The organism is Streptomyces sp. NPDC056347 (assembly GCF_042262625.1).
Lineage (GTDB): Bacteria > Actinomycetota > Actinomycetes > Streptomycetales > Streptomycetaceae > Streptomyces.
In genome coordinates this window covers 1-49562 of sequence record NZ_JBHJQP010000038.1, presented here as the reverse complement: position 1 = coordinate 49562, position 49562 = coordinate 1, and the positions used below count along the sequence as shown (strand labels likewise).

Annotated in this window: 43 protein-coding genes; 11 read left to right on the top strand and 32 right to left on the bottom strand. The window is 73.0% G+C overall.

The features are described from left to right. Window positions 1–28: 28 nt before the first annotated feature. Genes ACFCV8_RS12035 through ACFCV8_RS12025 form a run of 3 tightly spaced genes read right to left on the bottom strand, consistent with a single transcriptional unit; the run spans window position 29 to window position 3410 of the window. On the bottom strand, window positions 29–886 hold the full coding sequence (locus ACFCV8_RS12035; RefSeq protein ID WP_376685191.1) for an alpha/beta fold hydrolase: 858 nt from the start codon (window positions 884–886) through the stop codon (window positions 29–31). Further along, complete coding sequence (locus ACFCV8_RS12030) at window positions 886–1827, bottom strand: VOC family protein (protein ID WP_376685190.1); 942 nt, start codon at window positions 1825–1827, stop codon at window positions 886–888. Before ACFCV8_RS12030 ends, ACFCV8_RS12035 begins: the two co-directional genes overlap by 1 nt. 35 nt (window positions 1828–1862) lie before the next feature. Further along, window positions 1863–3410, bottom strand: a complete 1548-nt coding sequence (locus tag ACFCV8_RS12025) for a bifunctional 3-(3-hydroxy-phenyl)propionate/3-hydroxycinnamic acid hydroxylase (RefSeq protein WP_376685189.1) — start codon at window positions 3408–3410, stop codon at window positions 1863–1865. A gap of 184 nt (window positions 3411–3594) precedes the next feature. Here ACFCV8_RS12025 and ACFCV8_RS12020 point away from each other — a divergent pair, with 184 nt between their 5' ends. Further along, entirely contained in the window at window positions 3595–4254 is a 660-nt protein-coding gene (locus ACFCV8_RS12020; protein ID WP_376685188.1) for a TetR/AcrR family transcriptional regulator, read from the top strand. Between the two features lie 221 nt (window positions 4255–4475). On the opposite strand, the gene ACFCV8_RS12015 is transcribed toward ACFCV8_RS12020, so the two are convergent. Then, window positions 4476–5252: an IclR family transcriptional regulator gene (locus ACFCV8_RS12015; protein WP_376685187.1), complete on the bottom strand. Its 777-nt coding sequence runs from the start codon at window positions 5250–5252 to the stop codon at window positions 4476–4478. Between the two features lie 67 nt (window positions 5253–5319). Between ACFCV8_RS12015 and ACFCV8_RS12010 the strand changes: the two genes are divergently transcribed. From ACFCV8_RS12010 to ACFCV8_RS11980, 7 genes are all read left to right on the top strand, one after another. Then, window positions 5320–6480 carry a cupin domain-containing protein gene (locus tag ACFCV8_RS12010; protein ID WP_376685186.1) on the top strand — a complete coding sequence of 387 codons (1161 nt, stop codon included), beginning with the start codon at window positions 5320–5322 and terminating at the stop codon, window positions 6478–6480. A 2-nt stretch (window positions 6481–6482) separates the two neighbouring features. Then, the gene (locus ACFCV8_RS12005) at window positions 6483–7310 is read left to right on the top strand and encodes a fumarylacetoacetate hydrolase family protein (protein WP_376685185.1); all 828 of its coding nucleotides are present in this window, start codon (window positions 6483–6485) and stop codon (window positions 7308–7310) included. Next, complete coding sequence (locus ACFCV8_RS12000; RefSeq protein WP_376685184.1) at window positions 7307–7942, top strand: maleylpyruvate isomerase family mycothiol-dependent enzyme; 636 nt, start codon at window positions 7307–7309, stop codon at window positions 7940–7942. Before ACFCV8_RS12005 ends, ACFCV8_RS12000 begins: the two co-directional genes overlap by 4 nt. Before the next feature lie 11 nt (window positions 7943–7953). Further along, complete coding sequence (locus tag ACFCV8_RS11995; protein WP_376685183.1) at window positions 7954–9243, top strand: FAD-dependent monooxygenase; 1290 nt, start codon at window positions 7954–7956, stop codon at window positions 9241–9243. A gap of 88 nt (window positions 9244–9331) precedes the next feature. Then, window positions 9332–10411 (top strand): NAD-dependent epimerase/dehydratase family protein, encoded by a 1080-nt coding sequence (locus tag ACFCV8_RS11990; protein WP_376685182.1) that lies wholly within the window; start codon window positions 9332–9334, stop codon window positions 10409–10411. A 129-nt stretch (window positions 10412–10540) separates the two neighbouring features. Next, window positions 10541–11308, top strand: a complete 768-nt coding sequence (locus ACFCV8_RS11985) for a glycosyltransferase family 2 protein (protein ID WP_376685181.1) — start codon at window positions 10541–10543, stop codon at window positions 11306–11308. Beyond that, window positions 11305–11982: a DUF2064 domain-containing protein gene (locus ACFCV8_RS11980; RefSeq protein ID WP_376685180.1), complete on the top strand. Its 678-nt coding sequence runs from the start codon at window positions 11305–11307 to the stop codon at window positions 11980–11982. The genes ACFCV8_RS11985 and ACFCV8_RS11980 overlap by 4 nt, the downstream gene beginning before the upstream one ends. 36 nt (window positions 11983–12018) lie before the next feature. Here ACFCV8_RS11980 and ACFCV8_RS11975 read toward each other — a convergent pair whose 3' ends face one another. Both ACFCV8_RS11975 and ACFCV8_RS11970 read right to left on the bottom strand, forming a co-directional pair. Next, a complete protein-coding gene (locus tag ACFCV8_RS11975) occupies window positions 12019–12552 on the bottom strand; it encodes a hypothetical protein (RefSeq protein WP_376685179.1) in 534 nt (177 codons plus the stop codon). Beyond that, the gene (locus ACFCV8_RS11970) at window positions 12516–13835 is read right to left on the bottom strand and encodes a molybdopterin-dependent oxidoreductase (protein WP_376685178.1); all 1320 of its coding nucleotides are present in this window, start codon (window positions 13833–13835) and stop codon (window positions 12516–12518) included. The genes ACFCV8_RS11975 and ACFCV8_RS11970 overlap by 37 nt, the downstream gene beginning before the upstream one ends. A 162-nt stretch (window positions 13836–13997) precedes the next feature. On the opposite strand from ACFCV8_RS11970, the gene ACFCV8_RS11965 reads away from it, so the two are divergent. Further along, entirely contained in the window at window positions 13998–15392 is a 1395-nt protein-coding gene (locus tag ACFCV8_RS11965; protein WP_376685177.1) for a hypothetical protein, read from the top strand. Window positions 15393–15758: 366 nt separating this feature from the next. On the opposite strand, the gene ACFCV8_RS11960 is transcribed toward ACFCV8_RS11965, so the two are convergent. From ACFCV8_RS11960 to ACFCV8_RS11845, 24 genes are all read right to left on the bottom strand, one after another. Continuing rightward, a complete protein-coding gene (locus tag ACFCV8_RS11960) occupies window positions 15759–19640 on the bottom strand; it encodes an AAA domain-containing protein (RefSeq protein WP_376685176.1) in 3882 nt (1293 codons plus the stop codon). Then, a complete protein-coding gene (locus ACFCV8_RS11955) occupies window positions 19637–20056 on the bottom strand; it encodes a hypothetical protein (protein WP_376685175.1) in 420 nt (139 codons plus the stop codon). Before ACFCV8_RS11955 ends, ACFCV8_RS11960 begins: the two co-directional genes overlap by 4 nt. Window positions 20057–20239: 183 nt before the next feature. Further along, the gene (locus ACFCV8_RS11950; RefSeq protein ID WP_376685174.1) at window positions 20240–21727 is read right to left on the bottom strand and encodes an SDR family oxidoreductase; all 1488 of its coding nucleotides are present in this window, start codon (window positions 21725–21727) and stop codon (window positions 20240–20242) included. 30 nt (window positions 21728–21757) lie between these two features. Next, window positions 21758–22372, bottom strand: a complete 615-nt coding sequence (locus tag ACFCV8_RS11945; RefSeq protein ID WP_376685173.1) for a hypothetical protein — start codon at window positions 22370–22372, stop codon at window positions 21758–21760. Window positions 22373–22472: 100 nt separating this feature from the next. Next, entirely contained in the window at window positions 22473–23030 is a 558-nt protein-coding gene (locus ACFCV8_RS11940) for an AAA family ATPase (RefSeq protein ID WP_376685172.1), read from the bottom strand. Between the two features lie 18 nt (window positions 23031–23048). Next, window positions 23049–24263, bottom strand: a complete 1215-nt coding sequence (locus ACFCV8_RS11935) for a class I SAM-dependent methyltransferase (protein WP_376685171.1) — start codon at window positions 24261–24263, stop codon at window positions 23049–23051. Next, on the bottom strand, window positions 24260–25264 hold the full coding sequence (locus tag ACFCV8_RS11930) for a zinc-binding alcohol dehydrogenase family protein (protein ID WP_376685170.1): 1005 nt from the start codon (window positions 25262–25264) through the stop codon (window positions 24260–24262). The genes ACFCV8_RS11935 and ACFCV8_RS11930 overlap by 4 nt, the downstream gene beginning before the upstream one ends. A gap of 70 nt (window positions 25265–25334) precedes the next feature. Continuing rightward, window positions 25335–27248, bottom strand: a complete 1914-nt coding sequence (locus ACFCV8_RS11925; RefSeq protein WP_376685169.1) for a hypothetical protein — start codon at window positions 27246–27248, stop codon at window positions 25335–25337. A gap of 123 nt (window positions 27249–27371) precedes the next feature. Further along, a complete protein-coding gene (locus ACFCV8_RS11920) occupies window positions 27372–27548 on the bottom strand; it encodes a hypothetical protein (RefSeq protein ID WP_376685168.1) in 177 nt (58 codons plus the stop codon). A 54-nt stretch (window positions 27549–27602) separates the two neighbouring features. Next, the gene (locus tag ACFCV8_RS11915; protein WP_376685167.1) at window positions 27603–28637 is read right to left on the bottom strand and encodes a hypothetical protein; all 1035 of its coding nucleotides are present in this window, start codon (window positions 28635–28637) and stop codon (window positions 27603–27605) included. Further along, window positions 28634–32506 carry an ABC transporter ATP-binding protein gene (locus ACFCV8_RS11910; RefSeq protein ID WP_376685166.1) on the bottom strand — a complete coding sequence of 1291 codons (3873 nt, stop codon included), beginning with the start codon at window positions 32504–32506 and terminating at the stop codon, window positions 28634–28636. Before ACFCV8_RS11910 ends, ACFCV8_RS11915 begins: the two co-directional genes overlap by 4 nt. Before the next feature lie 20 nt (window positions 32507–32526). Then, window positions 32527–34044, bottom strand: coding sequence for a carboxylesterase family protein (locus tag ACFCV8_RS11905; RefSeq protein WP_376685165.1), 1518 nt, complete (start codon window positions 34042–34044; stop codon window positions 32527–32529). Then, a complete protein-coding gene (locus tag ACFCV8_RS11900) occupies window positions 34044–35120 on the bottom strand; it encodes a phenazine antibiotic biosynthesis protein (protein WP_376685164.1) in 1077 nt (358 codons plus the stop codon). Before ACFCV8_RS11900 ends, ACFCV8_RS11905 begins: the two co-directional genes overlap by 1 nt. Continuing rightward, window positions 35113–36492 carry a thymidine phosphorylase gene (locus tag ACFCV8_RS11895; protein ID WP_376685163.1) on the bottom strand — a complete coding sequence of 460 codons (1380 nt, stop codon included), beginning with the start codon at window positions 36490–36492 and terminating at the stop codon, window positions 35113–35115. Before ACFCV8_RS11895 ends, ACFCV8_RS11900 begins: the two co-directional genes overlap by 8 nt. A gap of 10 nt (window positions 36493–36502) precedes the next feature. Then, complete coding sequence (locus ACFCV8_RS11890; protein WP_376685162.1) at window positions 36503–37822, bottom strand: aminotransferase class III-fold pyridoxal phosphate-dependent enzyme; 1320 nt, start codon at window positions 37820–37822, stop codon at window positions 36503–36505. After that, the gene (locus ACFCV8_RS11885) at window positions 37819–38967 is read right to left on the bottom strand and encodes a hypothetical protein (RefSeq protein ID WP_376685161.1); all 1149 of its coding nucleotides are present in this window, start codon (window positions 38965–38967) and stop codon (window positions 37819–37821) included. The genes ACFCV8_RS11890 and ACFCV8_RS11885 overlap by 4 nt, the downstream gene beginning before the upstream one ends. Further along, window positions 38952–39653: a hypothetical protein gene (locus ACFCV8_RS11880; protein ID WP_376685160.1), complete on the bottom strand. Its 702-nt coding sequence runs from the start codon at window positions 39651–39653 to the stop codon at window positions 38952–38954. The genes ACFCV8_RS11885 and ACFCV8_RS11880 overlap by 16 nt, the downstream gene beginning before the upstream one ends. Next, a complete protein-coding gene (locus ACFCV8_RS11875; protein WP_376685159.1) occupies window positions 39650–40471 on the bottom strand; it encodes a TauD/TfdA family dioxygenase in 822 nt (273 codons plus the stop codon). Before ACFCV8_RS11875 ends, ACFCV8_RS11880 begins: the two co-directional genes overlap by 4 nt. Before the next feature lie 82 nt (window positions 40472–40553). Next, entirely contained in the window at window positions 40554–41837 is a 1284-nt protein-coding gene (locus ACFCV8_RS11870) for a hypothetical protein (protein WP_376685158.1), read from the bottom strand. Between the two features lie 4 nt (window positions 41838–41841). Beyond that, a complete protein-coding gene (locus ACFCV8_RS11865; protein ID WP_376685157.1) occupies window positions 41842–43188 on the bottom strand; it encodes a hypothetical protein in 1347 nt (448 codons plus the stop codon). A 33-nt stretch (window positions 43189–43221) separates the two neighbouring features. Then, window positions 43222–43854, bottom strand: coding sequence for a hypothetical protein (locus ACFCV8_RS11860; protein ID WP_376685156.1), 633 nt, complete (start codon window positions 43852–43854; stop codon window positions 43222–43224). Then, on the bottom strand, window positions 43851–44549 hold the full coding sequence (locus tag ACFCV8_RS11855; protein WP_376685155.1) for a class I SAM-dependent DNA methyltransferase: 699 nt from the start codon (window positions 44547–44549) through the stop codon (window positions 43851–43853). Before ACFCV8_RS11855 ends, ACFCV8_RS11860 begins: the two co-directional genes overlap by 4 nt. Window positions 44550–44567: 18 nt before the next feature. Then, window positions 44568–45089, bottom strand: coding sequence for a hypothetical protein (locus ACFCV8_RS11850; RefSeq protein WP_376685154.1), 522 nt, complete (start codon window positions 45087–45089; stop codon window positions 44568–44570). An 81-nt stretch (window positions 45090–45170) separates the two neighbouring features. Continuing rightward, window positions 45171–46067, bottom strand: a complete 897-nt coding sequence (locus tag ACFCV8_RS11845; protein ID WP_376685153.1) for a helix-turn-helix transcriptional regulator — start codon at window positions 46065–46067, stop codon at window positions 45171–45173. Window positions 46068–46445: 378 nt separating this feature from the next. On the opposite strand from ACFCV8_RS11845, the gene ACFCV8_RS11840 reads away from it, so the two are divergent. Both ACFCV8_RS11840 and lepB read left to right on the top strand, forming a co-directional pair. Continuing rightward, complete coding sequence (locus ACFCV8_RS11840; RefSeq protein WP_376685152.1) at window positions 46446–47291, top strand: nucleotidyltransferase domain-containing protein; 846 nt, start codon at window positions 46446–46448, stop codon at window positions 47289–47291. 91 nt (window positions 47292–47382) lie between these two features. Continuing rightward, a complete protein-coding gene (gene lepB / locus ACFCV8_RS11835; protein WP_376685151.1) occupies window positions 47383–48039 on the top strand; it encodes a signal peptidase I in 657 nt (218 codons plus the stop codon). Here the strand turns inward: lepB and ACFCV8_RS11830 are convergent. Both ACFCV8_RS11830 and ACFCV8_RS11825 read right to left on the bottom strand, forming a co-directional pair. Further along, window positions 48023–48589: a DUF2087 domain-containing protein gene (locus ACFCV8_RS11830; protein WP_376685150.1), complete on the bottom strand. Its 567-nt coding sequence runs from the start codon at window positions 48587–48589 to the stop codon at window positions 48023–48025. The genes lepB and ACFCV8_RS11830 overlap by 17 nt on opposite strands. Before the next feature lie 38 nt (window positions 48590–48627). Further along, the gene (locus ACFCV8_RS11825; RefSeq protein ID WP_376685192.1) at window positions 48628–49221 is read right to left on the bottom strand and encodes a TetR/AcrR family transcriptional regulator; all 594 of its coding nucleotides are present in this window, start codon (window positions 49219–49221) and stop codon (window positions 48628–48630) included. Between the last annotated feature and the right edge of the window lie 341 nt (window positions 49222–49562).

The window sequence follows — 49562 nt, the reverse complement described above, 5'->3', positions numbered from 1 at the left end:
GCCCGCATCCATGGCCGGGGTGGGGCGGTCAGGCTTCGGTGGGGTTTCCGTTGACGAAGTCGATGACCAGGCGGTTGAACTCCTCGGCGTGCTCGATCATCGCCCAGTGGCCGCAGCGGTTGAGCAGGACCAGGCGGGAGTCCGGGATGTTCGCGAGGAGGTACAGGGAGTTCTCGAAGGGGACCACCCGGTCGTCGCGGCCGTGGATGAGCAGGGTCGGTACGGCGATGTCGCTCAGCCGGGCCGGGTCCACCCAGCGGGGCAGCGGAGCTCCCTGCGGCAGGCCCGCCACGTAGTTGGACAGGTGCTCGGGGCGGGCGAGGGCCGCCTGGGAGCGGGCCTCGCACAGTTCGGGGGTCGCGAAACGTGCCTTGTCGTAGCACATGATCTCGACCAGGTGGCGCATGTTCTCCGGGCTCGCGTCCCGGTAGGCCTCGATGAGGACCTTCAGGCCCTCGGACGGCCCGTCACCGGCCGCGAACAGGCTCGGGATGCGTCCGACCGGCGGTCCCATGGTCACCAGGTGGCTGATCCGCTCCGGGTGCTCGGTGGCCAGGCGCAGTGAGGTCTGGCCGCCCATGGAATTTCCTACGAAGGCGGCGCGGGAGATGCCCAGCGCGTCGAGGAACTGGATCGCGGCGTCGACGTGGTCGAGCTGGTCGACCGTGGCCGGGTCGGACTCGCCCCAGCCGGGCATGTCGACGGCGTACACGTGGAAGTGCTCGGCGAGCGCCTCGATGTTGCCGCTGAAGTTGCTCCAGCCGGTCGCCCCCGGGCCGCTGCCGTGCAGCAGCACCAGCGGATGGCCGGAGCCGGCCTCGTAGTAGCGCAGCGACCAGTCGCGGGTCGTGACCGTACGCGTGATCTGTTCCCTGTCGAGTGCCATCAGTTCTCTCCTCCTTCGGTGTCCAGCGGGGACGGCGCGGCGGCCAGCAGTTCGGCCACCACACCCGGCGGGCGGTGACCCCAGCTGTGCAGCCGGTCCAGGGTGCGCACCTGCCAGGTGGCGTCGTCGATGACGAGCCCGCCCCAGCCGTACTCGACGGAGAAACCGGAGGGGGTGAAGACGTAGAAGCTGAACATCTGGTCGTTGGGGTGCATGCCGAGCGTCATCTCGAACGGCTGCTTGGCATCCATGCAGCGGTCGTAGGCCAGGCCCACGTCCCGGATGTCGGTGACCTCGACCATGAAGTGGTGGGTGCGCTTGGGGGACGGCATGTCGCCGAACGCGACGCTGTGGTGGCGGCCGTTGCAGTGCAGGAAGATCAGGTCGGCGACGACACCGGGGGCCAGCTCCTCGACGATGATGTCGCTGATCCTGAAGCCGAGCAGGTCCTGGTAGAAGCCGAGGTACTCCTCGCGGCTCACCCCGTGGGCCAGGAGCACCTGGTGTCCGGCGCCGCCGGCCCCGGTGACGAAGTCGCCGAGCAGCGACCCGGAGGCGAACGGGGTGTCGGCGTCCGCGAGGCCGGTGACCAGTTCGACGCGGTTGCCCATGGGGTCGGTGGTGGCGAAGATCCGTTCCACCCGGCGGGCCGCGGCGAGCTCCGCGCCCTCCTCGTCGACCTGGAGGCCGGCGGCCCGCAACCGCTCGACCAGCGCGTCGAGTTCGGCGTCGCTCCCGACCTCGTACCCGCTGGCGGCCAGGTCGTCGGCCGGTCCCCGGGTGACGATCCAGCGGTGCGCCTTCTCGTCCAGGCGCAGGCTGAACCAGTCCTCGCCCCGCTCGCCGGGCTGCATGCCGAGCAGCTCGATCCCGAAGCGCTCCCAGTCGGCGAGATCGCCGACCTCGTAGACGACGTAGGCGAGTTCTTTGACTCCGCTCATGGGAGATCCCTCCTTGAAGACAGATGGACGGGCGGTCAGGCGGGGACGCCGAGGCCGCTGGTGTCGGCGGCGGCCACGAAGCGGTCGGGGCGCAGGGCCACCGCACGGACGCCGTACCGGCGCAGCCAGGAGCCGAGCACGCCCTCCAGGTCGACGAGTTCGTCGGGCCCCTGGGTATAGGCGTTCTGCGGACGGACCGCGAGGTAGCGGGCGCCGAGCGCGTCCCACTGACCGCGCTCCTCCTCGGTCAGCAGCGTCGAGGGATCGACATCGTCGCCCAGCAGGACGAAGGCGTCGCCGAGCAGCTCGTCCAGCCGCGCCATCCGGCCGACGGTGTCGCCGACCACGGGCTGCGGCACCATCCGGCCGACGATGCTGGCGTCGCCGAGCGGGCCGCGCAGCCAGCCTGCCTCCAGGACCGGCGGCGCGATCAGCGGCGGCTCGAAGGGGGTGACGCGCCCTTCCGGCGGCGGGGCGGACAGCGCGGCCCGCTCCTCCTCGGACGCCTCCTGCTTGATCACCCGGCCGAGCTGCACCGCGAGTCCGGTGTAGAAGTCGGCGTTGGGGCGGCGCTCGGCCTCGTAGGTGTCGAGCCAGGACTCGGGCAGCTGTCCGGCCAGTACCCGGCCGAGCTTCCAGCCCAGGTTGTGCGCGTCGCGCATTCCGGTCTGCATCCCGGCCCCGGCCCACGGCGGCATCAGATGCGCGGCGTCACCGGCCAGGAAGACCCGTCCGGAGCGCCAGGTCCGGGCCGACCGTACGTGGTGCCGGTAGAAGGCGTGCTGATGGATCTCGACGTCGTCCTCGCTCACGCCCATCGCCTTGAGCAGGGGCCACACCTCGGCGCTGGTGGGAAAGTCGGCCTCGGTCTCGTGCGGCTTGAGCGGGATCTCCCAGCGGTGGTTGCCGGCCGACAGCGCGATGTCGACGACCGGCCGCTCGGCGTCGGTCCAGAAGGTGAGGAAGTTGCGGTCGGGCCACCAGCGCTTGACCCGGCAGTCGATGACCACCCAGGTGACCTCGTTGGTGTCGCCGAGCAGTTCGATGCCCAGGCGCTGCCGGGTGGCGCTGCTGCCGCCGTCCGCGGCGATCGCGTACCGGGTGCGGTAGCGGCTCACCTCGCCGGTGGCCGTGTCGGTGGTGGTGATCGTGACCCCGGAGTCGTCCTGCTCGATCTCGGTCACCTCGGCGCCGTAGCGCACCGAGATCGCGTCCTCGCGCTCCTGCGCGCACGAGCGCAGCTCAGCCTCCATGGTCGGCTGGTAGATGTTGTAGAAGCGCGGTCCCGCCCCGAGTGTCGACGGCGGATGCTCGATGCGCATCACCTCGTGCCCGTCGTACGTCACCCAGCGCAGCGCGCGCTGCGGGTCGATCACCTTCTCGACGCGCTCGCCGATGCCCAGGCTCTGGAAGATCCGCATGGTCCAGTCGTTGACCGTGACCGCACGGGCCCGGGGGTAGATGTCCCGGTCCCGTTCGAAGGCGATCACTCGCGCGCCCTGCTGGGCGAGGGTCAGAGCACCGACGACGCCCGTGGGGCCGTAGCCGATGACGGCGACGTCCGCGTCGAAGTTCTGGGGCATGGCGGCCTCCTTGCCGGTCGTGCCAAGTTTTGGACCGGTCGTTCAGTCCAATAGTGCGGACTGTCACACGACTGAAAATGCAGGTCAAGAGGGTGCAACGCGGATTCCGCACAGCAGAATCAGCCGCTGTTCCGCCTCGGGCCGCCTAAGATCCACTCGGCCGTGCGCGGGTATGCTTCAGGGCGTGGAACCCAGGCGCGACATGACCGGCAACCGCAGAGGGCGGCGCTCCCGGGACGAGATCCTTGAGGTCGCTTCACGCCTGATGGCCGAACGCGGATACGCGGCGACCACGTTGTCGGAGCTCAGCCGGGAGTCGGGGCTGCCCAAGAGCGCGGTCTACCACCACTTCCAATCCAAGGGCGGGCTGCTCTGCGCGGTGATGGAGCGCGGCGCCTACGCCTTCTTCCGGGACATGGCCCGGGCGCAGGAGGATCCGCCGCGGCAGGGGAGCGTACGGGAGCGGCTGGGCTGGTACCTCCGGCGCACCGGAGAGGTGTTTCTCGCCAACCCGGACTTCCTGCGGCTGCACCTGATCCTGGTGATGAACGCCGAGGCGGCCAAGGACGCGGAGGCCGCGGAGATCGACCGGATCCTCGAACGGGTCCGGCGGGACGGGCGCGCGCGGATGAACCGCATGATCGCCGAATCGTTCGCCGAGTACGGGCCAAAGGTCGCGCAGGCCGTGGCCGACCGGCTGGACTACTTCGCCATCGCGGGCTTCGACGGGGCCTTCGTCGCCTGGCGGGCCGACCCGTCCCGCTCGATGACCGAGGCGATGGAGCTGCTCACCGACGCGGTCGCGGCCCTCGGTGAGTCCATCGCGGCGCGTGCGTGTCCCTGACGGGCGCGGGGGCGCGGAGGTGCGGGGGGTGCGGCCACCGGGGCGCACCCGTAAAGGCAGGGGCGGGACGGTCCGGGGCGCGGTGCTCGCGTACGGGCAGGGCGCGGTGCTTCCGAGCGGGCGGGCCGGATCGCGGTGCGCGCACCGCGGGGCGGGTCGCAGGACCCGCCCACGGAGAGGCCCGGTCGCGGTGCTCGCGTACGGGCGGTCGGATCGACCGGTCAGCGGCGCTCGGCCAGGTCGTCCTCCAGCGCGCGCGCCGTGGCGTTCAGGGCCGTGACCGTGGCGGGCAGCTGGTGCGGGTCGTAGCGCACGCTGGGCATCGACACCGACAGGCCGGCCAGCGCGGTGCCGTCCCGGTCGCGTACCGGCACCCCGATGGCGATCAGGCCCCGCTCGGACCGCTCCTTGTTGACGGCGAACCCGTTGCGGCGCAGCCGTTTCAGCTCCGTGCGCAGGCGGGCCGGGTCCGGTCCGTCGGCCGGGCGGTCGGGGCGGGGCCCGGGGGCGTACACCTCGTCCAGCTCCTCGTCGGACAGCTCGGCCAGCAGGAGCAGCCCCGCCGTGGTGCGGTACGCGGGGAACACCATGCCCTCCCGTGAGCCGACCCGCAGGGCCTGCCGGCACTCGACGCTCGCGATGAACCTGACCGTGCCCCCGGTGCGCACCGTCAGGTTCGCGGTCTCGTCGAGCAGGTCGACGACCTGGTGCAGGTGGGGCATGGCCGCCGCGCGCAGCCGCGAGACCAGGGACTGGGAGTGCGCGGCGAGCTCCAGCACCGGTCCCGCCCGGTAGAGCCGGTCCTCGTCCTGCACCGCGAAATCCCGGTACACCAGCATCGCCAGGATCCGGTGGGCCGTGGACCGGGCGACGCCCAGCCGCTCGGCGATCTGCGAGACGGTCGCGCCGCCCTCCAGCTGCAGGATGGCGGCCGCGCGCAGTGCGTGGTCCACGCTCGCGATCGGGTAGGGCGGCGGTGTCTTCAGCGGTTTGTCCATGACGTCCTCTGGTTCTGCTCTTCAGAATCTCCATGTTCTCTTACCAGAAGCGTTGCACGCTGAGCCCGTGACTGAGACCTCCAACGCCCAAGACATCGCCACGGGTTCCCCGGTACGGCTCCAGGCTGTCGCCGCAGCGGGCCGGCCCGAGGTCACCCCGGCCCTCGAAGAGCTCTACCGGGGCTTCGAGAACGAACTGCTCGTCCCGCTGTGGACCGAGATCGGCGACCTGATGCCGTCCCACCCGCGCTCGCGCGCCGTACCGCACCTGTGGCGCTGGGAGCGGCTGCGGGAGCTGGCGGCCCGCGCCGGGGACCTGGTTCCCGTCGGCCGCGGTGGCGAGCGCCGGGCCATCGCGCTGGCCAACCCCTCGCTCGGCGGCCGCCCGTTCGCCACCCCGACCCTCTGGGCGGCCATCCAGTACCTCATGCCCGGCGAGGACGCCCCCGAGCACCGGCACACCCAGCACGCCTTCCGCTTCGTCGTCGAGGGCTCGGGCGTGTGGACGGTCGTCGGCGGCGACCCGGTCCCCATGAACCGCGGCGACTTCCTCCCGCAGGCGGGCTGGAACTGGCACGCCCACCACAACGCCACCTCCGAACCGATGGCCTGGATCGACGGCCTGGACATCCCCTTCCAGTACGTCACCGAGGCGCAGTTCTTCGAGTTCGGCCGTGACGAGATCAGCGAGGCCGAACGGACCACCCCGGAGCGGTCGCGCTCCGAGCGCCTGTGGGGCCACCCCGGCCTGCGCCCGCTGTCGGCCGGACCGGTCGCGCCCGGCAGCCCGCTGCTCTCCTACAAGTGGGAGTACACCGACGCCGCCCTGCGCGACCAGCTCCTGCTGGAGAAGGAGGGCTTCGCCGGCACCGTGGAGCCCGGTCACGCCGCGGTGCGCTACACCAACCCGCACGACGGCTCCGACGTACTGCCCACGCTCCGCGCCGAGTTCCACCGCGTCGCCCGCGGCGCGGAGACCGCGCCCGTGCGCGAGACCGGCTCGTCGGTGTACCAGGTCTTCGACGGCTCCGGCACGGTGACCGTCGGCGACAGGTCCTGGACGGTGACCCGCGGCGACCTCTTCGCCGTCCCGTCCTGGGAGCCCTTCTCCGTCAGGTCCGAGGCCGGCGCCACCGATTCCGGCTCCGGCGCCCTCGACCTCTTCCGTTTCTCCGACGCGCCCGTCTTCGAGGCGCTCAAGCTCGACCGCACCCAGAAGGACGCCTGACCATGAAGCTCGCCACCATCCGCACCGCCTCCGGGACCCGCGCGGTCCGCCTCGACGGCGAGAACCACGTCGACCTCGGCCACACCGACCTGGGCGAACTGTTCGCCCGGCCCGACTGGCGGGCCGAGGCCGCCGCCGCGACCGGCACCACGTACCCCGTCGACGGCGCGGACTTCGCCCCGGTCGTCCCGAACCCCTCGAAGGTCATCTGCGTCGGCCACAACTACACCAACCACATCAAGGAGATGGGCCGGGACCTGCCCAGCCATCCCACCCTCTTCCCGAAGTTCGCCGAGACGCTGCTGGGCGCGGGCGACGACATCGTCAAGCCGGACGAGACCGACGCGCTGGACTGGGAGGTCGAGCTGGCCGTCGTGATCGGCAGGACGGTACGCCGTGCCGACGAGCAGCAGGCCGCCGACGCCATCGCCGGATTCACCGTCATGAACGACATCTCGGCGCGCGACTGGCAGTTCCGCACCATCGAGTGGACCCAGGGCAAGATCTGGGAGGCGACCACCCCGGTCGGCCCGTACGTCGTCACCCCCGACGAGGTCGGCGGCGTCCGCCCCTCGCTGGAGGTACGGACGGTCGTCGACGGACAGGTCATGCAGCACGACGACACCGGCACGCTGCTCTTCGACCCGGTGTTCCTGGTGCGGTACATCTCCACGGTCATCAGCCTCAAGCCGGGCGACATCATCGCCACCGGCACCCCCGCCGGTGTCGGCAACGCGCGCGACCCCAAGGTCTTCCTGCTGCCGGGCCAGAACGTCGTCACCGAGATCTCCGGACTGGGCGCCTGCACCAACAAGGTGGTCGCGGCATGACCGGCGACACCGTACGGACCTTCGCCGAGGCCCGGGAGTGGGCCCGCACCGGCACCCGGCTGGTGCTCGCCGCCGTCGCGGACCTCGACGAGACCGGCTTCTCGGCCGCCACCGCGCTGCCCGGATGGACCCGCAAGCACCTCGCCGCCCATGTCGCCGCCAACGCCGACGCCCTGTGCAACCTCGTCCACTGGGCGGCCACCGGCGACGAGACGCCCATGTACGCCTCCGCCGAGGAGCGCGCCGAGGGCATCGCCAGGGGCCCGGCCCTCTCGCCCGGCGAACTGCGGTCCTGGCTGGCCGACTCCGCCGAGCGGCTCGCCGAGGGATTCGACGGGCTGACCGGCGAACAGTGGCGGCACGAGGTCGTCACCGCCCAGGGCCGCACCGTACCCGCCACCGAACTGCCGTGGATGCGCGCCCGCGAAACGTGCGTCCACGCCGTCGACCTGGCCACCGGCACCACCTTCGCCGACCTCCCGGACGGCTTCCTGACCGCGCTGGCCGAGGAGATCCGCGACAAGCGCCGACTGGCCGAACTGCCCGACGGGCCACTGCCGGAGATCGCGGCCTGGCTCGCCGGCCGCCCGCACACACTCGCCGACGCCGCCGAACTCGGCCCGTGGCTCTGAGGAGTTGAACCATGTCCCACCCCGAACCCGATGTGCTCGTCGTCGGCGGCGGCCTCGGCGGCCTCGGCGCCGCGATCTCCCTGACCCGCCAGGGACTCGGCGTCCGCCTCCTGGAACGCGCCCCCGCCTTCGGCGAGGTCGGCGCCGGAATCCAGCTCGCGCCCAACTGCACCCGCATCCTCGACGACTACGGACTCCTGGAGGAGGCCAAGAGCCTCGGCGTCGTCCCGGACGCGATGGTGATGCGCGACGCGGTCGACGGCGACGAGCTGACCCGGCTCGACCTGCGCGACCTGGAGAAGCGCTACGGCTACCCGTACCTGGTCATCCACCGCAGCGACCTGCACGGCCTGCTCCTGCGCGCCTGCGAACGGGCCGGGGTCGAACTCGTCACCGACGCGGAGGTGGTCGCGTACGAGAACACCGACGCCGGTGCCCGGGTCACCCTCGCCTCGGGCGGGACCCACGAGGCCGGTGTGGTGATCGCGGCCGACGGCTTGAACTCCGTCGCCCGCAAGCTGCTCGTCGACGACGAGCCCGTCTCCTCCGCGTACGTCGCCTACCGCGGCACCGTGCCCGCCGAGCAGCCGCGGGTGAGCTCCCTCGACCTCAGCGAGGTCGTGGTGCACGTCGGCCCCGCGTGCCACTTCGTCCACTACGGTCTGCGCGGCGGCGAACTGCTCAACCAGGTCGCGGTCTTCGAGTCGCGCAAGGCGCTCGCCGGGCGGGAGGACTGGGGCACGCCCGACGAGCTCGACGCCGCCTTCGCCGGTACCTGCGACTTCGTCCGGGAGGGCCTGCCGTACATGTGGCGGGAGAAGTGGTGGCGGATGTTCGACCGCGACCCGGTCATGACCTGGGTGCACGGCCGGATCGTGCTGCTCGGCGACTCCGCGCACCCGCCGCTCCAGTACATCGCCCAGGGCGCGATCATGGCCATCGAGGACGGCTGGGTGCTCGGCGAGCACGTCGCCCGCAACCGGGCCGAGGACGGCACGGTCGGCTGGGCCGCCGCCCTCGCCGCCTACGAGGCGGTCCGCCCCGAACACTGCCGCCGCGTCCTGAGCACCTCCCGCGCATGGGGCGAGCTGTGGCACCTGGACGGGACGGCCCGCGAACAGCGCAACGCCCTGCTGCGCGCCCGCGACACGTACGACTACACGTTCATCGACTGGCTCTACGGCCCGACCGCGCTGACCCCGGACCAGGAGCCCCCCATGTTCACCCCGATCCCGCTCGCCCCGGCGGACCCGGCGAAACCGGCGGACATGCCGCCCGTACCGGAGGGCAGCGCGGTGTGAACGGCGTCCGGGTGCATCTTCCACGGCCCCGTGACGCGCCGGGCCCGGAACCGGCCGGGTGACGCTCCGGCGGCCTAGCGTGGGCGCCATGCGCGTACTGGTCACCGGCGGAGCCGGGTTCATCGGGTCGGAGATCGTCCGCACCCTCGCGTCGGCCGGGCACCACGCGGTCGTGCTCGACGCGCTGCTGCCCTCGGTGCACGGCGGGCCACCGGCCGTCCCCGAGGACGGCGACGCCGAGCGGATCGTCGCGGACGTCCGCGACCGGGAAGCGGTGGACGGGGCGCTGCGGGGCATCGACGCCGTGTGCCATCAGGCCGCCATGGTCGGCCTCGGGAACGACTTCGCGGACGCGCCCGAGTACGTCGGGTGCAACGACCTCGGGACGGCGGTGCTGCTCGCGGCGATGGCCGGGGCGGGGGTGCGAAGCCTGGTCCTGGCCGGTTCGATGGTGGTGTACGGGGAGGGGCGCTACGACTGCCCCCGTCACGGCACGGTCCGGCCGGGACCGAGGGCGGTGGCGGACCTGGACGCGGGCCGCTTCGAGCCGCGCTGCCCGCACTGCGGTGCGGAACTGGCGCCCGGCCTGGTCGCCGAGGAGGCACCCACGGACCCGCGCAATGTGTACGCGGCCACCAAGCTCGCCCAGGAACACCTCACCGCGTCCTGGGCGCGCGCCACGGGAGGGTCGGCGGTCTCCCTGCGGTACCACAACGTGTACGGGCCGGGGATGCCCCGCGACACCCCGTACGCCGGCGTCGCCTCCTTCTTCCGGTCGGCGCTGGCCCGGGGAGAGGCCCCGCAGGTCTTCGAGGACGGCCGCCAGCGCAGGGACTTCGTCCACGTACGGGACGTGGCCGCCGCGAACGCGGTGGCACTGGAGGCCGTCGCGGGGCGGGGGCCGGGCGGTTTCGCCGCCTACAACACGGGGAGCGGACAGCCCCGCACCATCGGCGAGATGGCCTCGGCGCTGGCCGCGGCGAGCGGCGGCCCCGCCCCGGAGATCACCGGCGCGTACCGGCTCGGAGACGTACGCCATGTCACGGCGGACTCGCGGCGGCTGCGGGACGAGCTGGGCTGGAAGCCGCGGGAGGGGTTCGCCGAGGGGATGGCGGAGTTCGCGACCGCCCCGCTGCGGGAGACGGGACCGCGCGCCCAAGGGCACTGAGGGCGCTGAGAACGGAGGTTCGGGCGTACCGCACGCACGGACCTCGTCCGCTCCCGTCCGCCGCAGGGAAACCTGCGCCCCATTTTTCGTAAGAAAGCGGCGCCCGAAATGCCGGTTTCGCTCCGTAAGGTGAGTGGGGTGACCGATTCCCCCCTGGCGGGCCCGTCGTCCGCCCACGCACACGCACACGCTCCCGTCCCGCCCGCCGACATCGTCCTGCCCTGCCTGGACGAGGCCGCGGCGCTGCCCCGGGTGCTGGACGCCGTCCCGGACGGCTGGCGCGCGATCGTCGTCGACAACGGCTCCACCGACGGATCGGCCGAACTGGCCCGCTCGCTCGGCGCCACCGTCGTGCACGAGCCGCGCCGCGGCTTCGGCGCGGCCTGCCACGCCGGACTGCTCGCCGCCGAGGCGGAGTTCGTCTGCTTCTGCGACTGCGACGGCTCCCTCGACCCCGGCCTGCTCCCCGCCTTCGTACGCCGGATCGCCGACGGCGAGACCGACCTGCTGCTCGGCCGCCGCCGCCCCGAGGGCCGCGGCGCCTGGCCCCTGCACGCCCGCGCGGGGAACATCGCCCTGGCCCGGATGCTGCGCCGCCGCACCGGCCTGCGCCTGCGCGACCTCGGCCCGATGCGGGCCGGACGCCGGACCGACCTGCTGGCCCTCGGCCTCACCGACCGGCGCAGCGGCTACCCGCTGCAGATGGTGGTGAGCGCGGCGGACGCCGGGCTCCGGGTCACGGAGACCGACGTCCCGTACCGCCCCCGCAGCGGGAAGTCGAAGGTCACCGGCACCTGGCGGGGCACCTGGCAGGCGGTGCACGACATGCGGGCGGTACTGCGCCGGCCGCCGGCCGGGACGGCACCGGGAGCCGTGCGCCCGGGGGTGCCCCGGTGAGCGCCCGGCCCGGCCCCGGCGCGGGCGGGGGCCCGGCCGGCCCCACGACCGTGCTGGTCATCGCCAAGGAACCGGTGCGGGGCCGGGTCAAGACCCGGCTCACCCCGCCGTTCACCCCCTCCCAGGCCGCCCGGCTCGCCGAAGCGGCGCTCGGCGACACGCTGCGAACCGTGCGCACCCTGCCCGCCCGGCGCCGCGCCGTCGTCCTCGAAGGACGGCCCGGACCATGGCTGCCGCCCGGCATCGAGGTGCTGCCGCAGGGCACCGGCCGCCTCGACGAACGGATCGCCGCCGCTTTCGCCCGCTGCACCGGCCCGACGCTCCTCATCGGCATGGACACCCCCCAGGTGAACGCCGCCCACCTGGCCGCCGCGCTTTGCCCCGCCGCCTGGGACGGCTGCGACGCCTGGTTCGGGCCGGCCGACGACGGCGGCTTCTGGGCGCTGGGCCTGGCCGCCCCCGCCCCGGAACTCCTGCTCGGCGTCCCCATGTCCGTACCCGAGACCGGCGCGGTCCAGCGCCGACGGCTGGTCGAGGCCGGGCTGACCGTCCGCGACCTGCCGCGGCTGCGTGATGTGGACACCGCGCAGGACGCCGTCGCCGTCGCCGCCGCGGCGCCGCACAGCCGGTTCGCGGCGACGCTCGCCCTGCTGACCCCGGCCGGGACCCGGTGAACGCGGCAGCCCCCGCACCGCCGCGGTACGCGTGGGTCAGCGGGCGGCGGACGGCCGCCGCTCCGTGTCCCCGCGCCGCGGCCGGGCGGCACGGACGACGAGCAGCAGCGCCGAGCCCGCGCACAACAGCCCCGTGACCAGCAGCCAGTTCCCCAGGAACACATCGGGCGACAGCCCGGTGTAGGGCTCGTACCGCACCGCGTGCCGGGTGATCAGCGGCCACCACATCAGCAGGAGCAGACCGGAGAGGAGGACCGGTACCCGGACGTGGTTGACCAGCCGGGGCCGGTGTCCGAGCGCCCGGCGAAGGGCCAGGTCCGCCGACGCGTACAGCGGCAGCAGCACCAGATCGTGCAGGAGCGCGGAGCCGACGAACCACACCACGACCGCGAAGGTGTTCTCCGACAGCAGCCGCACGCCCGCGTACCCCGCGAGCGCGAAGGTCGCGGCCAGCAGGAGCAGATGCAGCGGCCCTTCCCCGTACCAGCGCCGCAGAACCGACCGGGGATTCACCCGGCTCCGCGCCCTCCCGCTCACAGCGCCTCGTCGAACGTCAGCCGGGCCACCCATTTGGTGTTGAGCACGCCGGGAGCCGCCGGGACGATGATCCGCGCCGGATACCCGTGATCGGGCGACAGGTCCTCGCCGTTGACCTGAAGCGCCAGCAGCGCGCGCGGGTCGCGCACCTGGTTGTGGCGGAGCGCTCCCTTCCGGAACGCGCCGGTGCGCTGGACGGACTCCACCAGCACTCCCGGCGGCCGGTCCGGGTACCCCGCGAGGGCCGCCAGATCACTCAGCCTGACTCCGCGCCACCACTGGTCCGACGTCGACCAGCCCTCCACGCAGGCGATCGGCAGCGCCGCGCTGTACTGGTCCATGGCCAGCAGCTGTTCCCTGCCGAGCCGCACCGTCCCGGCGGGCCCGGTGACGGTCAGCCGCCAGTTTTGTCCCGTGTCGGCCGCCGTCACCCCGACGGCCGCGGCCGTCTTGTTGATCTGGAAGCCGTTCGGGCCCGGCCCCGGTTCGGCCGCGCCGTGCGGGGTGAGCAGGGCGAGCTGCCGCAGCGGGCCGTCGAAGCTGCGGCCCGCAGACGTGATCAGCAGCAGCAACGACCCGCCGCCCGCCATGGCGAGCGCCCCGCGCCGGGAGACGGTCGCCGGTGCGGGGTCGGGGGCGGCCAGCTCGTCCGCCTCGCCCGGCGGGGAGCCCTCCAGCCGGCCGCCCCGCAGCACCCGTACGGCCCGCGGCAGCTTCAGCCCGGTGTGGGCGAGGAACGCGGCGAAGAACACCCACGCCCCGTAGAAGTGCAGCGTGTAGAACGACCCCGGGAACACGTACTCCAACTGGATGTTCAGCAGCCCGGTGATGAACTCGAACAGCACCCCGCCGACGAGCAGCAGCAGCGACACCCGCTCCAGCGCATGCCCCACCGACCGGACCGGCGGCAGCGCGAAGAGCTTCGGGATCACCGACCAGAGCTTCACCAGCAGCACGGGCACGAGAACGACGCCCACCGTGACGTGCAGCCCCTGCGTCAGCCGGTACAGCCAGTGCGGACCGGTCGGCCAGGAGAAGAGGTAGAACCCCAGCAGGCCCTTGCCCGGGGTCTTGTCGTTGACCGGTGCGAGATCCGGGTTGTACGCGGCGTACGACAGCAGCCCGGTGACGAACACCAGGGTGAGCCCGGCGAGCAGGACGAGCCCGAGCACCGCCGTGAACCGGACACCGCGCACCGGACTGCGCCAGAACCCGGGCGCGGAGGGAAGCCGCCCGGCCAGGGCCCCGCCGCGCCCGGGCGCCGGGCCGCGAAGTGATGAGAAGGGGGAGCCCCCGCTCCCATGCCTGTCGTCCATGGCCCGAAGCTATGCCCGGGGCGCCCGGCCGCAGGGTGTACGACTCCTGACGCATGCGTGACGTCACACCCCGGAGCGGGCAGTCGGAGCAAGATGCGGCGGTTCGGTGACACGATCCCGTGGCTGCACGCGCGACCGCCCCGCTGTGCGTAGCGTTCCCGCGTGAGGACCGAGGAGCGCACCGCACCACCCGCCACGGACGGCACCGGGCACCGCACCGGCCGCCGCGGTGATCTGATCGCCGCGGTCGCGGGGGTCGTGCTCGTCACCGCCGCCGTGTTCGCCGGCCGGTCGATCGAGGCCGCCGACGGAAGTCTCTTCGTCCGCTGGCCCCCTCTGCTCGCCTCCTGGCACCCGCACACCGGCCCCGGCACCCCCGCCGCCGTCGTCGTGGCAGCGGCCGTCATCGCGTACGGGCCCGCGCTGGCCGACCGCATCGGCCTGCGGGCACTGCTGTCGGCCGCCTGGGCGGCGTCCCTGACCTGGATCCTCTCGCTGGCGCTGATCGAGGGCTGGGGCCCCGGTGTCGCCGAACGGCTCACCACCAGGCACGAGTACCTGCGGGCCGTCGACCGGTTCCAGGACATCGGTGCGGCCCTGCGCGGCTTCACCGGCCACATCCTGCTCGGCTCCCCGGACAACTGGCCCACCCATGTCGCCGGGCACCCGCCGGGCGCCACGCTCACCTTCGTCCTCCTCGACCGCATCGGGCTCGGGGGAGGCGCCTGGGCCGGGGTCTGGTGCATCGTGACCGGTGCCTCCGCGGTCCCGGCCGTCCTGATCACCATCCGGGCCCTGGCCGGTGAACGCCTCGCCCGCCGCGCCGCCCCGTTCCTGGTCCTCGCACCGGTCGCGGTGTGGGCCGGTACCTCCGCGGACGCCTACTTCGCCGCCGTCGCCGCCTGGTCCGTGGCCCTTCTCGCCCTGGCCGCGACCCGCTCGGTACGACTGCCCACGGCCGCCGCGTTCGCCTCCGGCCTGCTGTTCGGGCTGACCTGCTACCTCAGCTACGGTCTGACGCTCATCGCGGTTCCGCTCCTGGCCGTCCTCGTACTCGCCCGCACCGCCCGCCCCGTCCCACTCCTCCTCGCCGGAGCGCTGGTCGTCCCGGTCCTCTTCACGGTGGCGGGTTACAACTGGTGGGAGAGCTACCAACTGCTGGTCGAGCGCTACTACCAGGGCGCCGGCGGCATCCGCCCGTACTCCTACTGGGTCTGGGCCAACCTCGCCTGCGCCACGGTCGCCGCGGGCCTCGCCACGGTCGCCGGACTCCGCCGCGCCGCGGCCGGCACCCCCGGGGCCGTACGTGCCCTGCGCACCGGCACCACCCGCCCGTCCCAGCGGCTGATCCTGCTCGTGTCGGCGGGGCTCCTGGCACTCCTGGCCGCCGACCTGTCCGGGATGAGCAAGGCGGAGACGGAACGCATCTGGCAGCCCTTCCTCCTCTGGCTGCTGCCCGCCACGGCCCTCCTGCCCACCGGCACCCGACGCGGTTGGCTGGCCGCGCAGGCCGTCGTCGCCCTGCTCGTCAACCACCTGCTGTGGACCGAGTGGTGACGGATCTTCGGTGAGGCCCCGCACGTCTCATCACCGTCCGGCCGCCCGGCGGCATTTCCGGTCAATCAGGCCGGACAGGCGTTGTTCCGGGGCGTCCGGAGAAGGAGGAGCCTGGAAGGAAGGGGAGAGGACACGGGCAGAGCCGACGGACAGCCGTCCGGCACCTCGTCGAGATGCCGGACTTCCGGGGTGCGACCGCCGGCGCGGGGGAGGCCTGGCCGCGCGACCGCGCGCACGGGCGGGGGCCACCCGGGACGGGCGACGCGGAGACCTGGCTCCGGGTGGGCAACGTCCAGCACATGTCGTACGTCGCCGGGTGCCTGTCCGCGTGACCCGTCCCGCGGGCTTCCGTTCCGTGCGGGGCGGTCAGGTGAACAGCGGGTCCAGCAGTTCCGGCCCGGCGGTCACCCGCCACGCGGGCAGGCGCACCGCTCGCGTCACCGGCGCGGGCTTCGCGCCGCGGCCGCCGGAAGCGAGACCGATCAGCAGGTCACCGCGTGCATGGGCGAGGCGCAGATGGCGTGCCGGATCCCGCCCGGGCTCCGGACCCGTGTCGATGAGTACCGCCGTGTTCTTCCCGTCCATCGTGAACAGCAGGTCCACCGTGTGCCCGCCGACCACTGCCGCGCGCTCCAGATCGGTGACGCCGCGGGTGCCGAGGTACTCCTGGAGGCGGTCGGCGAGCTCCTCGTGGAAACCGGGCAGTGTCGGTGAAACGGGGATCGCGTCCGGGACGGTGATCCCGGTACGCAGTATCGTCGAGCGCTCCGCGAGGACGGCCGGCAGTCCTGACCGACCTGTCCAGAAGTGATGGCTGCCCACGGTGATCAGCTGCGACTTCGCCCGGGTGATCGCGACGTTCCAGAGGTTGACCTGGCTCGCCACCCAGTGCGCCGTCCTCGGAGGAGTGTTGTCCGTGGCCACCGGACTCAGGACCATGACGTCACGCTGGCCGCCCTGGAAAGCGTGGACGGTGCCGATCCGGACCCGGTCGTCGTCGGCCCACAACCTGGCCAACGCTTCTTTCTGGGCGCGGAACGGCGTGACCACTCCGACCGTGGCGTCCTCCGGCAGCCGTGCGAGCAGTTCGTCCACGAGCTGCCGCACCTGGTCCGCCTCGGCCTCGTTGCGCCACGACCGGCCGCCGCTTCCGGCTGCGGACTCTCCATGAGGTACATCCACCCAGCCCATCACTGGGGCCGGATCGGCGGCTCCTGCCGGATGTACCGGCGGGATCTGCCTGCGGGTGTCGGTCAGGACCTGCAGCTGGCCCGCGTAGCAGTAGCCGTTGACCACGTCCGCGATCTGAGGATGGCACCGGTAGTGCTCGTCGAGCAGCAACGCCGTCTCACCGTGCTGTGCGGCCGCGTGGTACGAGGCGTACACGTGGTAGGCCAGACGGTGATCCTCCAGTTGCGCGGCGGACAGGCCTGCCCGCACCCGGGCCTGCCGCTCCTGCTCGGGGCTGATCCCGGGAATGTGCCCGAGCTGCATCGGGTCGCCGATGATCAGGGCACGTTTCGCCCGGAACAACAGCGGCAGTACCGAGGGGATCGAGCACTGGCTCGCCTCGTCGATCACCACGAGGTCGAAGAGCTTCGGGGCGAGTTCGAGCTGGCGCACCGAGTGCGTGCTGACGGCCCACGCCTTCATGTGCGCCATCAGATTGCGCTGGCTCTTCTGGAAGCCGGAACGCCGACGGAGTGCCTGGAGCCGTTGGTTCATCAGCGACTGGCCCCGCACCATGGCCTCGGCAGCCACGGAACGCGCCAGTTCTTCCGACGCCTCCGAGGACGCGGCGGCGCTCTCCAGCCGCGCCGACCGCAGGGAGTCCTCGTCCCACTCCAGATGTGCCGGCACGAGCTCCCGCAGGGCCCGTTCCACCGCCACAGTCTCCGCGAGGCCGAGCAGCAACTCGGGCGGGACAGGGCGTCGTGCGGCCCAGGTCGGCCACGGAGTCCCTGATTCGCCGCCGGATGAACTCACGAAGACTGAAAGAGCCCGACCGCGACGCCATTGGCCAAGGGTCAGCCACCCTGCACCGGCGGCCCTTCTGGCACGTTCCTCCCAGCGGGCGAGCGCGGTCGGCCCCTCCGTGGCCCAGGCGTCCTCCAGTACTCGCACGGGCAGCCCGAGCCCGTCCGCTTGCCGGGCCCGCTCACGGAACAGCTCCAACAGGTGCGCTTCCTCATCGATCCGAGCTGTCGCCTCTGCCCGGAGCGCAGTTGTCCGGGCGTGCCGGCGGCGCAGTTCACCGGCCACAGTCGCGGCACCGCGGGCCGGGGAGACGGCCCGTTCGGCCAGCAGCCCGGCCAGCTTCGTCGCCTCCCTCTCCCGGGCTTCCACGTTCCCGGTCCGTATGAGCAGGCCCGGCGAGATCTTGTCGCACCGCTCGGCCACCACGTCGACGGCCTCGTTGTTGGTGGACGCGACGAGTACGGACTGCCCGGCCGCGACGGCGGTCGCGACCACGGCCGTCACCACCTCACTCTTTCCCGTGCCAGGTGGGCCGGTCGCGACGGTGAGCCGCCGGGTCATCGCCGAGGAGATCACCCGCTCCTGGCTCTCGTTGCACGGACCGGGGGAAACCACTGTCACGACCGCCGCGTCACAATCCGGCTCGTTCCCGCGGTCGCCGTCGCCCAGAAGGAAGGTGTCGAGCGCGGTACCCGCGATCTGACTCGTACGCGTGGACATCTGGAGCAGGTTGTCGACCAGGCCCTCGGTCGCGACCCGCTCCAGACCGGAAGGCGCCAGCAGCACGGCAGCGTTGTGGGCGCCGGGCCGCAGCGAATCCATCACGGATCGCTCACTGAGTGAGGAGAGGTCGAGGGGCTCCAGCTCCGGTACGCCGAGCTCGCCCAGGAGCTCGCGCACCGCCCTGACCATCTGGGGGCCGTTGCCCTCCTGCCAGCTCGGCTGCCAGCGGTCCAGCAGCTCGGCGGCCTCGTCGTCGGAGAGCAGCTCGGTGACCACACCGGTGTGCAGGCAGGGGACCCCGCTCGGGCGCAGCAGGTCGCGGCCGTTCTCGTCCGGGGCGAGTTCCATCGGCTGGACCAGCAGAGGAGCGATCCGTACCGATGTCCGTCGACGGCTGTCCGCGCGTCCGGGAAGGGTGATCGCGGGGTATCCGTACCAGTACTCCTGGAGCCCGGACCCGTCGTTCCGTGTTCCCGCGTCCTTTGGTTTCGGTAGCTGCCCGGGAGCGGGAAAGGACTGCTCCAGCCCGGACTGGATCGCCTCCGGCCCCTTGCCCAGCAGGAAGTACGCCGCGTCCCGGCCGCTGTCGCGATCGGGCAGCATTCCGGATGCCACCTGGGCGCTGAGACAGTGCGCGTAGTACCGCAGCAGCCGCTGCGGGTCGATGCCCTGCTCGGCCTCCCGGGCGACCAACTGCCGTGCCTTCAGCAGAGCGGGGGAGGCTTCGGAGCGGCCGGTGGAGCGGACCGTGTCGCGCGGTGCGTCGGGAAGACGGACCGGGCGGGCGACGGAGCGGGCGAACGGGAGTGAACGGGTGGCCCGGATCGTGGACTTGGTCGGCCGTTGTTCCTCGGGGATGCCCTTGACCACCATCTGCGCGGTCAGGTAATCGAAGAGGTCGTCCGGGGTGATCCAGCCACCGTCCTTGATCCGCCCGCTCCGCAGGCCTTCCACGATCTCCCCGGTGAACCGGGAGGTACCGAGGGCGGACCCCTCCGGGGCCATCGCGGATGCGGCCTGGAGTGCGTCGGAGGCGGTGATGAAGTACACGCCGGTCGGGTGCAGGAGCGTACTGGTCGCAGGTCGGTCGCCGGGGTGCGCGTCCCCCTTGGAGGTCCACCCCTGTACGACGGACCCGCTGGAGCAGCAGTCCAGCAGCACCAGTTTGGAGGCGGCCCGGCAGGACTGGAGCGTCCGTTCCAGGAACTCGGCCGGGACGGCTGTGCCGGGCAGGTCGTCCGGATCGGTGTCCCGGGTCAGGAAGTACAGCTGCCCGTCGGTCTCGCAGAACTGGCCGTGCCCGCTGAAATAGAGGAGAGCCGTCTCGCTGGGCTGCCGCTCCTCCAGGAACTGCTCGATGGCATGGAGCATTTCGGAGCGGGTCGGCTCGGCGACGATCGCGCACTCGTTGTACATGCCGATCTCGGTGTTCTCCAGTACGGCCTGCATGTAATGCAGGTCGGCCCGGACGGGCGGAAGGTCGTGGTACCGGTCACTGGCGTAGGCGGACACGCCGATGAGCATGGCGTACCGGTCGTTGTCGCTCACTGAGTCTCCGGACCCGCCTCGCCGCCGTCCTCGTTCTGTTCCCCGGACGTACTGTCGGAGAGGAACCGTTCGACCAGTTCGCTGTTGGCCCGGGCCTCCCTGCCGGAGATGCGGAGCGTGGAGCCGTCAGGCCTGGTGATGACAACGTCCCGCTGAGGCACGCGGGCCAGCCAGATCTGGATGCCGGCGGCGACGAGTGAACCGCCGCTGAAGACCAGCCCGATCAGGTCGGTGACCGGGCCGCCCTTGCTGGATTCGTCCTCGGACCGGGGACGCGGGACGTCGAGTGCGGCGCGAGGATCGACCTCGGCGAGGGCGGCGAGCAGCTCACGCGCCTCGCGCCGGGCACGAAGCGGGTCCTCGTCGAGGATGGTGATGCGACGTCCGGGGCCGGCCGGGTCGGTGGTGGTGCTCACGTTCTGGATCCCCCCATGTCATTCCCGTGCGGCGGACGCACGGACGGACGAGCGTACCGAAGCCGCTCGGTAGCTGACCCTCCGGTTTCCGGAAACCTGCTGGTCGTTGACGCGAAAACGGTGGGTTTTGTGCACATGACCGGATCGGCCACCTGACGCGCGCCGTCTCCCGGGACGGGGCCGTCAGGCCCGCTCGGCCGTGCGGGCGATGTTGCGGGCCATTCCGCCGAAGACGATGGAGTGGAAAGGGGAGATGCTCCACCAGTAGGCGTGGCCGAGCAGTCCGTGCGGGTGGAACAGGGCGCGCTGGTGGTAGCGGGTGCGGCCGGTGTCGTCGGTGTCGACACGCAGTTCCAGCCAGGCCAGTCCGGGCAGGCGCATTTCGGCGCGCAGCCGCAGCAGCCGCCCGGGGTCGATCTCCTCCACCCGCCAGAAGTCGACCGAGTCGCCCACGCGCAGCCGGTGCGCATCGCGGCGACCGCGGCGCAGCCCGACACCTCCCACGAGCCGGTCGGCGAGGCCGCGGACGGACCAGGCCAGGGGGAAGGAGTACCAGCCGTTCTCCCCGCCGATGCCCTCGATGACCCGCCACAGGGCATCGGGCGGGGCGTCGACCCGACGTTCCCGCCGGTCGGTGTAGAGGCTGCCGCCCGCCCAGTCGGGGTCGGTGGGCAGCGGGTCGCTGGGGGCTCCGGGCACCGAGGCGGAGGACCAGCGGGTGGAGACATCGGCGTCGCGTACGCGTTTGAGGGCCAGCCGGACCGCCTCGTCGAAGCCGATGGGGTGGCCGGGCGGGTCGGGGGCGTAGCGGGTGATGTCGTTCTCCCGGCACACCACCTCGTACCGCAGCGACTCCGTCAGCGGCCGGGCGATGGACGAGGGGACCGGTGTGACCAGGCCGACCCAGAGGCTGGACAGGCCCGGGGTGAGGACCGGAACCGGCAGGATCACACGCCGGGGCAGCCCGGCGACCGCCGCGTAGCGAAGCATCATGTCCCGGTAGGTCAGGACGTCGGGCCCGCCGATGTCGAAGGCGCGGTTCACGTCCGCGGGCATCCCGGCGCCGCTCACCAGCAGACGCAGCACGTCGCGGACCGCGATCGGCTGGATGCGGGTGCGCACCCAGCTCGGGGTGACCATCACCGGGAGCCGCTCGGTCAGGTAGCGCAGCATCTCGAAGGACGCCGAGCCCGAGCCGATGATCACGGCGGCCCGCAGCACCGTCGTGGGTACGCCGCTCTCCAGCAGGATGCGCCCGACCTCGGACCGGGAGCGCAGATGCGGCGACAGCTCGCGCTCGGGGACCCCGGCCGGGGTCAGCCCGCCGAGGTAGACGATGCGGCGCACACCGGCTCCGGCGGCCTGCTCGCCGAAGATGCGGGCGCTCTCGCGGTCGGTGTCCTCGAAGTCGCGTCCGGTGCCGAGCGCGTGCACCAGGTAGTAGGCCACGGTGACGTCCCGCATCGCTGCCCCGACCGCGACGGGATCGGTGACGTCCCCCCGGACCACCTCCACCTCGCGGGCCCAGGGGTGGTCGCGCAGCTTCCCGGGGGAGCGGGCCAGACAGCGCACCCGGTACCCGGTGGCCAGCAGTTCGGGCACGAGCCGCCCGCCGATGTAGCCGGTCGCCCCGGTCACCAGGCACAGGGGCCGGTCAGCCTTCGTTTCCATGGCTTCTCCGCTTGCTCGGGGTCTGCTCGCTCAGGGGTCCTGCGAGGGGCCGATCTCCCGGGAGGCGGGGGACTCCAGCGCGGGGCCGTGGCGGCGGGCGAGGGTGTGGGTCAGCTGTTCGGCCAGGCGGGGGACCGTTGCCGGGGGGAGGTACGCCTCGGCTCCGGCGTCGAGGAGGCGGCGGACGGGGCCCTGGTAGTCGACGCCCAGCTCGGGGTCCTCGATCTCGGTCACGACGACCCGGGCGTCGGGGAACGCCGAGCGCAGTGACCCGATCAGCTGGGGGCTGATCGGGGGGATCAGGAGGACGTCGGCCGATCGGGGGGCGGCGTGTATGTCGAGGACGATGTAGTCCGGGCCGAGCTGGTCGGAGAGCGTGTTGCGGACCGAGTCCGACAGCTCCATGGCCGTGACGACGACCGTGACGGACCGGTCGGCGGGCGGTGGGTCGGCCTCGGAGGCGTTCGGCGGGGCGATGACGGTGCCGATGAGGACGTTCCTGGTGACGGGGGAGATCCGGGCGAGCGGTGCGCCGTCCCGGGTGATCACCAGGTCCTCGCCGGGGCCGAGGGAGTCGACGAGCGCCACGACGTCCTCGGGTAAGCGCCCCTCGTCGATCTCGCGCCCGGAGTGTTCGCCGGTCATCGGACGGCGGCGTCGGCGGCGGTCGCGGGCGCGGTGCCGGTGGGGGTGGGGGTGGCTGCGGTGGACTGAACGGGAAGCGTCCTCACAGCGCCCGATCCTGTCACATCCAGCACGTGATCTCCGGGTGCAGCATCCGTTCGGCCAGTTGCCGGGGGCTCGCGTCGTCCGTCGGCAGGACGACCGTGCCCGGGTCCGTACCCAGGCGTCGCTCGCAGGCCGTCGCGCTGTCGATCCGGGCGAGCCGCCAGGCCCGTACCTCCGCGTCCCGCACCGGGTCGTCGGGGTGCACGACCTGGGCGGTGATGCGCCGCGCGAGGAGTTCCGGGTCGGCCGAGAGCCAGATGTGCAGGAGCTCGTCGCTCTCCTCGCGGACGATGTCGAAGATCTCCCGCCGGTAGGCGTCGTTCAGCACGGTCATCGGGACGACGAGGAGGTGGTCCGGGTAGTGCCGGACGAACGCCGCGCACGACCGGGCCACGACGTCGCGCCAGCACGCCAGGTCCTGGAAGTCCCCGGACTCCGGCATCGGCACCCAGGCACGGAGATGGAAGCCGGCCTCCTCCGGGTCGAAGACGATGACTCGGCCGGCGATCCGTGTCAGCTGCTCGGTGACGCTCGATTTGCCGGCGCCGAAAGCGCCGTTGATCCACAGCAGCATGCTTCTCTCTCCTGTTCGTCACGGGAGGTGCTTCGGGCAGCAGCGGTCGACGGGCTCGTACTCGTGCAGGACCACACCGGCGCGTCCCGGCCACCGGGTGTCGAGGCCGCCCAGCGCGGCGGCGTGCGCCAGTTCCACGCAGACGGACCGCGCCGCGCGTTCGTCGATGCCGGAGAAGGACGGGTAGCTGGCGTTCACCAGGCCCTGCAGCCAGCCCTGGAGCGTCCGGGTCTCGTCCCAGCGCGCGAGCTCGATCCTGCGGTGCACGAAGCCACGGCGCAGCAGCCACCCGTGCAGCCGCTGACGCTGGCCCTTGGTCCAGTACGGGAAGACCCCGCCGGACATCTCCGCGAGCCGTGCGGTGATCGCCTCCTGGAGCCGGCCGATCCCGGCGGCGGGCGCGGTCTCCAGCTCGACGCGGTAGAACCTGCCGCCCAGCGCCAGTACGCGTTCGACCTCGGTGGCCGCCAGCAACGGCTCCGTGCAGAAGTCGATGCTCTCGTGCTCGACGACCGCGTCGAACGACCCGGCGTCGAACGGCATCGCCATCATGTCGCCGTGCCGCACGTCCAGGCCGTCCCGGCGCCCCGCGTCGATCATCGCGCGCGACGCCTCGATCCCGGTGTAGGAGCCCGCGAAGGGCGCCACGTTGCGGGCCAGCCTGCCGGTGCCCGTACCCAGCTCCAGGACACGGAACGAGCCCAGGAAGTCCGTGGCGAAGCCGCGCAGCACGTCATTGAACCGCTCGGTCACCGGCCGCGCCGGGGCGTACCGCCGTGCCAGCTCCGGCCCGTAGAGCGCCCCGTCGTACGCCCCCGCCCCGCCGGGTGCGCCGGGCGCGAGGTCCACCCGGGTGAGGGGGCGCTGGTTGGCGTTGAACCAGCCGACGCACTCCAGCGCCGCTCGCACCGTCATCCGCTCGGTACGGGCGTGCCGCGCCACCTCCGGGGGCAGTCCGCCGAACGCGAGGGTGCAGCCGTCGCGCGCTCCCCGCAGCCGTACGTAGGCACACGCGGCGATCAGTGTCGCCGTCTCGTCGGCGGCGACGAGAGCATCCGGCCGGGCGGCGGAGGCGTAGCGGGCCGCCACCTCGGCGACCGACGGCAGCACCCGCTCCGTCAGCACCGCCAGGGTCGCCGCCCGCCACGGCGGCACGTAATGGAACCGTCGGTCGCACGGCGGGACGGCGGCGCCGTCGCCCGCCTCGCGCAGGATCTCGATCGCGGCGCTCACCGGGCGCTCCCACCATCGGCCGGGCCGGTGCGATCCGGCCAGGTGAGGACGAGATTGCCGCGTACGTCACCGTCCGCGAGCCGTTTGAGTGCCGCGCGCGCCTCCTGGACCGGCAGTACGTCGTCCACCAGCGGTCGGATGCCGGTGGTGCGCATCAGCGTCAGCATCCGCCCGTACTCCTCCCGCGTCCCGCTGAACGAACCGACGACGTTGATCTGGTGGAAGTAGATGCGGTGCAGCCGGGCGGGCGGCACATCGCCCGTCGTCGCACCGGCGACCACCACCGTGCCGCCGTGCCGGACGCTGCGCAGGGTGTGCGTCCACGTCTCCCGGCCCACGCTGTCGATCACCGCGTCGACCGGTTCGGGCAGCTCGGCGCCCGGCTCGTACGTCGCGCTCGCGCCCAGACGGCGGGCCAGGGCCCGCTTCGCGGCGGACCGGCCGGTCACCCAGGTGCGCACGCCGCTCGCCGCGGCCAGGCTGATCAGCGCGGTGGAGAGGCCGCCCGCGGCGCCCTGGACGAGCACGGTGTCCCCGGGGCGCAGCGCCGCCTTCGTGAACAGCATCCGGTAGGCGGGGAGCCAGGTGCACACCAGGCAGGCCGCCTCCTCCCAGGACAGGTGGTCCGGGACGGGCAGCAGACTCTCCGGCGGCGCGGCGAAGTACTCGGCGAGGGTCCCCGGCCGGGCACCGACCAGCTGCGCCGCGGGCATCGCCAGCGTCTCGTCGCTCACCCCCGGCGGAGAGCCGAGCAGCGGGTACAGCACCACGCGGGTGCCGTCCGGCCGTTGACCCGCCGCCTCGCAGCCGAGGATGCGGGGGTACTGGTCGGGGTCGAGCCCCACGCCGCGCAGGGTCCAGAGGTCCTTGTGGTTCAGCGAGGCCGCCCGGACCTCCACCCGTACCCAGCCCGGAGGCACTTCGGGGTCCGGGCGGTGGCCGACGACGACGGTGGACAGCGGGTCGTCCGGATCGGGGGCGGTGGCGAACACGGCCTTCATACGTCCTCCGTCCTCAGCCCTCGTCCTCGGGCCGGCCGGCAGCGGTACCACGCATATGACTTCCTTCGCGTCAGGGGGACGAGGAACCGGAAGGGAACGGGGAGTCGGAAGGGAACGGGGAGTCGGGGGAGAGCGGGGAGCCGGAGGGGAGTGGGGAGTCGGAGGGGAGCCGGGTGTCGGAGCGGGGCGGGGCGCCGAGCAGTTCGGCGGACGGTACGGTCGCACGCGCGAACCACATCGCGAACCCGGACACCACCAGTGCCCGGACCCGCAGCGAGGGGCCCGCGCCACCCGTGTCGCACCGCACGCGCACCTCCTCGCCCGCCGCGGCGGTGTGCACGCTCCTGGTGTGCAGGCCCCGGCCCCCGTCGTCCACGTCGACGACCACCCGGACGGACGGCCCCGGCCACGCACCGGCACCCCCGCGCGCGCCGAGGAACCGCACGCCGACCGCACCCGGCCCCGCCACGGTGACCAGGGGGAACCGCTCCCCGTCCGGCGACCGCGCCAGCTGCCCGCAGACGTCGCACCGCGCCCAGAAGCACTCCCGGCCGTCCGCCGCGCCCCGGGCCACGCCGACCCGGACCGGCAGCCCGCACAGCCGGCAGGCGCACAGCACCTTGGGCCCCGAGGGCTCGAAGAGCAGCCCGGTCTTCATGGCGCGCTCGACGGCCCGGGCACCGATCGCGGGCACGTCGGCCAGGACGCTCGCCAGCGCGCTCACCGCGACGTTCGCGGGAAGGCCGCCCGGAACATTCGCCAGGAAGGAGACCAGCCCCCGCTCGAACTGTTCGGCCAGCGCCTCCATCCGGCCGACGCACTGGGTGAAATCGGCCCGGACCGCCTCGCGGTACAGCGCCCGCTCGCTCGCCGCGGACAGCACCGAGGCGGCCCGCATCGCCCAGCCGGAGGCCCGGTCGACCCCGCGCGCGCAGGCGTCCAGCGCACCGCGCGCGGACGGGCCCGCCGCCATGCGCAGGGCGACGAGCACGCCCCGGGCGTCCTCGACCGACCGCGTCAGGGCAAGCAGCCGCGCCCGGTCCCCGGCCAGGCGCGCCGCATCCGCCCCGGTCTCCGCGAGCTCGCGGGCCAGGGACACCACGGCCGCCCGCCGGTCCGGGGCTCCGGGGCCGTGGCGCAGCAGCACCGGGTCGCCCAGGCACAGCGTCCCGGCCGACCGGTCGTCCGCTCCCGGCGCGGCCCCCTCGAGCCGGGCCAGCTCATGGGCCAGGATCGCCCGGCGCGACGTCGGCATCCGGTAGAGCGACCCGCACAGCGTCGCCGCGTGGGAAGTGGCGAAGGCGTCGACGAAGTTGGTCGCGGGCAGGCTGCGCCGCCAGTCCGGGATCAGGGCCCCGCACGATCCCAGGTGGATCCAGGAACAGCGGATGTCGTCGAGACGGCACAGCCGCAGACCGTTCGCCGCGCACGCGCAGTCCTGCCCGGGGAAGGCGCTCGTGCTGTGCGCGCAGACGAACCGGTCGCCGACCTTCACATGCGACTCGTTGCCGTGCCCGTACACGGAGACGCTGTGCACGTCCACGGTGCCGGGCGCGGCGAACTCTGCCGGGTCGCCCACGACGGACGAGGCGTCGGCGGCGTCGACGAGGACGTGTTTCCCGGCCCGTGCCCCTCTGGCCAGGGCCATGCGCCGGAGCATGAAGCCCAGCTCCCCGGCGGTGCGCGCGGGCAGGACGCCCACCGGGAGCGCGGTCCGGTGCTCGAGGTCCACGACGTCCCCGGCGAACCGGAGATCGAACGCCTGCCGGGCGACGGTCACCAGGACGTATCCCGCCGACGCGGGGACCGACCGCTCGACGGCACCGGTACCCCGCCGCCAGTCGTCGAGCGGGAGGCGTGCGGCCACGCGGCAGCCGAGGGCCGCGAGGTCGGCCGCGTACGGGACCGGGCCGCTGCCCACGACGATCACCGCGCCCTCGGGCCACGCCCGCTCGGTGCCGCCGTGCCCGGGCGGGCGGGACACGTACCAGTCCAGCACCTGCCGCTGCCGCGCGTCCGGCGGTTCGGCGGCGGTTTGGCCGGAGGCTTGTCCGGGGGTTCGGTCGGGGGGCGGGCACGAAGGGTCCACGATGCTCCTCACCGGTCTCTAGACCCCGGGGTACGGGGCCAGTTCGTCCAGCGAGAGCACGGCCCCGACGTTCTCCTCGGGGACGTCGTCGAACCAGTCGGCGTCGTCGTCGGCGGGCGCCCCCGCGGGCCTGGCCGCTTCGGGCGTCGCCGGTTCGTCGCGCTCGTCGTCGCGGGGCTGCTCAGCGTCCTGCACGGTGTTCCTCCTGCTCGTGGTTGTCGAACGGATCGGCCGGTCGGTTGCCCGCCCTCACCCCAGGCGGGTACGGATCTGCTCCGCCAGGTACGCCCCGTACCGGCGGTGCGCGTCCGATGCCAGGTGGATGCCGTCGGCGAGGAAGTCGGACGCGTCGACGTCCGACCACTGGCGCACGGGGTGGACCCGGCCGTCGCCCCACTCCATGACCGACGCCACGACGGCGTCGTGCACCGTCGCCCACTCCGTGGCGGTCAGCCCGCCCGGCCCCTTGCGGTCGCGGAACTTGGGGCTCGCGGGTGCGAGTATCACGACCACCTCGCAGTCGGGCACGGCGTCGACGACGCGCTTCACGAAACCGAGCATGTTCGTGAGGTACGTGTACGGGTTGAGCGAGCCGGTCAGGTAGATCATGCCGCCGACCGCCATGGTCAGGTACCGCGGCCGGAGCTCGGTGATCAGATCCGCGAACACCGGCTCCAGATGCGTGCCCTTGCCCCGGGCCAGCGACACCAGATCGAGGTCGTCGCGCCACCGGCTCGACTGGACGTAGTTGGTCAGGGGCGAGTCCGCTCCCATGCCCTGCGAGAGCGAACCGCCGTAGTGCACCCACCGTTTCGGGTTCGGCGCCGGTAGGGAAGCGGTCGCGCCCTCGTCGATCCGCAGGCCGGTCAGCCGGAACTGGGCGTAGAGCGGCAGCCAGAGCTCGACCGGCCGCGCGCGCCCGCCCGCGTCCCCGAGGGCGAGCCGCAACGTCTCCGTTCCCCGGGAGGTCGACAGCGCGCGCCGGCCGAGACGGCGCCCGTCCACCACCACGTCCACGGACTCCAACTGCTCGATGTCCTCGGCGAGTTCGACGATGTTGTCCGGGCACCGCGAGCACAGGTAGTCCAGCTCGATGTACTCGCTGTCCGTCATCAGCACGAGGGCCACCCCGGACGGCATCCCCGCCCGTCCGATGCCGCCCTCGGGGAAGTACAACCGGGCCCGTTCGAAGGGCACCCGCCACGGCGCCACCCAGTTCTCGCCCCGCTGCAACGACACCGCGCCGTTGAACCGGAACCCCTCACCGCAGGTCAGTGACTTCACGCCCCGCCTCCTTGTCCTCGGTCGATCGTTGCCGCGTCGTGTGCGTCGTGTGCGTCGTGTGCGTCGTGTGCGTCGTGTGCGTCGTGTGCGTCGTGCGAGTTGTACGAGTTGCGCGGGTCGTGTGCCGCGGGTGCGTCGCGGGTCGTCCACCGGTCGGAGGCCGCCCAGAGGTCCGCGTACAGGCCGCCCGACCGCAGCAGGGACGCGTGCCCGCCGACCTCCAGCAGGCGGCCCCGCTCGACCACGGCGATGACGTCCGCCCGGGCGGCGGTGGCGAGCCGGTGGGCGACCAGGACGGTCTTGCGTCCGCCGCGGTCGTCGCGAAGGGCGTGGACGATGCTGCGCTCCGCTTCCAGGTCCAGTGCTCCGGTGGCCTCGTCCAGCAGCAGGAGCTCGGGGCGGGACACGAGCGCCCGTGCCACGGCGACCACTTGCCGCTGCCCGGCGGAAAGGGCGGCCCCCCGGGGGCCGACGTCGTAGTCCAGCCCGCCGGGCAGGGAGTCGAGCAGCGCCGACGCGCCGAGCGACCGCACGGCCGCCGTGATCTCCGCGGCGGACACACCGGGCCGTCCGAAGGCGATGTTCTCGCCGACGGAGCCGCTGAACAGATGGGCCTCCTGCGGCACGATGGCGGTCCGCAGCCGGTAGTCGCGCAGGGGGATCGCGTCGACGTCCACCCCGCCGAGGAGGATCGTCCCCCGCTGCGGGCGGTAGAACCGCGCCAGCAGCTTGATGATGGTCGACTTGCCCGCGCCGGTCGGTCCGACGACGGCGAGCGACATCCCCGGCGGGATGTCGAGCACGACGTCCAGGAGCGAGTACGGGGCGTCCGCCCGGTATCTGAAGCCGACCCGGTCGAAACGGATACCCGCACCGGCCGGCTCCTCCGCCCGCCTCCCCGCCCGCTCCTCCACCGGCGATTCCGCCCGCTCCTCGGCCCTCTCGTCGGCCCGTTCCTCCGTCGGCTCTTCCTTTGGTTCCTCCGGTGGTTCGGACAGGAGCCCGTTGACGCGACGGATGCCCACCCGGGCCTGCTGGGCGCCGTCGTAGACCGTCGCGATCTGCTGGATCGGGTAGTACAGCATGGAGAGGTACAGGACGAGAGCGGCGACGGTCCCGCTGTCGGAGACGCCCGCCCAGGGCAGCCCGTCCGCCGCGGCCGGCAGCAGCACACAGACCAGCGCCAGGTCGATGGCCAGCGCCACCAGGGGGAAGAACCACGCCACCGCCGTCTGCCCGCGCAGGCGTTCGTCGCGGTACGCCGCCGACCGCTGCGCGAACTCCGCGACGATCCGCCCGGTGCAGCGGAAGATCTGCGCCGTACGGATGCCGTGCGCCTTCTCGTGCAGATCGGCGTTGACCGCCGCGAGCAGCTCCCGCGCCCTGGGGTACGAACGGGAGACGGCGCGCCGGAACACGGCCGCCCCCGCCAGCACCACACCCCCCGCGCCCGCCAGGACGAGCCAGCAGCCCGGCGCGATCCACACCACGACCAGACCGACCCCGCACACCAGCAGCACATTGACGGTCAGGGACAGCAGGCCCGTCTGCACGAACGCGGACAGCGAGTCGATGTCCGACGTCATCCGGGTCAGCAGCCCGCCCGACCGCACCCGGTCCACGTACGACAGCGGAAGCCGCTGGATGTGCCGGAAGCACCGCAGGCGTACGGCGAACAGCACCCGGTCGCAGACCCGGGTGGTCGTACGGATGGTGCCCCAGCCCGCGACCCAGCTCACCGCGGTGACCGCGAGCCCCAGCGCGAACAGCGCCCCGACCGCCGCCGCGTCACCCTCCGCCGAACTCCCGAGGACGGCCCGGGCCACCGCCGGGAGCGTCACGGCCGCGACGACCTCGACGCCGACGCACGCGACCGCCACGAGAGCGGGCCCGCGGACCGGCCGCAGCGCCTCCACGAAGCCGAACGGGCCGTCGCGCCGCCCGGTTTCGAGATCCGCGGCCATGGGCTCGTCCACCACCTCGGGCAGCCGGGCGCCGTACGCCCCGGGCGCGTTCCCCCGCGCCCCGGCGCGCACCCGGCCCGGCGAGGCGTACGCCGACGGCACCCCGGGCGCGCCCGGCCCGCCGACCGCGACCTCGTCGGCGCCGAGCGTCGGTGTTCCGGCGGCCCCGTCCATCAGGGCCCTCAGCCGCACCGAACGTTCCATCAGCTCCGCGGCGCCGCCGTGCTCGACCACGCGACCGCCCTCGAGGACCGCGATCCGGTCGGCCAGCGCCAGCACCGCGCGCCGCCGCCCGGTCACGACGACGGTGCACCCCGTCCCGAGCCGCCGCCGCAGCGCGCCGAGCACCCGCGCCTCCGTCAGGGTGTCCAGGGCGGAGGTCGCGTCGTCGAGCAGCAGCAGGCCCGGCGCGTCGTACAGCGCCCTGGCGAGCGCGATCCGCTGCCGCTCGCCGCCGGAGAGCCGGGCCCCGTCCTCACCGACGTGGGTCAGGTCGCCGTCGGGCATCCGGTCCAGCATCGCGTCCACGGCGGCGTCCGCGACCGCCGAGGCGTACCGGCCGCCGTGGAAGTCCCGGCCCAGCAGGATGTTGTCCCGGACGGTGCCGGAGAACAGGAACGGCTCCTCCGTCACCAGTACGGCGTCGGTATCGCCCGGGGCCGGCGCCCCGACGCGGCCTGCGCGGTCGACGAACTCGACCCGCCCCGAACCGGGCCGGTACTGCCCCTGGAGCAGCAGCCCGAGGACCGACTTCCCGGAGCCCGCCCGGCCCGCGACCCCGAGGCATTCCCCGGGCGCGACCGTGAGGTTCAGGCCCCGCAGGACGTGCCGCGCCTTTGGCCCGAGCGTCAGCCCCACATCGGTCAGCACCACCCCCGGACCCTCGCCGCCCCTGCTCGCGCTCCTGCTTCCGGCCCCGGCCCCGTCCGGGTCGGGGCCGGAGCCGCTGTCGATGACCGCGTGGATACGGTCGGCCGACGAACGGGCGAGCGCGACCGCGGAGACCACCCCGGCCAGCAGCCGCACCAGCCCGGTCATGGTGAGCAGATACGTCGCGAACACCACGAAGGTCCCCACACCGATGTCGCCGCGCAGCGCCATCGTCCCGCCGACGCCGATGACCAGGACGAGCGCGCACTGCGGCAGGGTGATCAGGACCGGGGTGAACACGGAGTTCAGCCGGGCGACGCGCTGGCGCCGGCCGAACAGCGCGGCGGCCAGGGTCCGGAAGCGGCCCTCGATCAGCTCCTCGCGCCGGAACACCTTGGTGACGGGGAGCCCGGCGACGGCCTCGCCGGTGAACGAGGTCAGGTCGGCGGCGGCCTGCTGGGACAGCCAGGTGGCCGCGTAGAGCCGCCGCCGGGAACGGACCACCAGCGCACCCGCGAGCGGGAGGACGACGAGCGCGGTCAGCGCCAGCACCGGCGAGAGCACGAACATGATCACGACCTGGACCGTGACATGGCACACCGCCGCGGCCGCCTGCGGGGCCAGGGCCAGCAGCGCCTGGATCACCTGGAGATCGGCGACCGACCGCGACACCACCTCGCCCCGCCGCAACGCGTCCTGCTGCTCACCGGAGTAGCGGCACAGCGACGCCAGCAGCGCCACCCGCAGTTCGTGCTGCACCCGCGTCGCCAGCCGGCTCGCGGTGGCCCGCTGGCCGAACTGGACGGCGAACCTGAGCACGGCGGCGAACGCGAGCAGGACGAGCGTGCCGAGGGCGACGGCCCGGCCGGTGGACAGCCTGTCCACCACGGACCCGATCACCAGCGGTGTGGCGAGATCGATCCCGGCACCGGCCAGCGCGAGCGCCACGGCGCGGACCGCCGCCCGCCGGTCGGCGGCCCACGACCTGAGCAGCCGCGCCGCCCACGACGGCGCCGCCCGAAGTCTCGTACGCACTCCCCGTCGCCCCCGCCCCGTTACCGGCCGACTGCCGCGTGGTCGTCGTCCGGCGGCCACGCGGCGCTCTCCACCCGCGGCTCCCGGCCGATGCGTACGAGTTGCTCCGCCGCGCGGTCGTACACGGGCCAGGGCACCCCGCCGCTCGACGGCCCCCTGCCGCGGGCGAACTCCACGAGCGCCCCCTGGACATGGCGGGCCACCGTGACGTCCGTCTCCGACGCCGTGCCGGGGGCGGAGAGGTCGAGCAGCAGCGACGCCAGGTCCATGCCGTGCACCGCCCGGCCGACGTCGGCGAGGCCGTGGTCCGACGGGACGTGGTCGTACACCTGGTACCAGCACCGGCCGCTGCCCGAGGCGGACTTCGTCCGCAGCAGGTCGCACGAGGGGCGCAGGAACAACTCCGCGTTGATGAACGCCTCGTGGTCCGTCCCGTACCGCGCGGCCGGTACGCCGGTCCGCGCGCCGTGCGCGACCACGCGTGCCCCGCCCGGCATCAGGAGGTCCCACAGACCGGCCTCGTCCGCGGTGTTGGAGACCAGGAGATCGACCTCGCCCGACGTACCCGCCGCGATCGCCCCGATCGGCGGGCGCGACAGGTACGTACCGTCCACGACGTCCCGGTAGTGGACGATCCCGTGCCGCCTCAGCAGGCGTTCGTGCGCCATTCTCAGGTGCACGTTCGGGACGGTGCGGAGCCGGCCGGGCGCGCCGGTGAGGCCCGCGCACTCCAGGAACTCCCGGGCGAAGCCGGTCGCCGCCTCCCGCGTCACCACGTTCTCGCAGCCACCGCTGTAGAGCGCGGCCCGCTCGAAGAGCCCCTCGGCGGCGCCGCACCCCAGCAGGGAGCCGATGTTGTGCGCGCCCGCGGACTCGCCGAACAGGGTGATGTTGCCGGCGTCGCCGCCGAAGACCGCGATGTTCTCCTTCACCCAGGTCAGGGCGAGGACCTGGTCGCGCAGCCGGACATTGGCCGTGTCCTGCCCCGAAAGCCCGCCAAGGGCAGCCGGTCCGGCCGGTCCGTCCAGTTCGTCCAGTTCGTCAAGGAAGAGGTGGCCCCAGCAGCCCAGGCGGAAGTTCATCGTCACCACCACGACACCGTGGTTGCGGCTCAGCACCTCCGGACGCCTGCCGGGCATGTTCCCCGACCCCGCGACCTGCATGCCCGGGTGGAACCAGACGAGCACGGGAAGCCCCGCCCGCCCCGGGTCGGGGGAGTACACATCGAGGTTCAGACAGTCCTCGTGCTCCGGGCCGGCGGTGTGCGCGAAGCCGAAGTCCCGCAGGGTCCCGGACGCTTGGTCGTGGACGGGCGGGAGCTGCCAGGACACGGGGCCGTGCCGCAGCGCCGGACGCACCCGCTCCCAGGGCTCCGGCCGCACCGGCCCGGCGAACCGGCCGCCGTCCGGCCGGACCGTGCCGTACGGGACGCCCCGCCACACGGCGGAGCCGGAGGGCCGGTACTGCACCCCGCCGACCCGGCCCGCCGTGGTCGCCCGTACGACGGGGACCCGCTGCCCCTCCCGCGCGCGGCCCATCAGTAGATCCCCTCGACGACCCGGCTGCCCTCGAACTCCGCCATCGGGACGACGTCCGCGACCGAGTCGCCCCGCCACTCCTCGCCCCGGGCCACCCGCACCGCCAGATCCCGCTCCAGGTTGTTCGGCAGGAACATGTCCCGGGTGACGGTGTGCATCAGCACCTGGCCCCGGGCCCCGTACGGCACCGGCCCGAGCGTGCCCGGGTCGACGACGCGGACGAACAGCTCGGGGCCGACCGGATCGAACACCGGATGGTCGTCGTACGCCGTCGTACGCCGCAGCAGCGCCCGGGTACCCGTGATCGAACTCGCGTACGTGGCGACGAAGACGGCGTCCGGGAACACCAGCCGCGCGTACTCGTACACCTCCTCGCGGCTCATCCGGGCCCCGCCCCAGGTGATGACCCGCACCGTGGCCCGCACCCGCTCCGCGAGCTCCTCGGACCGGGCCAGCGCCCGCAGCAGCGGCGGGGTCACCAGCAGATGCCCGACGTGCTGGGTGCGCAGCACGTCCCGGGCCTGGGCCAGTACGTGCTCCACGTACCGGCGCCGCACCTCCGCCCCGATCCCGGACTTCACCCACCGCGGATCGATGTCCACCTGGAGGTAGGGCACGCGCAGCCGCCGCGCCCACCTCCGCTGCCAGTTCCCCGCGAGGTGGGGACCGGTCGGGAACAGCGAGAGCATGGTGTGCCCCGCGGCCTCCGGCACGTACGCGCAGTACAGATCGACCAGCTGCTCGATCCGGATCCGGGACAGGACCGCGCGCTTGGGCCTGCCGGTGGTGCCGCCGGACTCCACCACATAGGGCGGTGGCTCCTCGGCCAGGCCCCGGGGGACCAGGTCCTCGACCCTCGCCTCGCGCAGCTCGTTCACCCGGGACGGGAAACGGCACAGGTCGTCGAAGGTGCGGATGTCGGCGACCGGGTCGAAGGGCAGCGCGGCGCGGTGGTCCACCCAGAACCGCGAGCCGGTCTCCTCGCCGAAGTGCCAGCGCATCATCGCCGCCAGGTACTCCCGCAGCTCCGTCTCGGAGGCGGGCGCGGCGGCCGGGCCCGTCATCGGTTCAGACATGGACCGCCCCCGTCCCGTCGGGGACGTCCCCGAAGACATCCGCCCCGGACACCGCTTCCGGCGCGCGCGGCACCCGGCACTCCGACCGGGGGCCGACCCGGACCGCCCCGGCCACCAGCTCCACCGCCGCCCCGCCGTCGGTCCCCGCACGGTGGAACACCTCGGCGAGGACGTCCCCCTCGGCCACCCGCTCGCCCAGCGGGCGGGCGAGCCGGATTCCGGCGTGCGGGTCGATGACATCGCCCGCGAACACCTTGCCCGCGCCCAGCTTCAGCGCGGCCCGGCCGATGTCGAGCGCCGACACGTCCGTGACCCACCCGGCCCGCCGGGCGCGCACGAGCGTCCGCACCTCCGGCCGGCAGTACCCGTCACCGCGGAGGACCGGCGCGGTGTCCCCGCCCTGCGCCGTCAGCATCCGGACGAACACCGACAGCGCCGCCCCGGAACCCACCGCGGAGCGCAGCCGCTCCCGGATCCTGGCCTCCGGCTCCTCCGGCTCGGCCACCCGCACCATCTGTACGGCCAGGGCCTCGCACTCCGCCGCCAGCCCCCGGTCCCCGCGCCCGCGCAGGAAGTCGACCGCCTCGTCGACCTCCGCCGCGTTGCCGACGGCCCGGCCCAGGGGTACGGAGCCGTCGCTGAGCACCGCCCGGCAACGCAGCCCGAACTCGGCGCCGAGCCGCACCAGAAGCCCCGCCAGCCGGTGCGCCGCCCCGCGATCGGGCACCAGCGAACCGGCCCCGTACCGGACGTCGAAGACCACCGCGTCCGCGCCGACCGCCACCTTCTTGCTGACGATGCTCGCGGCGATCAGCGGCGCCGACCGCACGCAGCCGCTCACCGACCGCAGGCCGTACGTCGCGGTGTCACCGGGCACCAGCTCCCCGGAGAACGACCCGATGACCGCGTCGTCGGTGGCGAGCCGAGCGGCCAGCTCCGCCTCGGTGAACTCCAGCCGGAGCCCCGGCACGCTCTCCAGCTTGTCGATCGTGCCCCCGGCGATGCCGAGCCCGCGCCCGCTCAGCTTGCACACCCGGATCCCGAGCGCCGCGACCAGCGGCACCACCACCAGCGTCGTCTTGTCGCCGATGCCCCCCGTGCTGTGCTTGTCCACGACCGGCCGCCCGCCGCCGCGCACCGCCGGCTCCCGCCGGTCCGGGCCGAGGTACGCCCTGGTCAGGGCCACCGTCTCGGTGAACCGCAGCCCGCGCGCCGCGATCGTCGCCAGCCAGGCGGACAGCTGGTAGTCGGCGAGCCCGCCGGCCCGGTGCAGGGCGAGCACCTGCGCCGCCCGCTCCGTGGTGAGCACCTCGCCGTGGCGAAGCCGCTCGATGTGCTCCAGGGCGTCGTCGACGCCGATCATGTCCGTCATCGTCGGCTCCTCACCGCGCTGCGACCACTTTGCGGACCCCGGTGACCAGATGGTCGACAAGCCGCTCCTCCTCCGCACCGCTCAGACAGGCGGGCGGGGCGAGCAGCACCGTGCTGCCCTGCTGCCGGGTGTAGGCCCCGAGGTCGTAGACCACCCGCTGGACGCTCCCGGCGCAGTCGGGGCCGTCGAGCTCGACGCTCAGCGCCAGGCCGTGCCCCCGCACGTCGACCACGCCGTCGGTGCCGCTCAGCTCCCGCTCCAGCGCGCCGAGCAGCCGCGCGCCGCTCGCCCGGGCCGCTTCGACGGCCCCGGTCCGGCGGATGTGCTCCAGCGTCGCGCTCGCCGCCGCGCAGGCCGCCGCCGAGGCCGACATCGTGTGGCCGTACGGCACGATGCTCCCGGCGGGAAGCCGGTCCAGCACGCGGCGGTCGGCCGCGACCGCGGACAGCGCGCACACCCCGTTGGTCAGCCCCTTGCTGAACGCCGTGAGATCGGGGCGCACGCCGGGGTGTTCGTGCGCGAACCACGCCCCGGTCCGGCCCATCCCGGTGAACACCTCGTCCAGCACCAGCAGCGCCCCGTACTCGTCGCAGACACGGCGGACGTCACCGAGCAGCCCCTCGGGGAGCCGGATGCCGCCGCCGACGTTCAGGAACGGCTCGATCAGCACCGTGCCCGCCGCCGAACCGGCCAGCAGCGACCGCAGCCGCGCGGTGATGTACGCCCGCGCCGCCTCCGACCGCTGCCCGGCCCCGATGAATCCGCCGAACGTCAGATGGTGGACGCGGACCGAGCCTTGGCCGGGGGCGTGACCGGTCTGCGGCAGTCCGGACAGCGCCTGGCACAGCGCGGTCGAGCCGTGGTAGCCGCGCTCGAAGGCGACCATGTCCGTCCGCCGCTCGTCGACCGCCGCCCAGTACCGCGAGGCGAGCCCGACGGCCAGCTCGATCGCCTCCGAACCGCTGTTGGCGAAGAAGAAACGCTCACCGCCGTGCCCCCGGATGTCCCGGAGCCCGTCCGCGAGCCGGTGCGCGGGCCCGGCCAGCCCCTGCGCCATGTCGACATGGGCCAGCGTTCTCAACTGTGCCAGAAAGGCGTCCACGACCGGCTCGACACCGTGCCCGCAGAACACGTTGAGCGCACCGGACGTCGCGTCGATCACCCGGTGCCCGGACCGGTCGACCAGCCAGGCACCCCGCCCGGCGACGAACACCGGCCCGGAATGGTCGAGGGGGGCCCGCCAGGGACGCCCCAGGGCCGAAACCGCCTTCCCCCGCCCGTCCCGCTCGCCCCGGCCTTCCCGCACTTCCCTCTCGTCCCCGGAACTCATCGTTCCCCCTTCCCCTTCTCGATCCACGCGCACAGATCGCGCGTGGTACGGCGGTAGGCGTACGCGTCGAGCGGCGCCCGATCGCCGTGCCGGCGGTGGATCGCCGCCAGCGCGGCGGCCGCCTCCTCGGGGTCGTCCGCGCCGTGGGCCAGCCCGTCCCTGGTCAGCTCGTCGAACGTGGGGCCGTGCCGGTCGAGCACGGTCGGCAGACCGAACAGCCGGGAGTCCCTGGCCCGCAGTCGCACACACGTGTCGTTCTCGACGCCGCGACGCCCGAAGCAGATCAGCGCGGACGCCCCGGCCAGCACCCGGAAGTACTCCGCCCGGCCCAGCGGTGCCCGGCGTACGGTCACGAAGCCGCCGCACCCGTACTTCTCGACGGCGCCGAGCAGTCCGGACAGGACCGCCGCGTTGTCCGCGTTCTCCCGCCCGTACAGGAACACCAGCTCCACGGGGACCCCGCCGCTCCGGGCCAGCCGTACGGCCTCCAGCGCGAACAGCGGGTCCAGGTACGTCCAGAGTCCGCCCGACCAGATCACCCGGAACGACCGCTCCCGGTCCACCCCGGACAGCTGACGCCGGGCCGCCGCGGCGGCGGAATCCGAGAACCCGATGGGGATCGTGGAGACCAGCCCGTCCAGCGCACCGGACTCCCGCATCGCCGCCACCGTCACCCGCCCGGTGACACAGAGGTTCGCCACCAGCGTCGCCCGCTCCACGGCCGACCGGCAGGTGAAGAACGCCCCGCCCGCCAGCTGGCGGCGGTACGCCTCCACCGTGCTCCGGTACAGGCTCTCGCGGTCCGCGCGCCGTGCCAGCGAGGGGTACAGCGCGTGTTCGAGCGGCGGGGCGTTCTCCACGATCATCGGCCTGCCGCTGTCGACCACCGCCGAAAGCCGCTCCGGGGACGGCGAGTCGAAGGAGTAGACCAGGTCGCTGCGGCGCAGCTCACCGGACCAGGCGGATTCCCGGGTCACCAGCCGGACGCCCGCACCGAGCTGTTCGGGCAGCGAACCCGGGGAGAAGACCGTGACGTCGGCGACCCGGGCGATCTCCGAGGCCAGTTCCCGCGCGCGCAGCCCGATCCCGCCCAGCGACGTCCAGTCGACCCGGTGCCCGGTGCAGTCCATCAGTACGTCGGGCATCGAAGGCCCCACACATCGGACGGCCGCGTCACATTGACGTAGGCGTCGACCTCGACGAAGGGGGCGCCGGTCAGGACGCGCTCCGGCTCCGTCGCCACCAGGGGCAGCAGTTCCCGCCGGCCGGGGGAGACCATCGGGACCACCCACAGCCCGTCGAACCGGCCCAGGTCCCGCTCCGGTTTCTCCTCGCACGCCGCGATGACACCGGCCTCCCGGTCGAGCGTCACCGCACCGTCGGCGCGCAGCGCCTCGGGGTCCGTGGTCGGGTGGACCAGTGCCGAGCGGCCGTGCTGCCGCGCCATGTCCATCGCCTCCGCGAAGTCGTCCGGCTCTCTGGTGGTGAAGATCTGGTCGGGGAGCACCAGGGCGGTGACCCCGTCGCAGTAGGGCAGTCCGGCGCGGACGGCACCGCCCAGACCCGGCCCGTGCCGCCGCCGGTTCTGCACGGTGAAGACCACTTCCGCGCCGCGCCCGCCCAGCTCCCGCGCGATCACGTCCATGGACCGGGCCCGGTCCGGGCCGACCACGCAGACGATCCGTACCTGCGTCAGCTCGAGCGCGGTCAGCGGTTCGAGGCAGCAGTGCAGCACCGTGCGGTGCGGTGCCACGACGTGCAGCTCCTTGGGGTACGGCGCTCCGAAGCGCGACCCCTGCCCGGCCATCGGGACGACGACGGAGGCCCTCATGACGCACGCCCCGGGGCGTCGGTGTGCAGGCTCCGCAGGAGCAGGCGCGGACAGCGGGGGTCGTCGGTGAAGTACTCCCGGCCGTGGGCCAGCACGTCGTTGCGGAAGATCAGGCACTGGCCGGACCGGAGGAGCAGATCGATCCGGACGTCCGGATCGTCCCGCCGGGTCCTGAAGTAACGGAGCGCGCGGGCCAGGCACCGCTGCTCCGCGGCGTCCCTCGGGTACCACCGCTCGACCTGCCCCTCGCCGTACCGGGTCGCGTAGTGGCCGTCCCCGAGCGCGGCGAAGACGGGCCCGACGGCCTCGCGGACCACCCCGGGGATCGTCGACCGCCTGCCGAGGATCGTGCCCCGCAGCAGCACCCCGGCCGCCTCGGGGTCCCGCTGCCGCAGCTCCTCGAAGACCCGGCCCGCGTTGAGCAGGAACGTCCGGCCTCCGCCGGCCGCCGGGCGAACGCAGTACAGCAGCGTCGTCCGGATCGTCCCGATGTCCTCCAGGAGCCCGTCGGTGTGCCAGCCCTGCGCCGCGCCGGTGTGGAACGCCGGGTGGTCCGAATCGGCCTTCCGCGTCACCTCGGTGACGGGCGGGGTGCCCCGGTCGCGGTACAGGAGCGGGGCGTAGGGCTCCCCGAGGCCGAAGTCGGCGCGGACCGCCGCCATCTCCCGGTGGGCGTCGTCGGCGGACACGGCCCCGGCCGGGCTCCGGGTCACCGCGAAGCCGTACGTCTCCAGCAGCTCGTGCGTCCGCTCGGGCCGCAGCAGATCGCTCACGCAACCGCGGCCGGACGCGGCCAGCTCCGTGTAATCGGACGTCATCAGTCGCATGCCACGCGCCCCCGCACGCCCGGGGCGGTCCGCCCGGCCACGATCCCCGCCCCGGCACCGCGGGGCCTTCCGGTCAGCACGTGCACAGCCCGGCCTCCACTCTCAGCTTCTCGGGATCGGTGTAGAAGGGCGGGCCGAACCGGGCCCGGATACCGCTCACCGTCCGTGGCCCGAGCGGCCGTTCCCGCGCCGTGGCCAGGGCGCGGGCCAGCTCCTCGATCGCCTGAGGCCCGGCGCCCTGGAAGGTGATCTCGTTGGACCCGAGGCGAAGATGCACGCCGGGCATCCGGGGCATCGACGACTGCAGGTTGACCCTGATGCCCGCCTCGGCCAGCCGGTTCGACAGGGCGTACGCGGCCGCCGGGCCGTCCATCGCCACCCACACCTGGTGCGTGTCGGTGTAACCGGAGCCCGGGTCGCCGTGGACCCGGAACCCGGCGTCGGCCAGGGCGGCGGCGAGCCGCCGCGCGTTGTCGTTGGTGCTCCGGGCGTAGTCCGCGATCCGGGGCTCGACCTCCAGCGCGGCCAGGGACAGCGCCAGCGTCTCCGCGAAGTGGTGACTGCTGACCAGGTCGAACTGGGCGGCGCGCAGGCTCTCGTCGATCTCCTCGGCGTCGGTGAAGATCACGCCCTTGTGCGGCCCCGGGAACGATTTGTGGGTCGAGCCGCCGAAGGCGTCGGCCCCGCACTCCAGGGGGTTGTCCACGAGCCCGCCGAGGACGAGCCCGAGATAGTGACTGGCGTCCACGTACAGCCGGGTGGCCGGGCTGACCTTCCGTACGACATCGGACATCGCCGCGAAGTCCGGCACCCTGACGCAGTTCTGCACGTCCACGTAGACCAGATCCACGTCGCCGGGGGCGAGCGCCCGGGCCAGTCCCGCGGTGTCGACCCGGCCGCCCGGGCAGCCGAGCAGCCGGGACCGCCGGCCCAGTCTGCCGAGCAGCGCCGGGGTGGCGTAGTGGCCGCCGGAGTCCTGGTCGACGCTGATCACGGCCGAGCCCGGTGCGGACAGTGCGGCGACGGTGAGGATCATCGCGCTCATCCCCGAGATCGGCCGCACGTTGCAGTACCGCGCCGAAGCCATCCGTTTCAGCGCCCCCGACCCGAGGGCCTCGATGTGCGCGATGTCCTCCCCGCCGCGGAACTCCCAGAACAGCGGGTCGCCCGCGGTGTTGAAGAAGTACCGGTTGGAGAAGTCGGAGCCCAGCGGCACCGAGGCCAGGGGCGAGACCCGGTTCTCGCTGGGTACGAGGTTGAGGGCGTGTGCGGCCCGCCGGTCGGCGTCGGCTATCGCCCTGCCCAGCATCAGCGGGTCGGCGCCCGCCGCTGTCCTTCCGCCGGTTTCCTCCGTCACCTCATCACCCCAACGCCGTTTCGAGGATGTTCACGGTGCCCACGGCATCCGGCTCCGCGACCGAACAGTTGAACCGCACCCAGGGGCGGGTGCAGTCGTACAGGGCGGCCCACGGCTCGTCGCTGCCCCCGAAGATCGCCGCCGGGTTGAGCTTGAGCCCCGCCTCCCGGCCGACCCGGTTGCACCACTCGACCGCGCCCTCCGGCCCGTCGACCCGGACCGGCAGCGGCAGGAACAGCGAGTAGCCGGTCTCCGGACACCGGGATGCCGGATCGATGCCCAGCGGCACCAGCCGGCTCCGGTAGACCGCGAGGACGGTGGCGTAGTGCCGCGCCATGCCCCGCAGACAGCGGTCGAGGGTGTCGACGACCGGCGAGCGCCACAGCATCCGGACGAGGGGGTCGTCGGCATCCGGCCGGACCGGCGCGACCTCGGGGGGAAGCAGCCGGGGCCGCGCCGCCACCGTGCCGCCGCGCCGCGCCGACCGGGCGCACATCAGGGCGACGTACAGCGCGACGACCGCGGTGGACAGGGGGCTCAGCGCGTAGCAGCGCTCGAACCGGTCCGCCTCCAGGTACCGCCGCAGGCCGGGGTTCCGGGTGATCAGCAGGCCCGCGCGCAGCCCGGGTACGGACAGGTCCTTGCTCGCGGTGAGCATCACGCAGCCCCGGCCGAGGTCGAGGTCCCGGACGGCGTCGAGCAGATGTCCGTCGTCCACCGCGCACCCTTCGGCGGTGGCCGCGGACACCTGGAACACCGAGTCGAGGACGCGGAAGTCCTCGCCCGCCCCGTCGGGCAGCCGGAAGCGCCGGCCGGTCACCCCGTTCGGCACGATGTCGACCAGGGCGCGGGGCGCACCCGACGGGGCGCCGTGCGGCCGGCCGCCGTGCAGTCGGCCCGCGCCGTTGTAGTGGGCGACGACCGGCATGCGCCGGCGGCGGGCGGACTGCTCGAAGGCGTAGTAGCAGGGCAGCGGCAGCACGTACTCGTACCCCCGTCCGGCGAGATAGCCGGTGACCACACTGATCGCCTCCGTCGAACCGGACATGACGAACACATCGCCGGGTCCGATGTCGTGACGGTCCAGCCACCGGGCGGTGAGCGCACTGATCAGTTGCCGGTCGGAGCCGTCGAACGCGGTCGAGTAGTCCGTCATGCGCTGCTGCTCGAACAGCACGGTGACCAGCGACCGGACCTGCGCCACGAGCTCCGGGGCGGCCGGGTACATGTTGCGCCCGTAGCCGATCTGGTGCGGCGTGCATACCCCGTTCCGCAGACGCCGGTACGCCACCACACAATCCGCGTCCGCGCGCTCCGCGTCCGCGTACTCGGTGTCCTGGGCGTGTGTCATGACTTCCTCCGGACAGACCGTCATGGGCACCACTCAGCACTCCGCCGACGTCGACGCGGACGCCGACGCCGACGTCGGCTCCGGCTCCGGCTTCGGTGAGAGAGCCGTCACCGTCCGGGCGATCGACGAGACCACCCGCTCCGACGACTCCTCCGGCAGGAGGCCGACCCAGCGGTCGACCGGCGCCCCGGGGTCCTCGACGAACGACAGGTACGCGTCCAGCCGCGCCAGCTGCCAGTTCCGTACGCGGTGGTAGTCCGGCGAATCCCGTTCGAAGAACGGGAAGGTGTCGGCCAGCCGCTCGCAGTACTCCCGCGACGCCCGCAGCCCGATCACCCGCACCGCCGCACCCCGGGCCGCGATGTCGGCCCGCGTGCGGGCCAGCCGATCGCCGCAGTGGATGTTCATGGGAGCCAGCACGCGGCCGTCGGCGCTGTGCCGGGCGGTGTGGACGCACAGTGTGGTGAACAGCGCCTGCCAGACGGGGTCCTCCTGGAAATCCTCCGGCAGGCCCGGGCGGAACTCCATGAGGGCGAAGCCCAGTTGCTCCCCGTCGACGACCTCGACCCCGGCCGGGCTGCCCGGCCGTCCGCCGAGCCGGGCGGCGACCGCCTGCGCGATCTCCATCCTCGGCAGCGCCCAGGGGCCCGTGACGATGGTGATCATCGGCTCACCCGGAACATCACGTGGAGGTCCTGGTCCGCCGTCGCCAGCTCCGGCCGGTTGGAGATGCCGGACCAGGTGGTACCGGCGAACCCGTGCCGCACGAAGACGTCGCGCAGCACATTGGGGTGCCAGCCGCCGAACCCCGGCAACTCCTTGCCCGCCTCCCGGAAGTCACCGTTCGGCCGGCCGTCCCAGATCGTCTCGACGGCGACCCAGACGGCGGACGCCGTCGTGTGCGCCGCGACTGTCTCGGCCAGTCGTCCGGGATCGGCCATGGTCCACAGCACGTTCCGGGAGAACACCGCGTCGTACGGCCCGCCGATGCCCGCCGGTTCCTCCGTGCCCTCCGCGCTCGCCGCGTCCACTGCGCTCGCCGCGTTCTCCGCGTCGAGCCGGGAGAAGGTGACGGTGCGGCCTTCGCCATCCGGGGCCCGCCTGCCGAGCGCCTTCTCCCGGGCCCGCGCGAGCATGCGCTCCGAGGTGTCCACACCGTGGACGTCGAAGCCCAGCCCCGCGCACAACAGCGTGTAGGTGCCCGTCCCGCAGCCGATGTCGAGAAGCCGTCCCGAACGGACGGCGAAAACCTCCGCCAGCATCGACGTCCACGCCGCCGCCTGCTCGGGCGTCAGCGAATTGCCCGGTGTTTCGTCGTAGTGCTCGGCGCGGCGGTCCCAATGCGCCACCAAATTCGTCACGCCCGACTCCTCCGCCCGTTATTCCTGCTCGGTGTCCGTCCCGAAAACGATGTGGACGCGCAGGTCGTCACCCCCGTTGAACGCGCTGTGCAGCTGCCGGGTGTCGACGTAGTGGAGATGTCCGTCGGCCGGGATGTTCACCACTCTGTCGTGCTCGACGAAGACGAACCGGGCATGCTCGCTCGTGGTCACGGCGAGGTGATAGCGGGGCGTCAGGTCGCGGTGCACCGAATAGCAGTGCTTCGGGTCCAGCGCCATGATTCTGGTCCGGACGGGCGTGAACGGCAGCCGCTCGAAGACCTCGCCCAGATATTCGCCCCGGAGTTCGGCGTGCACCTCGGTGAAATCGGTGTCCGAGGAGATCAACGACTGCCGCATACAGCCCTCGTACCAAGGGTCCGGCGCATTCGGCCGGTGCTGGAGAGCGAGCTGCCGGGTCCCCTCGAAGACCAGCGGATGCCTTTCCAGCAGGCTCGCCACCGACGCGCGGAGCTTGTCAGGGTCGATGTTGAGATCTGTCCTGGACGTCAGCACGGTCACGGCGTGACTCCTCCTGCGAAACGGATCAGCCGGGCACGCCGACGGCGAACCGGTTCTCGCTTTCTCGCTCTCCTGCCGTTACTAAATTTTTCTGGCCACCGCAGGATCTGTCATTGCCGTGACGCGACCACCTGATTGGCCGATCGCGTCGCGCTGGAACCAGTCGTCGCGGAATCTGCCCGGCGGTACCCCGTACTTGGCCCGGAAAACCCGGCTGAAGTCCGACGGCTGGGTGAATCCGTTGCGCAGCCCGATCTCGCGGACCGACACCGATCGCAGCCGTGTGTCGCAGAGTTCGCGACGGCTGTTCTCCAGCCTCCGCTGCCGGATCCAGTCCGACGGCGTACTGCCCTCCGTCTTGAACAGCCGCTGCAGATAGCGAATGGAGATGTGATGGGCCGAGGCGACTAGGCTCGGCGTGAGACCGCAGTCGCCGAGATTGCGGTCGATGAATCCGCGGATGCGCGTTATCAGCTCGTACTGCTGGGTCTGCGGGCACACCTCCCCGGCGTCGACGAAGTGCCGTTCGAGCACCGCCGCGGCCAGTTGCAGCGCGGCATCACCGAACCGGGCCACCTCGGGCGCCCCCAGGCCGGCCGCCCTGCCCGCCGCCTCGACCAGGAACGAGCGGAGCAGCGGCCCGGACCCGGCGGCGTCGCGGACCCTGTGCTGCGACCCGGCCGTGTCCGGGTGGACCGTCGGCACCGCGGAGCCCGGGAAGACCATCACGACCGCCTCGGCCGCCCGGTTCCCCGGCGCCGGGCCGATGTCCAGGGGGAGCAGGGTGTCGCACAGGGCCACCGCCGTGTCCCGCACGACGAGCTCGCACCCGGCCCGCGCCACCTCGATCTCGCCGAACGAGCTGAGCACCAGCGCGTGCCGCCCGGGATCGGCCTCCAGTACATGCGCAGGCGCGCCGGCCGCCCGGAACGTGATCCGGTGCGCCGTGACACTGCCCAGCTCGGCGGTCCGCAGCATCGGACGGACACCGCGCGGAGCCGGGTCCTGGCATCTGGGATCACCGATGCGCCCCGCCACCGGCGCGTACAAGGCTCCTTCGGTCGTCCACCGGTTCCCCCGTCGGACGGCACCACCCAACGGCACCGTCTCACCGCTGCGCCGCATTTCCAGACTCCCGTTCTAGTGAATACTCGGTTCGTGGCCTCCAAGAGCAGTCCGTCACATACTGCCGCTGGTGAAATATCACTGTCATTGATAGGGGGCGACCAATCGCTTGACCTCGTGCGCCGATGTGTTCGAAGTCGCCGGAGCGTGCGCCGTAGCGCACGACGCAAGGAAAGTACGATGAAAAGCGCGAGGAAAGGCGCGAAGAATAGTATGAAGAAAGGTGTTGAGTTGAATTCTTCAATTCCGGTCGATTCCGGTCAGGAACCGTGGATTCTCGTACGGCGTTTCACCCACCGGCTGGCCGAAGTCCTCGGCGACACCCTGCGCGATGTCGTGGTGGTGGGGTCGGCGTCACTCGGTGACTGGCAGGCGGACAGCGACATCGACCTCGTCTGCGTGGTGGAGCGGGACCTGGACTCCCGGGCCCGCGAGGCCGTCGCCCCGCTGCACGAGCGGTCCAAGGACGTGTACGGCCACACCGTGGACGCCATGTACGTGACGCGGGACGGGCTGGCCAAGGGCCCCGATGCCCTCCGGTCGGTCGTGGCGACGGTCGCCGGAGCCCTGCATCCCGAGTCGACGGACGGGCCGATGAACTGGCCGACCTGGCTCAACATCGTCCAGTGCGGTGTCCGCGTCCCCCTCGCCGGGGACGGTGCGATGGCGGCGGTGGAGCCGGGCAGCGCCGGGTTCCCGATCGAGACGGAGACCGCGCGGGAGGGGGCGATCAGGTTCTCCCGCGCCAACCTCGACCAGTACTGGCGCAATCGGATCGGTCTGTCCGAGCGGATCCATCTGGCCGACGGGGCGACCCGCCCGGTGTCCGCGTTCGAGGTCGAGTGGATGTCCCTGGGACCGGCCCGCCTGCTGGCGACGGTACGCACCGGCCGCATCGTCTCGAAGTCCGAGGGCGGCGAGCTGGCGGCAGACGAATCCCCGGAGTTCCGCCCGCATCTCACCCGGGTCCTCGAAGCCCGCCGGGGCGCGGACGCCGCGGGGACCTGGAGCCGCGAGGACCTGGAGCGCTCGCTCGACCTCGCCCGCCTCTGCGTGGGCCTGGGAACGGAGGGCTGACGGCCGGGGACCCGGGGGCGGCCCGCGTCCGCCGTTCTCCTGTCCTCTGCTGGTCCGCCTGCCCATGGGCGGTTCGGGGGAGGAACGGTTCATGCGGCAGCGGACGGCGGGCTTCCGGCTCAGGGTCACGGCCCGGGCGCTGGTGCCGCTCGGGCTGGTCCTGGCGGCGGGAGGCATCGGGTACTTCTTCGTGAACTACCAGGGGATCACCGTCTCGGGCGGGGCGATGGAGCCCACGTACCGCATGGGCGAGCGGCTGGTCGCCGAGCGCGTCGGTGCGGGTGGGATACGCAGGGGCGACGTCGTGCTCGTCCGGGTGCCCGGCCGCTACGGGGACCTGCCGGCCCTCCAGCGGGTCATCGGGACGGGCGGCGACCACGTGGTGTCCGACGGCGACCGGGTCACGGTGAACGGGAAGCCGGTCGCCGAACCGTACGTGCGGCGCGACGCGATGCCCCCGGCACTGGACCCGTACGACGTGAGGGTGCCGGACGGGCGGCTGTTCCTGCTGGGCGACAACCGGGGGAACGCGAACGACTCGCGGTTCTTCCTCGACGAGCGGTCGGGCAGTGTCGCGGCCTCCGGGGTGCTCGGACGGGTACGGAAGGACTTCACCGCCCCGGCGGCGACGCTGGCGCTCGGTGCCCTCGGCGGCGTACTGACCCTGACCGGGTTCGGCCTGTGGATCGCCGGGTACGCGGCCAAGCGGAGCGCCGCGACGCGACCGGCGGTTACGGGGCGGTGGTGAGGCGGTAGTTCCCCGACTCGCGGTGCAGCACCCCGAGGTCGACCAGGGCCCGGCGCAGCGACACCGCGTCCGTGGCCCCCGCCTCGCACCACGGCTCCAGGAGCTCCGTCACCGTGCGCTCGTCGTACTGCTCGCCCGGCTGCGCGAAGGTTGCCCCGGCCACATGCCGCAGCACCGCCTCCCGGGCCTCGGGCTCCGCCTCTTCGGGCAGCCGCAGCAGGACCCGGCCGCGTACGAGACCGCGGAGCCGGGGATCGGGCTGCTCGGCGGCGGCCTCCTCCTCCCGGCGGCGCGCGGCGGTCCGCGCCGCCCCTGCCACGGCGGCCTCGTCGACGACGAGGCCGCCGCCGTCCCCGGGCACGAGCAGCCCCTCCCGGGTCAGCTTTCCGATGGCCTTGGCCGCCACCGGGACGTCGAGCCCCGTGGCCGAGACGATCGCGGACGGGCCGGACGAGCCGAGCGCGACCGCGCAGAAGACCCGGCGTGCCGTCGGGTCGGCCAGTGCGAGGGTGAACGTGTCGGGGCCGAGGGCGGGTTCACCGGTTGTCATGGGAGTGCTCCACATTCTGGTCCGGTCCGTGCCGTCGCTCATGACGAGGGACCTTCGCGAGGGATTTCGGTGGTACGGGCGAGCGCGGCCCAGGACGCGAGCAGGAGCTCCACCGCGTCCACGACGGAGTCCGGGCCGCTGTCGGTGGGGGCGAGAACGCGCTGGATGGACAGCCCGTCGTCCAACGCGTGAACGATCAGGGCGAGTTGCTCCACGGGAACCGGCACGGTGATGCCGCGCTCGGTGAAGCCCTGCTCCAGTGAGCGGGCGATGGCCTCCCGGGAGCGGCGCTCACGCTCCGCCAGTACGGGCAGCAGCTGCGGATCGCGCAGTGCGTAGAGCCAGAGCTCGGTACGCAGCGCGAGCCATCCGACAAGGTTCTCGTCACGGCGGCGGTGCCAGGCGCGGAGGCGGCCGAGGACCTCGTCGAAGGTGCCCGCCCCGGCGTTCATCGCCAGGATCTCCGCCAGCTCGTGCCGCGTCCGCTCCTCCAGCAGGGCGAGGACGAGTTCGTGCTTGCCGTCGAAGTTGCCGTAGAACGCACCCCGGGTGTACCCGGCGGCCTCCACGATCTGTTCCACCGACGTGCCGCTGACGCCCTGGTCGGCGAAGAGCCCGGCCGCCGCTCGCAGCAGCCGTTCACGGGTGATCTCCCGACTCTGCTGCCGGGTGAGCCGTTCGGCGATGACGACCGCCTCCCTCCTGTGCGCTGTGCTGCTCCGTGAGGTGCTTTCGGATACAGAACCGTATGCGGATGCAGGCCTGTATCCGAAACGATTTTTCAGGAGTGCGGAAATGCCCACGCTGCCCCAGGCACGGTGGGCACGGCGTCGCCGAACGGGCCCGACGGGAGCGAGTGGCGGTGGCGAGGCGAACGACGGATCCGCCTCGGGCAGTGGACCGACGCCCCCTGGAGCATGCCGACGGGGCGCGGGGCGCGGGGTAGGCGCGGGGCCCGTCCGCGCGGACGGGC

Coding starts and splice junctions, on each gene's coding strand:
- ACFCV8_RS11865 (WP_376685157.1), bottom strand. CDS start 43,188: ATGACACACGCCCAGGACACCGAGTACGCGGACGCGGAGCGCGCGGAC.
- ACFCV8_RS11890 (WP_376685162.1), bottom strand. CDS start 37,822: ATGAGTTCCGGGGACGAGAGGGAAGTGCGGGAAGGCCGGGGCGAGCGG.
- ACFCV8_RS11860 (WP_376685156.1), bottom strand. CDS start 43,854: ATGATCACCATCGTCACGGGCCCCTGGGCGCTGCCGAGGATGGAGATC.
- lepB (WP_376685151.1), top strand. CDS start 47,383: ATGCGGCAGCGGACGGCGGGCTTCCGGCTCAGGGTCACGGCCCGGGCG.
- ACFCV8_RS11880 (WP_376685160.1), bottom strand. CDS start 39,653: ATGAGGGCCTCCGTCGTCGTCCCGATGGCCGGGCAGGGGTCGCGCTTC.
- ACFCV8_RS11885 (WP_376685161.1), bottom strand. CDS start 38,967: ATGCCCGACGTACTGATGGACTGCACCGGGCACCGGGTCGACTGGACG.
- ACFCV8_RS11940 (WP_376685172.1), bottom strand. CDS start 23,030: ATGCTGCTGTGGATCAACGGCGCTTTCGGCGCCGGCAAATCGAGCGTC.
- ACFCV8_RS11900 (WP_376685164.1), bottom strand. CDS start 35,120: ATGTCTGAACCGATGACGGGCCCGGCCGCCGCGCCCGCCTCCGAGACG.
- ACFCV8_RS11970 (WP_376685178.1), bottom strand. CDS start 13,835: ATGGACGACAGGCATGGGAGCGGGGGCTCCCCCTTCTCATCACTTCGC.
- ACFCV8_RS11895 (WP_376685163.1), bottom strand. CDS start 36,492: ATGACGGACATGATCGGCGTCGACGACGCCCTGGAGCACATCGAGCGG.
- ACFCV8_RS12015 (WP_376685187.1), bottom strand. CDS start 5,252: ATGGACAAACCGCTGAAGACACCGCCGCCCTACCCGATCGCGAGCGTG.
- ACFCV8_RS11845 (WP_376685153.1), bottom strand. CDS start 46,067: ATGCTGCGGACCGCCGAGCTGGGCAGTGTCACGGCGCACCGGATCACG.
- ACFCV8_RS11975 (WP_376685179.1), bottom strand. CDS start 12,552: ATGGGTGGCCCGGCTGACGTTCGACGAGGCGCTGTGAGCGGGAGGGCG.
- ACFCV8_RS11995 (WP_376685183.1), top strand. CDS start 7,954: ATGTCCCACCCCGAACCCGATGTGCTCGTCGTCGGCGGCGGCCTCGGC.
- ACFCV8_RS12000 (WP_376685184.1), top strand. CDS start 7,307: ATGACCGGCGACACCGTACGGACCTTCGCCGAGGCCCGGGAGTGGGCC.
- ACFCV8_RS11905 (WP_376685165.1), bottom strand. CDS start 34,044: ATGGGCCGCGCGCGGGAGGGGCAGCGGGTCCCCGTCGTACGGGCGACC.
- ACFCV8_RS12025 (WP_376685189.1), bottom strand. CDS start 3,410: ATGCCCCAGAACTTCGACGCGGACGTCGCCGTCATCGGCTACGGCCCC.
- ACFCV8_RS11950 (WP_376685174.1), bottom strand. CDS start 21,727: ATGGAAACGAAGGCTGACCGGCCCCTGTGCCTGGTGACCGGGGCGACC.
- ACFCV8_RS11990 (WP_376685182.1), top strand. CDS start 9,332: ATGCGCGTACTGGTCACCGGCGGAGCCGGGTTCATCGGGTCGGAGATC.
- ACFCV8_RS11830 (WP_376685150.1), bottom strand. CDS start 48,589: ATGACAACCGGTGAACCCGCCCTCGGCCCCGACACGTTCACCCTCGCA.
- ACFCV8_RS11945 (WP_376685173.1), bottom strand. CDS start 22,372: ATGACCGGCGAACACTCCGGGCGCGAGATCGACGAGGGGCGCTTACCC.
- ACFCV8_RS11930 (WP_376685170.1), bottom strand. CDS start 25,264: ATGAAGGCCGTGTTCGCCACCGCCCCCGATCCGGACGACCCGCTGTCC.
- ACFCV8_RS12030 (WP_376685190.1), bottom strand. CDS start 1,827: ATGAGCGGAGTCAAAGAACTCGCCTACGTCGTCTACGAGGTCGGCGAT.
- ACFCV8_RS12005 (WP_376685185.1), top strand. CDS start 6,483: ATGAAGCTCGCCACCATCCGCACCGCCTCCGGGACCCGCGCGGTCCGC.
- ACFCV8_RS12035 (WP_376685191.1), bottom strand. CDS start 886: ATGGCACTCGACAGGGAACAGATCACGCGTACGGTCACGACCCGCGAC.
- ACFCV8_RS11875 (WP_376685159.1), bottom strand. CDS start 40,471: ATGACGTCCGATTACACGGAGCTGGCCGCGTCCGGCCGCGGTTGCGTG.